The organism is Actinoplanes sp. NPDC049265, from assembly GCF_043197135.1.
Lineage (GTDB): Bacteria > Actinomycetota > Actinomycetes > Mycobacteriales > Micromonosporaceae > Actinoplanes.
In genome coordinates, this window is record NZ_JBICSP010000001.1 from 1015295 (window position 1) to 1072965 (window position 57671).

At 71.7% G+C, this 57671-nt stretch carries 46 protein-coding genes (1 of these 46 cut by a window edge); 32 read left to right on the forward strand and 14 right to left on the reverse strand.

Translation table 11 applies throughout. The annotated features are described in order from the left end of the window. Positions 1 to 348: 348 nt before the first annotated feature. On the reverse strand, positions 349 to 723 hold the full coding sequence (locus tag ACGFIO_RS04910) for a hypothetical protein (protein ID WP_392822111.1): 375 nt from the start codon (positions 721 to 723) through the stop codon (positions 349 to 351). A 100-nt stretch (positions 724 to 823) separates the two neighbouring features. Between ACGFIO_RS04910 and ACGFIO_RS04915 the strand changes: the two genes are divergently transcribed. Beyond that, on the forward strand, positions 824 to 1396 hold the full coding sequence (locus ACGFIO_RS04915) for a histidine phosphatase family protein (protein ID WP_392822113.1): 573 nt from the start codon (positions 824 to 826) through the stop codon (positions 1394 to 1396). Here the strand turns inward: ACGFIO_RS04915 and ACGFIO_RS04920 are convergent. Then, positions 1393 to 3807, reverse strand: coding sequence for a glycoside hydrolase family 3 C-terminal domain-containing protein (locus ACGFIO_RS04920; protein ID WP_392822115.1), 2415 nt, complete (start codon positions 3805 to 3807; stop codon positions 1393 to 1395). The genes ACGFIO_RS04915 and ACGFIO_RS04920 overlap by 4 nt on opposite strands. A gap of 102 nt (positions 3808 to 3909) precedes the next feature. Between ACGFIO_RS04920 and ACGFIO_RS04925 the strand changes: the two genes are divergently transcribed. The 5 genes from ACGFIO_RS04925 (at position 3910) to ACGFIO_RS04945 (ending at position 11330) form a co-directional block, all read left to right on the forward strand. Beyond that, positions 3910 to 4911, forward strand: coding sequence for a LacI family DNA-binding transcriptional regulator (locus ACGFIO_RS04925; protein ID WP_392822117.1), 1002 nt, complete (start codon positions 3910 to 3912; stop codon positions 4909 to 4911). Positions 4912 to 5076: 165 nt separating this feature from the next. Continuing rightward, the gene (locus ACGFIO_RS04930; RefSeq protein WP_392822119.1) at positions 5077 to 5505 is read left to right on the forward strand and encodes a hypothetical protein; all 429 of its coding nucleotides are present in this window, start codon (positions 5077 to 5079) and stop codon (positions 5503 to 5505) included. A gap of 260 nt (positions 5506 to 5765) precedes the next feature. Then, on the forward strand, positions 5766 to 8918 hold the full coding sequence (locus ACGFIO_RS04935) for an AAA family ATPase (RefSeq protein WP_392822122.1): 3153 nt from the start codon (positions 5766 to 5768) through the stop codon (positions 8916 to 8918). Positions 8919 to 8987: 69 nt separating this feature from the next. Beyond that, the gene (locus tag ACGFIO_RS04940; RefSeq protein WP_392822125.1) at positions 8988 to 10922 is read left to right on the forward strand and encodes a M4 family metallopeptidase; all 1935 of its coding nucleotides are present in this window, start codon (positions 8988 to 8990) and stop codon (positions 10920 to 10922) included. Between the two features lie 180 nt (positions 10923 to 11102). Next, the gene (locus tag ACGFIO_RS04945; protein WP_392822127.1) at positions 11103 to 11330 is read left to right on the forward strand and encodes a hypothetical protein; all 228 of its coding nucleotides are present in this window, start codon (positions 11103 to 11105) and stop codon (positions 11328 to 11330) included. Positions 11331 to 11373: 43 nt separating this feature from the next. On the opposite strand, the gene ACGFIO_RS04950 is transcribed toward ACGFIO_RS04945, so the two are convergent. Beyond that, on the reverse strand, positions 11374 to 12171 hold the full coding sequence (locus ACGFIO_RS04950; RefSeq protein ID WP_392822130.1) for a DUF1684 domain-containing protein: 798 nt from the start codon (positions 12169 to 12171) through the stop codon (positions 11374 to 11376). Between the two features lie 79 nt (positions 12172 to 12250). On the opposite strand from ACGFIO_RS04950, the gene ACGFIO_RS04955 reads away from it, so the two are divergent. Further along, positions 12251 to 13129, forward strand: coding sequence for an AraC family transcriptional regulator (locus tag ACGFIO_RS04955; protein WP_392822133.1), 879 nt, complete (start codon positions 12251 to 12253; stop codon positions 13127 to 13129). A gap of 43 nt (positions 13130 to 13172) precedes the next feature. Here ACGFIO_RS04955 and ACGFIO_RS04960 read toward each other — a convergent pair whose 3' ends face one another. The 4 genes from ACGFIO_RS04960 to ACGFIO_RS04975 all read right to left on the reverse strand — a co-directional run bounded on the left by ACGFIO_RS04960 (position 13173) and on the right by ACGFIO_RS04975 (position 17546). Then, positions 13173 to 14168: a TerC/Alx family metal homeostasis membrane protein gene (locus ACGFIO_RS04960; RefSeq protein WP_392822136.1), complete on the reverse strand. Its 996-nt coding sequence runs from the start codon at positions 14166 to 14168 to the stop codon at positions 13173 to 13175. An 85-nt stretch (positions 14169 to 14253) separates the two neighbouring features. Beyond that, positions 14254 to 15024 (reverse strand): dioxygenase, encoded by a 771-nt coding sequence (locus tag ACGFIO_RS04965; protein ID WP_392822138.1) that lies wholly within the window; start codon positions 15022 to 15024, stop codon positions 14254 to 14256. Between the two features lie 65 nt (positions 15025 to 15089). Continuing rightward, positions 15090 to 16301 carry a DUF1501 domain-containing protein gene (locus ACGFIO_RS04970; protein WP_392822140.1) on the reverse strand — a complete coding sequence of 404 codons (1212 nt, stop codon included), beginning with the start codon at positions 16299 to 16301 and terminating at the stop codon, positions 15090 to 15092. Positions 16302 to 16310: 9 nt separating this feature from the next. Continuing rightward, positions 16311 to 17546: a DUF1800 family protein gene (locus ACGFIO_RS04975; RefSeq protein ID WP_392822141.1), complete on the reverse strand. Its 1236-nt coding sequence runs from the start codon at positions 17544 to 17546 to the stop codon at positions 16311 to 16313. Positions 17547 to 17808: 262 nt separating this feature from the next. On the opposite strand from ACGFIO_RS04975, the gene ACGFIO_RS04980 reads away from it, so the two are divergent. The 3 genes from ACGFIO_RS04980 to ACGFIO_RS04990 are packed head-to-tail and all read left to right on the forward strand — an operon-like array spanning position 17809 to position 21742. Further along, entirely contained in the window at positions 17809 to 18597 is a 789-nt protein-coding gene (locus tag ACGFIO_RS04980; protein ID WP_392822144.1) for an LPXTG cell wall anchor domain-containing protein, read from the forward strand. Next, positions 18594 to 19409, forward strand: coding sequence for a hypothetical protein (locus ACGFIO_RS04985; protein ID WP_392822147.1), 816 nt, complete (start codon positions 18594 to 18596; stop codon positions 19407 to 19409). The genes ACGFIO_RS04980 and ACGFIO_RS04985 overlap by 4 nt, the downstream gene beginning before the upstream one ends. Then, a complete protein-coding gene (locus tag ACGFIO_RS04990) occupies positions 19406 to 21742 on the forward strand; it encodes a M48 family metalloprotease (RefSeq protein ID WP_392822149.1) in 2337 nt (778 codons plus the stop codon). The genes ACGFIO_RS04985 and ACGFIO_RS04990 overlap by 4 nt, the downstream gene beginning before the upstream one ends. Positions 21743 to 21746: 4 nt before the next feature. Here ACGFIO_RS04990 and ACGFIO_RS04995 read toward each other — a convergent pair whose 3' ends face one another. Then, complete coding sequence (locus ACGFIO_RS04995; RefSeq protein WP_392822151.1) at positions 21747 to 22184, reverse strand: hypothetical protein; 438 nt, start codon at positions 22182 to 22184, stop codon at positions 21747 to 21749. A 49-nt stretch (positions 22185 to 22233) separates the two neighbouring features. Continuing rightward, positions 22234 to 22977, reverse strand: coding sequence for a GntR family transcriptional regulator (locus ACGFIO_RS05000; protein ID WP_392822153.1), 744 nt, complete (start codon positions 22975 to 22977; stop codon positions 22234 to 22236). Positions 22978 to 23093: 116 nt separating this feature from the next. Between ACGFIO_RS05000 and iolC the strand changes: the two genes are divergently transcribed. The 18 genes from iolC to ACGFIO_RS05090 all read left to right on the forward strand — a co-directional run bounded on the left by iolC (position 23094) and on the right by ACGFIO_RS05090 (position 47105). After that, positions 23094 to 24044 carry a 5-dehydro-2-deoxygluconokinase gene (iolC, locus tag ACGFIO_RS05005; protein ID WP_392822155.1) on the forward strand — a complete coding sequence of 317 codons (951 nt, stop codon included), beginning with the start codon at positions 23094 to 23096 and terminating at the stop codon, positions 24042 to 24044. Then, positions 24037 to 24906 (forward strand): aldolase, encoded by an 870-nt coding sequence (locus tag ACGFIO_RS05010; protein WP_392822157.1) that lies wholly within the window; start codon positions 24037 to 24039, stop codon positions 24904 to 24906. Before iolC ends, ACGFIO_RS05010 begins: the two co-directional genes overlap by 8 nt. Then, complete coding sequence (gene iolB, locus ACGFIO_RS05015) at positions 24903 to 25799, forward strand: 5-deoxy-glucuronate isomerase (RefSeq protein WP_392822160.1); 897 nt, start codon at positions 24903 to 24905, stop codon at positions 25797 to 25799. The genes ACGFIO_RS05010 and iolB overlap by 4 nt, the downstream gene beginning before the upstream one ends. Then, a complete protein-coding gene (iolD, locus tag ACGFIO_RS05020; protein ID WP_392822162.1) occupies positions 25796 to 27646 on the forward strand; it encodes a 3D-(3,5/4)-trihydroxycyclohexane-1,2-dione acylhydrolase (decyclizing) in 1851 nt (616 codons plus the stop codon). The genes iolB and iolD overlap by 4 nt, the downstream gene beginning before the upstream one ends. An 18-nt stretch (positions 27647 to 27664) precedes the next feature. Then, positions 27665 to 29149 (forward strand): CoA-acylating methylmalonate-semialdehyde dehydrogenase, encoded by a 1485-nt coding sequence (locus ACGFIO_RS05025; protein WP_392822164.1) that lies wholly within the window; start codon positions 27665 to 27667, stop codon positions 29147 to 29149. Beyond that, positions 29149 to 30063, forward strand: coding sequence for a TIM barrel protein (locus tag ACGFIO_RS05030; protein WP_392822165.1), 915 nt, complete (start codon positions 29149 to 29151; stop codon positions 30061 to 30063). Before ACGFIO_RS05025 ends, ACGFIO_RS05030 begins: the two co-directional genes overlap by 1 nt. A 20-nt stretch (positions 30064 to 30083) precedes the next feature. Next, positions 30084 to 31064 (forward strand): sugar ABC transporter substrate-binding protein, encoded by a 981-nt coding sequence (locus tag ACGFIO_RS05035; RefSeq protein WP_392822167.1) that lies wholly within the window; start codon positions 30084 to 30086, stop codon positions 31062 to 31064. 55 nt (positions 31065 to 31119) lie between these two features. Continuing rightward, positions 31120 to 32184 (forward strand): ABC transporter permease, encoded by a 1065-nt coding sequence (locus ACGFIO_RS05040; protein ID WP_392822169.1) that lies wholly within the window; start codon positions 31120 to 31122, stop codon positions 32182 to 32184. Between the two features lie 4 nt (positions 32185 to 32188). Next, the gene (locus tag ACGFIO_RS05045; RefSeq protein ID WP_392822171.1) at positions 32189 to 33004 is read left to right on the forward strand and encodes an ATP-binding cassette domain-containing protein; all 816 of its coding nucleotides are present in this window, start codon (positions 32189 to 32191) and stop codon (positions 33002 to 33004) included. 2 nt (positions 33005 to 33006) lie between these two features. Further along, positions 33007 to 34020, forward strand: coding sequence for a Gfo/Idh/MocA family protein (locus tag ACGFIO_RS05050; RefSeq protein ID WP_392822173.1), 1014 nt, complete (start codon positions 33007 to 33009; stop codon positions 34018 to 34020). Then, positions 34017 to 34862: a sugar phosphate isomerase/epimerase family protein gene (locus tag ACGFIO_RS05055; protein ID WP_392822175.1), complete on the forward strand. Its 846-nt coding sequence runs from the start codon at positions 34017 to 34019 to the stop codon at positions 34860 to 34862. Before ACGFIO_RS05050 ends, ACGFIO_RS05055 begins: the two co-directional genes overlap by 4 nt. A 189-nt stretch (positions 34863 to 35051) precedes the next feature. Continuing rightward, positions 35052 to 37661: a hypothetical protein gene (locus ACGFIO_RS05060; protein WP_392822177.1), complete on the forward strand. Its 2610-nt coding sequence runs from the start codon at positions 35052 to 35054 to the stop codon at positions 37659 to 37661. A 38-nt stretch (positions 37662 to 37699) separates the two neighbouring features. Next, on the forward strand, positions 37700 to 38590 hold the full coding sequence (locus tag ACGFIO_RS05065) for a hypothetical protein (protein ID WP_392822179.1): 891 nt from the start codon (positions 37700 to 37702) through the stop codon (positions 38588 to 38590). Positions 38591 to 38764: 174 nt separating this feature from the next. Beyond that, entirely contained in the window at positions 38765 to 40795 is a 2031-nt protein-coding gene (locus ACGFIO_RS05070) for a PhoX family protein (RefSeq protein ID WP_392822181.1), read from the forward strand. Between the two features lie 159 nt (positions 40796 to 40954). Then, the gene (locus ACGFIO_RS05075) at positions 40955 to 43906 is read left to right on the forward strand and encodes a family 16 glycoside hydrolase (protein WP_392822183.1); all 2952 of its coding nucleotides are present in this window, start codon (positions 40955 to 40957) and stop codon (positions 43904 to 43906) included. A 251-nt stretch (positions 43907 to 44157) separates the two neighbouring features. After that, positions 44158 to 45189 carry an ABC transporter substrate-binding protein gene (locus ACGFIO_RS05080; RefSeq protein ID WP_392822185.1) on the forward strand — a complete coding sequence of 344 codons (1032 nt, stop codon included), beginning with the start codon at positions 44158 to 44160 and terminating at the stop codon, positions 45187 to 45189. Between the two features lie 319 nt (positions 45190 to 45508). Beyond that, the gene (locus ACGFIO_RS05085; RefSeq protein ID WP_392822187.1) at positions 45509 to 46297 is read left to right on the forward strand and encodes an ABC transporter permease; all 789 of its coding nucleotides are present in this window, start codon (positions 45509 to 45511) and stop codon (positions 46295 to 46297) included. A 28-nt stretch (positions 46298 to 46325) separates the two neighbouring features. Further along, positions 46326 to 47105 carry an ABC transporter ATP-binding protein gene (locus ACGFIO_RS05090; protein WP_392822189.1) on the forward strand — a complete coding sequence of 260 codons (780 nt, stop codon included), beginning with the start codon at positions 46326 to 46328 and terminating at the stop codon, positions 47103 to 47105. An 87-nt stretch (positions 47106 to 47192) separates the two neighbouring features. On the opposite strand, the gene ACGFIO_RS05095 is transcribed toward ACGFIO_RS05090, so the two are convergent. Together ACGFIO_RS05095 and ACGFIO_RS05100 are read right to left on the reverse strand one after the other, a co-directional pair. Then, positions 47193 to 50228: a putative bifunctional diguanylate cyclase/phosphodiesterase gene (locus tag ACGFIO_RS05095; protein WP_392822192.1), complete on the reverse strand. Its 3036-nt coding sequence runs from the start codon at positions 50226 to 50228 to the stop codon at positions 47193 to 47195. 55 nt (positions 50229 to 50283) lie between these two features. Further along, the gene (locus tag ACGFIO_RS05100; protein WP_392822193.1) at positions 50284 to 51327 is read right to left on the reverse strand and encodes a Gfo/Idh/MocA family protein; all 1044 of its coding nucleotides are present in this window, start codon (positions 51325 to 51327) and stop codon (positions 50284 to 50286) included. 23 nt (positions 51328 to 51350) lie between these two features. On the opposite strand from ACGFIO_RS05100, the gene ACGFIO_RS05105 reads away from it, so the two are divergent. The 4 genes from ACGFIO_RS05105 to ACGFIO_RS05120 all read left to right on the forward strand — a co-directional run bounded on the left by ACGFIO_RS05105 (position 51351) and on the right by ACGFIO_RS05120 (position 55586). Continuing rightward, positions 51351 to 53252, forward strand: coding sequence for a discoidin domain-containing protein (locus tag ACGFIO_RS05105; protein WP_392822195.1), 1902 nt, complete (start codon positions 51351 to 51353; stop codon positions 53250 to 53252). A 72-nt stretch (positions 53253 to 53324) separates the two neighbouring features. Then, on the forward strand, positions 53325 to 54728 hold the full coding sequence (locus tag ACGFIO_RS05110) for an MFS transporter (RefSeq protein WP_392822590.1): 1404 nt from the start codon (positions 53325 to 53327) through the stop codon (positions 54726 to 54728). 40 nt (positions 54729 to 54768) lie between these two features. Beyond that, positions 54769 to 54927, forward strand: a complete 159-nt coding sequence (locus ACGFIO_RS05115; RefSeq protein ID WP_392822198.1) for a hypothetical protein — start codon at positions 54769 to 54771, stop codon at positions 54925 to 54927. A 158-nt stretch (positions 54928 to 55085) separates the two neighbouring features. Continuing rightward, the gene (locus ACGFIO_RS05120; RefSeq protein ID WP_392822200.1) at positions 55086 to 55586 is read left to right on the forward strand and encodes an NUDIX hydrolase; all 501 of its coding nucleotides are present in this window, start codon (positions 55086 to 55088) and stop codon (positions 55584 to 55586) included. Between the two features lie 402 nt (positions 55587 to 55988). Here ACGFIO_RS05120 and ACGFIO_RS05125 read toward each other — a convergent pair whose 3' ends face one another. From ACGFIO_RS05125 to ACGFIO_RS05135, 3 genes are all read right to left on the reverse strand, one after another. After that, positions 55989 to 56567, reverse strand: a complete 579-nt coding sequence (locus tag ACGFIO_RS05125; RefSeq protein WP_392822201.1) for a hypothetical protein — start codon at positions 56565 to 56567, stop codon at positions 55989 to 55991. Further along, positions 56539 to 57561 carry a methyltransferase gene (locus ACGFIO_RS05130; RefSeq protein ID WP_392822203.1) on the reverse strand — a complete coding sequence of 341 codons (1023 nt, stop codon included), beginning with the start codon at positions 57559 to 57561 and terminating at the stop codon, positions 56539 to 56541. The genes ACGFIO_RS05125 and ACGFIO_RS05130 overlap by 29 nt, the downstream gene beginning before the upstream one ends. A gap of 64 nt (positions 57562 to 57625) precedes the next feature. Further along, positions 57626 to 57671, reverse strand: the end of a protein-coding gene (locus ACGFIO_RS05135; protein WP_392822204.1) for a helix-turn-helix domain-containing protein. 221 nt of this gene lie beyond the right edge of the window; only the last 46 of its 267 coding nucleotides appear in the window; the start codon falls outside the window, past its right edge; it ends in the stop codon at positions 57626 to 57628.

Genomic DNA, 57671 nt, shown 5'->3' on the forward strand with positions numbered 1-57671 from the left:
GGGCCCCCCCGCGCGGCCCCCCACCCCGCCGGGCCCGCCCCCCCCCCCGGCGGGGGGGCGCGGGGGGGCGGCGCCCGGGGGGGGGGGGGCCCGGGGGGGGCCGCCGCCCCCCCCCCCCCCCCCGCCCCCACCACTGAGACGGGGTGACCACCGAGCTCCGCCCGGAACGGGCGGCACAGGCCGGACCGGGCAGCTAGGTCGCCGAGGGGGCGGGACTGTGGTGTGCCCGTACCCGTGGAATGTTCTGGGTGTGGTTCGCAGCCCCCCGGCTGGACTGCGAAACACGGCACCTGAGGGGTGTTTCATGACCCGGCCACGCCGCGGCCCTGGCCGGTTGTCAGACTCGCCTTAGTCGGGGGTGAACAGCCCCTGGATGCCGACGACGATCGCGATCAGGCCGAAGACGGCCAGCAGGAGGCCGGCGCCGAGGGGGCCGGGGGCGGGGCGGTCGCGGCCACGGAGGCGGTTCCAGAGCAGGGCCAGGCCGACCAGGATGCCGACCACCTCGAAGTGGAAGACGTGCGGGCCGTCGAAGATGTGGACCAGCAGGTAGTAGCCGGCGGCGACCAGGGCGATCACGCCGACGATCCAGGCCCAGGGCGCGACCTTGGTGGTGAAGCGGGAGAGGCCGGGGCCGGCCGACGGGATCTGCGCGAGCAGGGGGATGGCCAGCAGCAGGCCGCCCACGATGTTGGCCAGGTCGAGCAGCAACGCCATGATCATGCCGACATGTCCCTTCGTCGATGTGCCGCGACGCTACCGCTAGTTGATCAGGTTCGCATGGGAACGCTCCCACTTTCGGGTGGCTGGTTAGGGTGGGGGAATGGCGGAGATCGTGCTGGTCCGGCATGGGCAGACCGAGTGGAGTGCGAACGGGAAGCACACGTCGTACACCGATCTGGATCTGACCGCCGAGGGGGAGCGGCAGGCGCGAGCCGCCGGGGCCAAGCTGGCCGGTCGCACCTTCGCGGCCGTGATCTCCAGTCCGCGCAAGCGGGCGCTGCGCACGGCCGAGCTCGCGGGGCTCGACGTCACCGAGGTGACCGAGGACCTGGGCGAGTGGAACTACGGCGAATACGAAGGCGTCACCACCAAGGAGATCCACCAGACCCGGCCGGCGTGGTCGCTGTGGACCGACGGCTGCCCGGGCGGCGAGTCACCGTCGCAGGTCGGCGAGCGGATCGACCGGGTCCTGGCCCGCGCCCGGCAACTGCTGGAACGCGGTGACGTGGCGTTCGTGGCCCACGGGCACTGCCTGCGGGCGGTCGGCGCCCGTTGGGTGGGGCTGCCGACCGCCGCGGGCGGGCTGCTCAAACTGGACACCGCCACCGTGTCCGCACTCGGCTTCGAACACGGCGTCGACCCGGTCATCGACCGCTGGAACGCCGAATGCTAGCCGAGCGGCAGAGTCGCCCGGATGTCGCCCAGGCCGCGGGCGATGATCAGCTCGCCGCCCGCGCCCAAGGTCTCCCAGCCGTCTGACGACCAGCGGCGCCACATACGGCGGTCGGTGCCGACGACCACCCGGGCCGACTCGCCCGCCGCGACCGTCGCCGCCGCCCAGCCGACCAGGCGGATCGGCTCGTCGCGTTCGGCGGGACGGAAGTAGACCTGGACGACCTCGCGGCTGATCCGGGTGCCCGTGTTGGCGATCGTGACCGTGACGCCGGGTGAGTCGCCGGTGACCACCCGCGCGTCCGCGTATTCCCAGGTGGCGTAGCCGAGGCCGTGGCCGAGCCAGAACGCCGGAGTGGGCGCGTGGCCGGCGTAGTGGCCCCGGTAGCCGATGTAGGTGCCCTCGGTGTACTCCAGCTTCCCGCCGTTCGGGGTGACGTTCCAGGCCGGCGTCTTGCCATCCTCGTCGGGGAAGGTGGTGACCAGGCGGCCGGCCGGTTCGATGTCGCCGAGCAGGGCCGCCGCCACCGCGTGGCCACCCTCCTGGCCGGGCAGCCCGGCCCAGAGGATGCCGTCGACGCGCAGTCGCCACGGCATCACCACCGGCGTGGCCGCGTTGACCACCACGATCGTCCGCCGGGCCGCGCCGGCCACGGCCTCGACCAGGGCGTCCTGGGCGCCGGGCAGGTGCAGCGTGGTCTTGTCGACCGACTCGGTCTCCTGCTCCTCGGTCAGGCCGACCACCACCACGGCCACGTCGGCGGCGGCCGCGGCGCGGACCGCGTCGTCGATCACGTCGCCGGCGTCGCGCTCGGCCGCCTGGGCGATCAGGCCGAACAGGCCCACGCCGGTGAACAGCTGCCCGGCCGGGCCGCGGCCCTCGGCCAGGGTGGCGGTCGCGTCGATCAGAGTGCCGTCGGTGACCTCGACGACCTCGGTGTGGTTGGGCGGGCTGAGGATCTCCTCGCCCATGTTGCCGCCGGTGACGCTCAGGTCGTACGCGAAGGTGTGGCTCCCGGCGGTGACCGACCACGAACCGACACCGATGGTGCCGAGCTGGACCGGGCCGCCCCGGGTGATGGTGCCCCGCAGGCGGACGCTCGCGGCGGGCCGGGGGAGATCGTCGTCCAGGCCGACCATGCTGGTGGCGTCGGGCTCGTGGCGGGTGGCCAGGACGGTGCCGTCGGCGTCGAGGACGGTGACCGCGACGCCGGGCTCACCGGTCTCAGGGTGTACGAGGAAGCCGTCGCGGGCCGGCGCCGGCCGCGAGCGCATCGGCACGCCGTCGACCAGTGTCACCCGGTCGGCGCCGAGCCGCTCGGTCAGGCCCTCGGCCAGGCTGACCTGGTGCGGCGGGCGTACCGTGGCCGAGCCGCCGCCCATGCTCACGGTCTGCACCGCGTGCCGGCCGATCAGCGCGACCGTCTGCTCCTCGGCCAGCGGCAGCGCGCCGGCCTCGTTGGTCAGCACGGTCATGCCCTGCGCGGCCAGCCGGGTCAGCTGCTCGCGGCGCTCGGCGCTGTCCGGCGCGGGGTAGGTGCCGTACTCCTTCTCGTCGCCGAGCGCGCCGGTCAGCCCGGCCAGCCGCAGCAGCCGGGCCAGGTGGTCGTCGACTGTCGACTCGTCCACCTCGCCGGCCCGCACGGCCTCGACCAGTGCGTCGCCCCAGGGGCCGCCGGGGCCGGGCATGACCAGGTCGAGCCCGCCGTTCGCGGCCGGTGCGACGGTCTTGGTGGCGAACCAGTCGGACATGATCAGGCCCGGGTAGCCCCACTCGCCCTTGACGATCTCGTTGTTGACGTGCACCTGCTCGGTGGCGGCCTGCCCGTTGACGTCGTTGTACGCGGCCATGATCGACCAGGCGCCGGCGTCGCTGGTGGCGATCTCGAACGGCAGCAGGTACAGCTCGCGCAGGGTGGCCTCGTCGATCACCGCGTCCACGGTGTTGCGGTCGGTCTCCGACTCGTTGGCCACCAGATGCTTGAGGCAGGCGGCCACACCGCGGTCCTGCAGGCCACGCACGTAGGCGGCGGCGATCCGGCCGGTCAGCAGCGGATCCTCCGAGTACTGCTCGAACAGGCGGCCGCCGAGCGGGCTGCGGTGCAGGTTGATGGTCGGGCCGAGCACCACGTGGATCCGCTGGGCCATCGCCTCCTCGGCCAGCAGGGTGCCGACCTCGTACGCCGTCGCGTCGCTCCAGGCCGCGGCGAGCAGGGTCGCGTTGGGGAACAGCGAAACCGTGGCGCCGCCGTGGAAGCGCAGCCCGCGCACGCCGGTCGGCCCGTCCGAGAGCCGCAGCTCGCGCAGCCCGATCGCGGGTTCCGGGGCCAGCGTGAAGGTGGTCGCGCCGGTCAGCAGCGCCACCTTGGCCGGCAGGTCCAGCTTTCTGATCAACTCGTCGTGCTCCGGCACCGGTCGCTCCCTGCGAGTTAAACGTGTAAGTTGCGCTTGTCGTAACGTACGGTTCCGTCGCGAGGACAGCAAGCGCCGGATGCGGCAGAGGAGGCGGCGGGCATGGTCGAGCGCAACACCAGGCGTGTGACCAGCGCGGACGTCGCCCGGATGGCCGGCGTCTCCCGGGCCACGGTCAGTTACGTCCTCAACGACACCCCACACCAGACCATTTCGGCGGGTACGCGCGGCCGGGTGCTCGACGCGGCCGCCGCACTCGGGTACGCGCCCTCGGCCGCCGCCCGCACGCTGCGTACCGGCCGCTCCGACGTGGTGCTCTGCCTGCTGCCCGACTGGCCGATCGGCTCCGAGGTCGGGGCGCTGCTCACCTACCTGTCCGGGGCGTTGGCCCGGCGCGGCCTCACCCTCGCGGTGCACCCGGCCAGCCGCGAGGACCGGCCGATCAGCGAACTGTGGAAGGCGCTCACACCGGCCGCGGTGCTCGCCTTCGAGGACTTCTCGGCGGCCGAGATCGCGGCCATGCGCGCGGCCGGGGTGGCGCTGGTGGTCGCGCTGGTCGGCCCGGCCCGGCCCGAACCCCGCGAGCTGCACGTTTCGCAACAGCTGGTCGGGCGGCTCCAGGCCGAGCATCTGGCCCGGCTCGGACACACCCGGCTGGGGTACGCGTACCCGGACGACGATCGCCTCCGCTACTTCGCCGACCCGCGGCTGGCCGGCGTCCACGAAGGCTGCCTGGAACAGGGGCTGGCCGCGCCGGACGTGCGGGTCGTGGCGCTCGACCCGGCCAGTGCGGCCGAGGCGGTGCGGGGGTGGCGGGCCGGGCGGGTGAGCGCGGTGTGCGCGTACAACGACGAGGTCGCGATGGCCGTGCTGGCCGGGGTGCGCCGGGCCGGACTGATCGCGCCGGTCGACCTCGCGGTGATCGGGGTCGACGACATCCCGGCCGCGCGTCTGGCCGAGCCGCCGCTGACCACTGTCACGACCGACCAGTCGGCGGTCGCCGCGCATCTGGCCGGCACGGTCGTCGCGGCCATCGCCGGGCGCCCGGCCCCCGATCCGGCGCCGGCCGAGGTGGTCCGCGTCGTACGCCGGGAATCCGCCTGATCCTCAACCTCAAGTAGAGGTCGAGGTTGAGGGTTGGCGAGGCGGTTGCACCCGGCCGCCGTGTTTCCGGTCACGACCGGGCGGGCTGCCAACGAATACACAGGAAGCCCACAACCGGGCCTCAGTCACCTCACCCACAGTGGTTCCTGCACGCCAACGGAGCCGATGAGGGGAAACGAGATGCTCGCCACCGATGTGCCGGTCAACCCGGCCTACACCAAGTCGCTCAAGCCGGTGGTCGCCGTGCTCGGCCAGCACTCGCGGGTCGCCACGCTCGGCGCGCACCTGCCGAACGGCTGGACGCTGCGCGCGGCCCGGGCCCTCGACGACATCCGGCCCGACGAGATCGTCCTGCTGGCCGGGGCGACCGAGCGTGACGTCCGGGCCGCCCGGTCGGTGCTGCCGCGCCGGGTCGCGGTGGTCGCCCTGGTCGACGCCCACGCCCCCGCCGACGTGGTGGCCGGGGTGCTGACCGAGGGTGCCGACGTCTGCGTCCGCGGGGGCACGCCCGCGATCCTGGCCGGCCACCTGGTCGCCTGCCGCCGGCGCCAGCTCGCCGACCGCTGGTCCACGCTGCGCAACGTCGTCGGCTGACCGCCGGCCCACCCTCCGCCCGCGCCGGCCTGCCGCGCTCGACGCCGGCCCACCCCTCGCGCCCGGGGCGTCCTGTCACGCGTACGCGACGCCGGCCCACCCTCGCGCCCGGGGCGTCCTGTCTTCGCGCTCTGCGCAACGTCGGCCCGCCCGCGCGCCCGAGTCGGCCGATCCTTGTGCACGCAGCGCGACGGATCCGATCGAGAACGTTACATTCATTTGTGTTGATGGATCCGGGTTCTGGTCCCTAAGCTGGGCGAATGTGGTCCGGCGGCACCCTGTTCGGCCGGACCGAACTGCGCGCCGCGATCGCCGCGCGCCTCGCCGCCGGCGGGGGAGTCGCCCTGCACGGCCCGCCCGGCATCGGCCGCAGCGCCCTGCTCGACGCGGTCGCCGACGACGCGACCGCCCGCGGCGACCTGGTGATCCGGCTCCGCCCGGAACGCGCCGACCGGCACGTGCCCTATGCCGCCGTGGCCGACCTGGTCGCCCAGCTTCCCCCGGAGGCGGCCGCCGCGCTCCCACCGGCTCAGCGCGCGGCGCTGTCCGCGCTCCGCCAGGCCCTCCCGCCCCGGGCCGGCCGTCCCAGCCTGGCCCGCCGCCTGGTCCTGCCGCTGCTCCTGGCGGCCTGCGCCCGCCTCCGCCCTGTGCTGCTCGTCCTCGACGACACGCAGTGGCTCGACCAGCAGTCGGCGGCCCTGATCGCCTTCGCGATGCGCCGCCGGCCCGGCCCCCGCGTCCGGGTCCTGGCCGCCGAACGCCGCCCCACCCTTGATCTCACCGTTCCCGCACGCGCTGGCCGTGACCTCCGCGCACCCGGCGCCGGGGCGGCAACGCGTCCGTTTGCCGCCGAAGGTCGTCCTGCTGAGGGTGTGGTGTCCGGCAAGTCCGGTGCCGGTGCGGTGGCGCGTTCGTTTGCCGCTGAACGTCATCCTGCCCCCGGTCCGGTGTCCCGGGCGGGTTGGCTCGACCGGGTGGTGGCGGGTTCGTTCGCGGGCGACGTCCCGGCGGCGGGTGGCGTCCGGGCGGTGGGTGGCGTCCGAGCGGTGGGTGGCGGGCCTCGGGCCGTGCGTCTCTGCCCCTCACCGGTGCTCGAGCTGGCCGTGCCGCCCCTCGACGCCGACGACCTGACCGCATTGCTGGAGTCGCGGGGGCTGCCCTGCCGGACGGCCAGCCGCCTGCACGAAGCGAGTGGTGGCAACCCCTTCCTCGCGCTGGTTCTGGGCGCGGCCGTACCGTCGGGGCCGCAGTGGCGGCCGGCGCCTCTGCCCGAGCCGGCCCGCGCGCTGCTCCGCGAACGACTCGCCGCCTTGCCGTGCGGGGTCGCCGCGACGCTGGCGGTGGCCGCGCTCGCGCGCGATCCCACCAGCACGCTGCTGATCCGGGCCGGTCGCGAGGACGCACCGCGCGAACTCCGTCAGGCCGAAGCCGCCGGCCTGGTCGCCTTCGACGGCGAGCGAGTGCGTTTCACTCCGCCGGTCCTGGTCGAGGTGCTCGCCGGCGACCTCGACGCCGGCACCCGCACGGGCGTCCACGACGACCTCGCCGCCGCCGCGATTGAGCCGATCGGCGTCCTGTGGCATCGCGCCCTGCGCAGCGGCCGCCCGGACGCCGAGGTCGCGCGGTCCCTGGCGGACGCGGCCGCCCGCGCGGCCCGCTCACCGTCCACGCCGGCCGGACCGGGGCCGGCGGGTGGGGGACGGGCGGTGGCCGGACCGGGGCCGGCGGGTGGGGGACGGGCGGTGGCCGGTCCGGGTATGGCGGGTGGGGGACGGGCGGCGGCCGGTCCGGGTGCGGCGGGTGGGGGACGGGCGGCGGCCGAGCTCTATCTGCTCGCGGCGGCCCGGTGCCCGGCCGAGCTGGCGACCGAGCGCCGCGACTGGCTGCTCGCGGCGGCCACCACCGCGGCCTCCTGCGGCGCCCCGGAGCCGGCCGGCCGGGCCGCCGAGGCGATTCTCGAGGCGGACGCCCCGCCCGGTCATCGGGTTCGCGCCCGGCTGGTGCTGATCGATCTGGCCGGGCAGGCGATGTCCGACATGGCCGAGATGTTCGCCGCCGCGCTGGTCGAGGCGGGGGACGATCCGGGGCTGCGGGCGCCGGTGCGGTTGCGGCGGACGTGGGCGGCGATGATCGGCGGGGATCCGGACGCCGCGGCCGACGAGGCGGAGCGCACCGTCGCCGACGCGCGGCGGGCCGGTGATCCGACCATCGAGGCGATGGCGCTGGGGGCGCTGGCCCAGGTGCAGCGGATGCGGGGCGAGGCGGGCTGGCCGCGTACCCTGCGAACGGCGTTGGAACTGCCGGCCGACGAGGTGCCGGGGTGGCTGCACATGGGGCCTCGATACATGGCGGCGCGGTTCGCGATGATCGACGACCGGCTGGACGAGGCCCGCGACGAGCTGCTGCGGCTGCTGGCGGTGGCCGAGCAGGATCGCAGCGGCGAGGCGCTGGTCGAGGTGCTGCGCAGCCTGTCCGAGGTGGCGACCCGGGCGGCGCGCTGCCGGGATGCGCTGCGGTACGCCCACCGCGCGGTCGACGCGGCCCAGCGTGCGGGGCTGAGCCCGGGCCCGACCTGGTACACGGCCGCGGTGGCGGAACTGGCCGGTGGCAGCCTGTCCGCGGCGGCGGGGTACGCGAGCCGGGGCGTACGCGCCTCGGAACAGGAGGGTGACCGCATCTATCTGCGCCGCAACCTGCACGCCCTGGGTCAGGCGGCGTTGCGTATGGGCGACACCCGGGCCGGCGTGACCGCGCTGAGGAAGCTGCGCGATCTGGAGGGCGGCGTCGAGGACCCGATGATCGTCCGCTGGCACGGCGACCTGGCCGGCGGGCTGGCGGCGCTGGGCCAGCACGACGAGGCGGCCGAGACCCTGTCCGCGGCCCGGACGGCGGCCCACCGGCTGGGCAGCACGCCGGGGATGATGGGCTATCTGGACCGGGCGTCGGCCGTGGTGCTGTCGGAGAAGGGGCAGGCCGACTCGGCGGTGATCCTGTCGGCCGCCGCGGCGCTGCACTTCGAGCAGCTGCGGCAGCCCATCGAGCAGGCCCACGCGCTGCTCGTCCAGGGCGGCGCGGAGCGGCGGCGGCGCCGGTACGCGGCGGCCCGGGTGGCGATCAGCGCGGCGATGGCGATCTTCCTGGCGGCCGAGGCCCGGCCGTGGACCGAGCAGACCGAGAGGGCCCTGACGCGTACCGAGAGCGCGCGGACGGAGAGCGAGTTCGGTCTGACCTCGACCGAGGCGCTGATCGCGGGGCTGGTGCGGGACGGCGCGAGCAACCGGGAGATCGCCACCCGGTTGTATCTGAGCGTCAAAACGATTGAGGCCACGCTGACCCGGGTATACCGCAAGCTCGGCGTACGCTCGCGGACCCAGCTCGCCTCCCGCCTGCAAGGGTTTTCCCTGATTCGTTGACGCTCATCGATGCCTAGCGTTCTGCTCACTGGCCCCAGACCCCCGGGCCGCGCAGAACGGAGTACGAGCGTGCGACCAACCCACCTGTTCCGAGCCTCGATGGCTCTGGCCGCGGGCGCGGCCCTGACGCTGGCGGCCGCGCCGACCAGCGCCGGTGCCGCCCCGGCCCAGGCGCCGAGCCCCACCCCTGCTCCCACCCTGGCCGCCACCGCGGCCGACCGGCTCGTCAGCAGCCCGTCCGCCGACGCGTCCCTGCACCTCGCCACCGGCGACGCGCTGCGGCGTACCGGCGTGGTGGCCGGTACCCGCGGCCTGCAGTACGTCACCTACCAGCGCACCCACCAGGGCCTGCCGGTGGTCGGCGGCGACGTCGTGGTGACCACCGACGCGGCCGGTGCCGTGAAGGACACCGCGGTGGCCCAGTCGGCCGAGATCAGCAACGTCGCCACCAGCGCCAAGGTCACCGCCGAGCAGGCCGTGGCGACCGCGCGGGCGCAGCTGACCAAGGTCGAGAGCGCGTCCGGCGCCACGCTCAAGGTGCTCGCCTGGGGCAGCCCGAAGCTGGTCTACCAGGTCGACGTGGCCGGCATCATCGGCGGCGGCAAGCCCAGCAACCAGCACATCTTCGTGGACGCGACCTCCGGCAAGGTCGCCGACTCGGTCGAGCTGGTGCGTGAGGGCACCGGCAACGGCTACTACTACGGCAATGTCACCATCAACACGTCGGGCTCGGGCTCGTCGTACTCGATGACCGACACCACCCGTCCGGGCCTGAAGTGCGGCGGGCAGAACGGGTCGGCGTACACCGGCACCGACGACGCGTGGGGCAACGGCTCCGGCACCAACCTGGAGACGGCCTGCGTCGACGCGCTGTGGTCGGTGCAGCGTGAGGCCGACATGGTCCGCGACTGGTTCGGCCGCAGCGGCATCCTGGGCAACGGCAACACCCCGCCGGTCCGGGTCGGGCTGGCCGACGTGAACGCGTACTGGAACGGCACGTACACCAACTTCGGCCACAACCAGGCCAACACCCGCCAGGCCACGCCGATCGACGTGGTGGCGCACGAGAACGGTCACGCCATCTTCCAGTCCACGCCGGGCGGCGCGGGCAGCGGCAACGAGAACGGCGGCATCAACGAGTCGACCGGTGACATCTTCGGCGCGCTGACCGAGGCGTACGCCAACAGCCCCCTGGATCCGCCGGACTTCCAGGTCGGCGAGGAGGTGGACCTGGTCGGCGACGGCCCGATCCGCTACATGTACAACCCGTCGCTGGCCGGCGACCCGAACTGCTGGTCGTCGTCGATCCCGAGCACCGAGGTGCACGCCGCCGCCGGTCCGCTGAACCACTGGTTCTACCTGGTCGCGCAGGGCTCCAGCCCGTCCGGTGGCCCGGCCAGCCCGACCTGCAACAGCAGCTCGGTCACCGGGATCAGCACCCGCACCGCGGGCGAGATCTACTACAACGCGTTGCAGGCCAAGACCTCGACCTGGAAGTACGCGAACATCCGGGTGGCCACGCTGAACGCGGCCAAGAACCTCTACCCGAACAGCTGCACCAACTTCGACACGGTCAAGGCCGCCTGGAACGCGATCAGCGTCCCGGCGCAGAGCGGTGAGCCGACCTGTGGCGGCACCACGCCGCCGGACCCGACCGGTTGCGCCGGCACCAACGGCACCGACGTGTCCATCCCGGACAACGGAGCCGCGGTGACCAGCACGATCACGATCAGCGGGTGCGGCCGCAGCGCCTCGTCGTCGTCGAAGGTGGACGTCAACATCGTGCACACCTGGCGCGGTGACCTGGTGATCGACCTGGTGGCGCCGGACGGTACGGCGTACCGGCTGAAGAACAGCAGCAGCTCGGACAGCGCCGACAACGTCGTCACCACGTACACGACCAACGTGTCGAGCGAGGCGGCCGACGGCGCCTGGAAGCTGAAGGTGCAGGACGTGGCCAGTCAGGACACCGGCTACATCAACACCTGGACGCTGACCGTGTGATCGAACGAACATCGGCCTGTTGACCTGGCCTTTGTCGACGGAGAGTGACCCGCGCTACTGCTTCCCGGTGGCGCGGGTCACTTCCTGCGCGAGAGTTTTACCTGCTTGATTTGTTGATTCAACGCTCGGCGCGGATGGTGGATGCAGGTAACCGAACGTAGTTGTAGGGGGAGTACGACAATGGCGTTCGCCAACAGGATCCGCACCGCGATGCAGCAGCGGCGGGAGATCCGGAAGCTCAGCGCCGAGCTTGCCGCGTTCCAGTCGCCGGCCGAGAGGGCCGAGCTCGACGAACTGATCGCCCGGCACAGCACCGAGGAGACCCGGCTGATCCGGGCCATCCTGGACCAGCAGGACCACGAGCGCGCACGCATGACGCAGGGCATCGGTGGCCGCCGCGCCGCCTGACCGAGCGTGGGAACGAGGAGCCCGGCCTGGCGGTCGACGACCGTCAGGCCGGCTTGTCGAACAGGACGTCCTGCTGCCCGGCCCGGACCACGGTGCCGATGACATTGCTCGCGGGTGGCAGCTGGCAGTTCATCAGGGGATTCAACGCGCAGGGCGCGACCATGGCCTGGTTGAAGTCGAGGGCGTCGAGACCGGCCGGATCCCCGAGGATCCGGATGACCCGGCCCGCCTCGGTCGATTCGGTGCCCGAGCCGGCGTCGCGGAAGTTGACGTAGGCGTAGTCGGTCGTGCGGTCGACGCTGAATCGGTATTGCCGGCCGTCGATCGTCGCGGCGTACCAGCCGGCGCGTTCCATGTCGTGCCGCGGATCGTCGTGGCGCCACATCTGGACCGAGGAGACGCGCTCGTTCTCGCCGGCCGGGGAGAACGACACCGGGATCCGCCATCGATCGTCGTACGGGTAGGCCGAGACGCCCCTGAACGTTCGTAGCCGTGGCGCCGCCTCCGACGTCGCACCGACCCAGATCATGTCCCCGGACACGGCGTCGGCCAGCGTGATCACGACAATGCCGTGGGTCGCGTCGAGTGCCACGGTGGGTGATGGCTCCAGGCTCTGACCGCTGGAGTCGATGTCCACCACCCCACCGGTGGGTACGCCGTCGACCAGCAGTCGTTCAGCCGGCGCGAGTTCGACGCGTGCGCCGGGAACACCATCAGGACGCGGCGACCACATGCCCGGCAGGCCGGGGATCGGCGCCCGGCCCCGCAGAGCGTCCATCGACACGATGGTGAGCAGGGTGCGAAGTGCGGTGGGGAGCTGGTCGGGTTGAGTTGTTTCCACCGGACCATGGTGCGGGTGCCGCGGGCGACCGGACATGCTCGAAAGTCCACGGGTGATGCTCGTCGGTACAGTTCCCCGCGTGGACACCGTTTCCCAGGCGATCGGAGGCCTGCATGCCGGTCTCCCCTGTGCACGACGGTTCGGTGAGGCCGGCGACTGGGGGTGGAACTACGACGCGTTCAGCGGTCTCGGCTTTCACGTCGTGCTGCGCGGCGAGGGCTGGGTCACCGCCCCGGGCACCGCACCTCAGCGCGTCTCGGCCGGCGACGTGGCGCTGGCCCCGCACGGCGCGTCGCACGCGTTCAGCCGGCGCCCGCGCCCGCTGAGCGACGTCCCGGGCCTCCCTACGCACCGGTGGGCCGAGCCCGCGCCGCCCGGCGAGGTGGACATCCTCTGCGGGTCGTACCGGCTGACCCGGGGCGTGCCGCACCACTTTCTCCGTACGTTGCCGGAGATCCTCGTCCTGCCCGGCGCGGGCACCGAGAAGCTGCTGGCCGACCTGCTCGCCGACGACATCGACGGCCGCGGCCCAGGCTCGGACGCCAGCCTGGTCGCGCTCATCGATCTCATCGTGGTGACGGTGCTGCGCCGCTGGGACGACCAGGAGAGCGAGCAGGCCCGCTTCGCGCTGCGCCATCCCGCCATCGCCGCCGTGCTCTCGATGGTCCACGACGACCCGGGCGCGGACTGGGGCCTGCTTCGGCTGAGCCGGGCGGCCGGCATGTCCAGGACCGCCTTCGCCCGGGACTTCAAGGCGGTCGTGGGCGAGACACCGGTCGCGTTCGTCACGGGCGTGCGCCTGGGCCTGGCCGCGCGGGCCCTGCGGGAGACGGGCGCGCCGCTGGCCACCATCGCGCGTGGCGCCGGCTACTCGTCCGAGTTCGCCTTCGCGAGCGCCTTCCGCCGCCGTTACGGCGTCGCCCCGGGACGCTTCCGTGAGGCCGGGAACGAGACGTGAGGGCGCGCGGAGCCCGGCGCCGTTGGCGGGCCCCGCGCCGTCTCTATCGCGCGTCGTCGCGGTGGGCTCGCAGTGAGCCGGCCTTGGCCTTGATCGACGGGTCGTTGCGCGACTTGATCAGGCTGGCGACGGTGGTGACGGTCAGCACGACCAGGATGACGCCGAGCGAGACCGGGGTGCTGATCTCGGGCGCGCCGTGCCAGATGTCCTCGTGCAGCCAGTGCAGCACCAGCTTGACGCCGATGAAGGCCAGGATGATCGACAGCCCCGTGCTCAGGTAGACGAGCCGATCGAGCAGTCCCTTGACCAGGAAGAACAGCGCGCGCAGGCCGAGCAGGGCGAAGGCGTTGGCGACGAAGACGATGTACGCCTCCGAGGTCACGCCGAACACGGCCGGGATCGAGTCGAGGGCGAACAGCAGGTCGGAGCTGCCGATGGCGATGAGCACGATAAACATCGGGGTGACCATGCGCCGCCCGCCGATGCGGGTGATCAGCTTGCCCTTGACGTAGTCGTCGGTCACCGGCAGCAGGCGCCGGCTGGCGCGTACCAGAGCGTTGTCCTCGATGTCGGGGTCCTCGTCGCGATGCCGGAACAGCTGGATCGCGGTGAAGATCAGGAGCAGCCCGAAGACCAGGAACATGAACGAGAACAGGGACAGCAGGGTCGCGCCGAGGGCGATGAAGACGACCCGCAGCACCAGCGCGATGATGATGCCGAAGGTCAGCACCTCCTGCTGGTATTTCTCCGGCACCGCGAAGGTGCTCATGATGATCACGAAGACGAAGAGGTTGTCGACCGACAGGCTCTTCTCGACGATGTAGCCGGCGAAGTACTCGGCGCCGAGGTCCCAGCCCACGACCGAGGCGAAGACCAGGCCGAATGCGACGGCGACGCCGATGTAGAAGACGGACCAGAGGGCGGCTTCACGGAAGCCGACAGCGTGTGGCCGGAACACGCCGAGGGCCAGGTCGAGGGCGAGCAGGGCGACGATGACTCCGATCGTCAGCGTCCAGCCGAGCGCGGTGACCTCAAGCATCAACAGGGAACCTTCCCACGGGATTGCTGCGACATTCCCGTCAAGAGTCCATGGTCACGCTGAAAGAAGCCTGAATACGCAAAGGTCAGACCGCTTGGAAGGAGCGTTTCGACAGGCCCATCCAGTAGCCCTCGATCGACTGGTCGGGGGACTGTTCCGGGTTGCCGGAGGCGCCCAGGGTCAGGAACATCGGGGCGAAGTGCTCGATGGTCGGGTGCGCGTACGGCATGCCCGGCGCCCGGCGGCGGAAGTCGGCCAGCTCGTCCACCGCACCGCGGGCCAGCGTCTCGGCCGCCCAGGCGTCGAACTCGCGCGACCAGCCCGGTGCGGCGGCGTCCTCGCTCCAGTCGCGCAGGAACGGCAGCCCGTGGGTGGTGAAGCCGGAGCCGACGATCAGCACACCTTCCTCGCGCAGCGGGGCCAGCCGGCGGCCCAGGCCGAGCAGCGCGTCGGGTTCGAGGGAGGGCAGCGACATCTGCAGCACCGGGATGTCCGCGTCCGGATACATCACGGTCAGCGGCACGTAGGCGCCGTGGTCGAGGCCTCGGTCGGTGCGGGCCACGGTTTCGGTGTCGGGCATCAGCTTCTCGACGCGGTCGGCCAGTTCGGGCGCGCCGGGGGCGGGGTACCGGGTCTCGTAGTAGCGCTGGGCGAAGCCGCCGAAGTCGTACACCAGCGGAACGGTCTCGGTCGCGCCGAGCATCAGCGGCGCCGACTCCCAGTGTGCCGAGGCCATCAGGATGGCCTCGGGCCGGGGTAAGCCGGCGGCCAGTTGCCGCAACTGCGCGACCCACACCTGGTTGTCGACCAGCGGCGGCGCTCCGTGGCTGAGGAAGAGGGCGGGCATCGTGGGCATGGCAGAGGCCTCCTGGTTGACGCTTCAACAAACTGATCCCAGGGTACGCCGGAATGGTTGTTGCGTCAACTAAAACTGAGTCGCCCCCGCCACCCGTCCAGCACCTTCCCGGCGTCGGCGCCCAGAACGTCGTCGAGCACCGTCGCGTAGACGTCCCGGAAGTCGACGGTGTGCACCAGGTCGCCGTCGTCGAGGTCGGTGAGGCTGGGCGGATCGCCGTACATCCCACCGGTCACGCCCGCGCCGACCACGAACATCGACGACGCGGTGCCGTGGTCGGTCCCGTCCGAGGCGTTGGCCTTGACCCGGCGTCCGAACTCCGAGTAGACGACCGTGACGACGTCCCGGTCCTTCATCCGGTCGGCGAACGCGGCCAGCGGCTTGTCCAGCTTGGTCAGCAGCGCCTCCTGCGCCTCCTTCTCGTCGGCGTGCAGGTCGAAGCCGCCCAGTGACACCGAATAGATTCGGGTCGCCGCGCCCGCCTCGATGCATCTGGCGACCAGCGCGAGCTGCGTGTCCAGCGGGGGAGCGGCGCCACCGGTGGCCGTGCCGGCCGTGTCGTCCCCGGCCGTGTCGGCCGCGTCGACGTCGGCCATCAGATCCTGGACCCGGATCAGGTCGGCGAAACACGCCGCCGCCCTCGCCTGCGCCGGCGACTCGTCCGGCGACGTGCCGGCGAGCGCTTCGAGCACCTGTGGCGTCGCGATCCGGGGCAATCGGAGCGCGCCGCCGGGCACCGTCGCGCCCGCGCTCCTGGCCCCGGCCAGCAGGGGCGGCAGGACCGGCTCGAAGCTCACCGCGAGCCTGGGGTCACCCCCGGCGCCGTCCAGCCACCGGCCGAGCCAGCCGGTGTTGCCCGGACGGTCGGGCTGGGCTGTCTGCCAGATGTCCATCGAGCGGAAGTGGCTGCGGTCCGGCTTCGGGTAACCGACACCGCGGACGATGGCGAGTCGCTTCTCACCGTAGAGGCGGTGCAGCCCGGCCAGGCCCGGGTTGAGCCCGAACGCGTCGTCCAGCCGGAGCACCTCGGCCGGGTCGTAGGTCAGGCCCGGGCGGTTGGCGGCGTAGGCCGGGTCGGCGTACGGGATCACGGTGTTGAGGCCGTCGTTGCCGCCGTAGAGGGTGACCAGCACGAGCGTCTTCGCGCCGGTCGGCCGGTCCGGGTCGCGGAAGCCGAGGATGTCGCTCAGGCCGTACGCGGTGGCGCCGAGCGCGAGCGCCCCGCCGGCCACCACGCCGCTGGTGGTCAGGAACCGGCGCCGGGTGATGGTGTCCATCGGTCCTCCTCAGTGGACGGTGTACTCGGGGGTGGCCAGGGCGAGCGCGAGCAGTTTGCGCGGGTCCGGCACCGCGGTCAGAGCAGCGCGGGTGCGATCGGTCCAGGCGTCGACCACGAGCAGGCGGGCCAGGGCGTCCAGCCGGTCCGGGCCCTTCAGCTGGTCGGCCGCCCCGGGAGCCAGCTCCACCAGCTGCTGCCCGGCCTTGAGCCGCGCCTGCGTCGACGAGGTGGTCAGCCAGGCCGGGCCGGCCGGCCACCCACCGACGCTGGGCGGCCGCAACGGCACCTGCCCGAGTGACCGGAGGATCCCGCCGAGCTTGGCCTGGGGTTCGATCCCGAGCTGCCGGACCGCACCGGCCAGCCACTCCACCGGCTGCTTGACCAGGTGGCCGTTGGCCTGGTTGAACTCCGGCGAAGTGACCAGCGCGCGCAGCATCGCGGTGACGTCGCGCGTCCCGGCCGGCCTGGGTGCGGGCCGATCGGTCGCGCCGTAGCGGAGCCACAGCCGGGCGGTGAGGAAAGGCAGGTGGGCCGGGTGCCGCACGAGCAGATCGGCGTACGCGTCCACACCGCTGACGCCGCCCTTACCGAGCAGGGTGACCGGCGTGGCGTCGTGCCGCGCCTCGGCCAGGGCGGCCCGGCCGGTGGCCCGGTCGACCTTCCAGCCGGTGAGCACCTTGGCCCCGGCCTTGACGTCGTTCTCGGTGTAGTTGCCGACCCCGAGCGTGAACAGCTCCATCAGCTCGCGGGCGAGGTTCTCGTTGGGCGCCTTCCGGGTGTTCTTCTGCCCGTCCAGCCAGAGGATCAGGGCCGGGTCGCGCAGCATGGCCCGGACCAGCGCCGAGGTGTCCCCGACGCCGTACTTCCGGAAGGTCTGCTGCTGGGCCACCATCAGCCGGGCCGAGCGGACCTTCTGCACGCTGGTCGCCCAGTGCCCGTGCCAGAAGAAGGTGAGCTTCTCGGCCGCGCTGGTCTCGGCGGCGGCCATCCGCTTCAGCCACCAGACGGTCGCGTCGACGGTCTGCTCGCGCACGTCCTGCCGGGCGGCCGCCCGCTGTTCCCGCGTGAGGTCCGCGGCGAACGGGTCGATGCCCAGCTCGGGCGGCGCCGGCAACGCGACCGGTCGCAGCAGGCGGTCGAGCAGCACGTCCGTGCTGTCCTTCATCGCGGCGTCGACCTCGGCCGCGGTCGGCCCGAAGGTCAGGCGGCGCAGGAGGTGGGACACGGCTCGGCGATCCGTCATGACGGCCAAGCTATTGATCGAACGTTCGGGATGTGTAAGGCCCCGATCAGGCTGAGGCAATGACAGCTCTGAGCACAAATACGCATCACGGCCCGCCCGGCGATCGTCGCCTGATCGGGTTCGCCCGTCCGGGCGCCCGCCTCGTCGTTGCGGGACCCGCTCTCGATGATCGTCGGCGGGTCCGCTCCGATTCATGGAAAGACGTTTTCCGCTACGGCTGCGATCGTTCTGGCAACGATCGGCAGCGACTGTGGAGGAACACGTGACCATGAGGGTTTGGCGTGGGGCGGCGCTCGCCATGAGCACCGTCCTGGTAATTCTTTCCGCCTCGTCGGCGGCGTACGCCGATTCCGGTGAGGCGACGCTCACCCTCGATCCGGCCTTCGTCGGAGCCCTCGGCAAGACCGCGGCCGAACAGGCGGCCGACCTGAGCGACTGCGCCGCGATACCCGACGAGATCGACGCCGGATCCGCCGGATGGCGGTTCGGCCAGCCGGCCACCGACGCCTCGGTTCTCGCCTACTCGATCGGCTACATCGGCACGGTCGACGGCAAGCCCGGCGCGATCGTCATCGGCGTCACCGCCGAGGGAATCTGGCGGATCACGACGGACGGCGGACAACAGGAGGCCGTGCCGGTGCCGGAGGGTGTCGGTGGCGGCCTCCTCGACGAGGGGGCGGACGGCGCCTGGCTGCGTACGCCGGCCGACTGGCGGCTCGCCCCGGGCGCGCTGCGGGTGACCGGAGCGACCGGCGCGGTACCGAAGACCTTCGGACTCTCCGCGGTCTGCCTACCGGCGTTGCCGCCGCCGGCGAGCGGCGCACCGGATGACGACGAGGAGCCGGGTGGGGAGCAGCCGGACGCCGAGCCGAGCGCTTCGCCGAGCACGCCGGTCCACGTCGTCACCGAGGTGAAACCGGACTCCGGAGGGGCGGCGGGTGGTCTCCCGGTGACCGGCAGCCCGGTCCAGACCATCACCCTCGCCGGACTCAGCCTCGCGGCGCTCGGTGCGCTGACGGTCCTGCTGGCACGTCGGCGGTCCCGGGCGTGAAACGTCCGGTCGCCGCGGCGGTGGCCGCACTGACCGTCGTCCTGGTGGCCGGATGTGTCACCAGGACGACGGACCCGGGGTCGGCGGCTGATCCGGAGCCGTCGTTGGCGACGAGCCTTCCACCCCTGATCATCGCGTCGCCGGCGGTGAGCCCGGCGCCGGCCCGGCCCCGGACCACGAGTAAGCCTTCCCGGCCGGCCCGCACCGGGGCGCCCACGGTCCGGCCGGCTCCGGCCGACCGGCCGGTGACACCGGCGGAGGAGCACCCGGTGGTGCCGACCAGCGCGGACCTTCGTGCCGCCCTGCTCGACCCGGGGGAGCTCTCCGGGTTCGAGGCCGACTCCGGCAAGGACAGCGCCGCCGGTGGCGAGGGTGCCTGCCCGGCCCTGGACACCGACTTCTCCGGCGGCGCCACCGCCCGGGCCGACGTGCTGCTCTACAACGGGTCCACGACGGCGTTCATCCGTGAACGGCTCCGCCAGCACACGCCGGGCGAGGCGAAGGCCGCACTGGACCGGATCCGGGGCGTGCCGAGGAAATGCGCCAGGTACACGACGTCGGTCAACGGTCTGGGTGAGGTCGCCGTCACGGTTCGGTCGCTCGGTGCGCCCGGCCTCGGTGACGGGTCGGCCGCGGTCCGGATCGTCATGCGGCCGCGGCTCGCCTCGATCGCGATCATCGAGAATCTGGTGGCGGTACGCCGGGGCGGCACGCTGATCCTGCTGACCCACACCGCAGTGTCATCGATCGACGACCGGCTGACCAGCGCCGCGATCTCCCGCGCGGTACGGAAGACGGAACAGGTGTGGTGACGGCCAAGGAGCCCGGCACCCTCGCGATCCGGTTCCTGATCCTGCTCGTCCTGGTCCTCGCGGCCACGGCGTCGATCTGGGGCTACCTCGGCCTCGAGGCCGGTCGCCGCTCGGAGTCGCCGGTGGCGGAGTGCCTCGCCCGGACCGAGTTGAACAAGATCACGCACATCGCTCCCGGCGGTCTGGCCGGGATGATCGGCGACACCACGCCGGTCCTGCGGTGCGGCCAGGGAAACCTCGGCACCATCCTGTGGTCGGAGGTCGCCGGTCTGCTGCTGGTGGTGGGAACGGCCCTGGCCGCGTACCGCGTGACGCCGTGGTGGCTGCGCCGGCGAGGTTTCGCGCACCTGGACGGATACGACAGCGACGCCGCCGCCGAGATACGGGGGCTGGCCGCCGAGTACGGGCTCGCGCCCACGCCCACCATCCGGCTCAGCCGGCGCGATTCCTCCTACGTGCACGGGACCGGTCGCCACCCGGTGCTCTTCGTCTCCCGGGCCACGGTGCGTGACCGGCTCTCCCGGCCGGGCCGCTTCACCGCGATCGTCCGGCACGAGCTCGCCCACCTGAGGAACCGGGACAACCGGGAGACGCATCTGGCCACCACCCTCTGGTGGAGCTTTCTCGCGCTCGCCCTCACGCCGTACCTGGTGCTCCTGATCGTCGAAGGTCTCGGCCCACCGGCCTGGCGCCCGGCCGCGCTGGCCTCCGCCCACGAAGATCTGCACACGACGGTGGCGATCGGGTCGATGGTGACCTTCGTCGTGCTGGCCCGGCTCGCGTTGCTGCGAAGCCGTGAACTGCACGCCGATGCCACCGCCGGCCGGTACGACGAGGACGGCCTGCTGGCGAGGACCCTGCGGGACACGGACGAGGCGCCCGGCCGCCGCCCGGTCATCCTGCGATCCCATCCGCCGATCGAGCAACGCCGGCGGGCCGTCGCCGATCCGTCGATGGTGTCGGCGCTCTCGCTCGCCGGCCTGTTCGGCGCCGGCGTCGGCCTCTCCGTGCTCAGCCAGGACGCCGGCATCATCGCCTGGCAGCTGCTGCTGACGGCGGGATTCGATCCGGTACCGAGCCCGATGACGACGTTGGTCCTGGTAGTCGCGATCATGGTGGCGAACCTCGGTCCGATCGGCGCCCTGGCCTGGCTGATCGGGGCGGAGGCACGGAGGGCACGCTTGCGGGCGCGCCGTCCGCCGTTGCTGGCCATCGCCGTGGTCCTCGGGCTCGGGATGGTTGTCGGCGAGCCGGCCGCGGTGTCGTCGGCCAATGTCAGCCGCTGGGGCGTGTTCGACGGCGTGGGCGACGGGACGGTGGCCGCCGCGCTGGTGGCCGCGCTGGTCCTGGTGGCCGTGATCGCCGCGGTCGTACGGTGGTCGTGGGACAACGCCGGGGCGTGGATGCCGTCCGCCCGATCGGCCCGCTGGGGCCCCGCGGTGGCCACGGTGGCGGCGCTTCCCTGGTACGCGACGTGGTGGGCCATGCACGACACACCGCTGATCGGGCGTTCGTACCTGTGGACGCCGGACTTCGCCGACGTGATGAAGATGCGGTACCTCGGCGCGCCCGGAGCGCAGTGGCTTCAGATCACCTACTTCCCCCTGGCCATGCTGAGCTGGGCGCCCGGGGTCGCGGTCCTGCTGGCCCTGCCGATCGTCGTCACGGCGGTGGGGCATCTGCGTGGCCATCCCGAATCGGCCGGGAGGCTCGCACGTGCCGCGGCCCGCGGATGTGGCGCCCTGCTGGTCGCCGGGGTGGCCGCCGCCGTCGCCGCGTACCCGCTGATCGGCCGGGCCGGTTGGTTCGCGCAGGCCGACTTCGCGGCCCGGTTGCACTACCTGATGGCCGCGGCGGACGCGCTGACCGTGATCGTGGCGGCCGCGACGGCGGTGCTGTCGGCCCTGTCCCACGGCCGGGACAGCGTCACCTTCGGCCTGGTCGCGGCGCTGACGGTGTCGTGTTTCGGTGGGGTGATCAGCCCGGCCCTGATGGCGGTGGCCAGCTCCGGACCGCATGCGATGGCGGTCTTCACGTCCCCGGCGGCCGCCACCTATTACGGAACGATGTTCTCGCTGACCGGAACCGGTCAGCCGGTCAAGTCCATCGTGACGAGCATGCTTCTCACCGGGGTGGCGCTGGCGTTGAACCGGCTCCGGCTCACGATCGGCCGGCGGCGGGCCGTGCCGGTGCGCGAGGTGGGTGCGACCGGCGCGGCCACGAGCGGCAGCCCGGACCGGAAGGCGGCGCGAGGGGTCCTGGGCGTGACGTCGATGACCGTGCTGACGGTCTCCGTCCTGCTCGCCGGTGCCTACCTGGAGGCCGTGCTGTAGGCGCTCAGGCGTCGTGTCGTGGCAGGTGGGCCAGCACGGCGTCGGCCATCCCGGTGGCGACATCGGCCTCCACGCCGCGCCTGGTGGCCGCCTCGACCACCAATCGGCGGATCCGCTCGGCCTGCTGATCGTCCAACGGCTTCAGGTCCCGCAGAGCCGAGTCCCGGTTCCGGCGTCGCGGCCAGCTCCTGGCGATCTTCCGCCGGCCCTGCTCGATCGCCTCGTCCAGCACGTGGTCGGCCACCTTTTGGGCCACGTAGAGGGCCACCGGCGTCAAGGCGACGAGCGCGCTCTCCAGGCCGCTGCCGAGCGGTGTGTCACCGCGGTCGCGCGGGAAACCTCGCTCGAAGTACGCCTGCGCGTCGGCATCGAAATATCGCAGCGCGTCGGGGTCGACGGCCCGCACGACGTTCCGAGCCAGGGCTGAGACTTCGGTCGGCATCACGAGAGCCTAGCGACGGCGAGAGGCCGGCACGATCACCCGAAGGTGGTCAGCCGGCCGAGAGGTTGAGCTCGAACGAGTAGCGGGAGGCACGGTAGACGTGGCTGCCGTACTCGAGGGCGCGGCCACCGGCGTCCCAGGCGGTGCGGGTCATGGTGAGCAGGGAGGCGCCGCGTTTCTCGGCGAGGATGCGGGCCTCGGTGGCGCCGGCCGAGCGGGCGCCGATCACCTGTGTCGCAATTCGGGGCACGAAGCCTGCTCGGCGTAACAATTCGTACAGGCCGTGCTCGGCCAGGTCGCGGTCGGACAGGCGGAGCAGGTCGACCGGGATCGCGTTGTGCATGATGGCCAGCGGCTCGCCGCCGGCGTAGCGGAGGCGCTCGATCCAGGTGACCTCGGTGCCGAGGTCGATCTCCAGGGCCGCGGCGACCTCGCCGTCGGCCGGGACGACCTCGAGTTTGAGCACGTCGGTGCGGGGGGCGCGGTCGGCCGTGCGCAGGTCGTCGTACAGGCTGGAGAGCTCGACCGGGCGACGCACCTTGGGGTGCACGACCTGGGTGCCGACTCCGCGCTTGCGGATCAGCATGCCCCGCTCGACCAGGTACTGGATGGCACGGCGGGTGGTCGGCCGCGACACGCCGAGCCGTTCGGCCAGGTCGACCTCGTTTTCGATGCGGTCGCCGACGCCGATCTCGCCCTTCTCGATGAGCTGCTGAAGGCGCGTGGCGACCTGAAAATACAAGGGAACCGGGCTGCTGCGGTCGACCTCGGCCGGGCGGATCGGACTGGTCATGACACCTCCTCGCTCGACAGTTTGTCATGACAAAGTATTGACGTGGAAGCCCTCACGTTATTACATCGAAACGAATTCTCCGCACCGTCACCTGACCCCCTCCGGGAGGGAACCGCATGCCTGCGGATGAGGTACTGACCATGGGGCGCCTCGGCGTCGACCTGTATCCCGAACAGATCGGCGTCTCGTTGCGTGAGGTGCGTACCTTCGCCAAGTTCCTCGGCGGCAGCGCGGCCAACGTCTCGGTCGCCGCCGCCCGCTACGGCCGCCGCGCGACGCTCATCTCACGTACCGGCGCCGACCCGTTCGGTGAGTTCCTGCACGACGCGCTGCGCGGCTTCGGGGTCGACGACCGGTTCGTCACCCCGGTCAGCGCCTACCCGACCCCGGTCACGTTCTGCGAGATCTTCCCGCCGGACGACTTCCCGCTCTACTTCTACCGCTTCCCCAAGGCCCCGGACCTCGAGATCCACGAGCACGAGCTGGACCTGGACGCGGTCAAGAACGCGGGCATCTTCTGGGTCACCGGCACCGGCCTGTGTCAGGAGCCCTCCCGCGGAGCCACCATCACCGCCCTGAGACATCGCGATAAGTCCGGCATAACAGTGTTCGACCTAGACTACCGGCCGATGTTCTGGGCGAGCCGAGAGGAAGCGCGCGGCTGGTACGAGCAGGCCTTGCCGTACGCGACGGTCGCGGTCGGCAACCTCGACGAGGTGAACACCGCGGTCGGCGCGACCGAGCCCCGCGAGGCCGCCGAGAAGCTGCACGCCGCCGGCGTCGAGCTGGCCGTCATCAAGCAGGGCCCGAAGGGCGTCCTCGCCGCCACGAAAGACCAGCAGGTCGAGGTTCCGCCGAACCTGGTCGAGGTGGTCAACGGGCTGGGCGCGGGCGACGCGTTCGGCGGGGCGCTGTGCCACGGGCTGCTGAGCGGCTGGGACCTGGAGACGCTGATGCGCTTCGCCAACGCCGCCGGCGCCATCGTCGCCGGCCGGCTGTCCTGCGCCGACGCCATGCCGACCGAGACCGAGGTACGCGAGCTGCTGGAAGGAGCCACCCGTGCCTGACATCGCGGACCTCGTCGAGGCCCGGATCCAGCGACCCCGCGCGATCGCCGAGGCCGCGGCCAACCGGCGCCGGCCGTCGTCGTTCCTGGCCGAGCACGGCAAGATGATGATCATCGCGGCCGATCACCCGGCCCGGGGCGCGCTGCGGGCCGGCGCCGACGGGCTGGCCATGGGCAACCGGGCCGATCTGCTGACGCGGATCTGCACCGCGCTGTCCCGCCCGGGCGTCAACGGCGTGCTCGGCACCCCGGACATCCTCGAGGACCTGCTGCTGCTCGGCGTCCTCGACGACAAGGTGGTGATCGGCTCGATGAACCGCGGCGGGCTGGCCGGCACCTCGTTCGAGATCGACGACCGGTTCACCGCGTACGACGCCGACTCGATCGCCGCGGCGGGCTTCGAGGGCGGCAAGATGCTGCTCCGGATCGACCCCGACGACCCCGGCACGGTGGCCACCCTGGAGTCCTGCGGGCGCGCGGTCGGCGAGCTGGCCGGCCGGCAGCTGATGGCCATGGTCGAGCCGTTCATCTCGCACCGGGTCGACGGGCGGGTCCGCAACGAGCTGAGCGCCGAGGCGATGATCCGGGCCCAGACGGTGGCCGCGGGGCTGGGCCGGACCTCGGCCTACACCTGGTTGAAGGTTCCGGTCGTGCAGGACATGGAACGGGTGATGGCGGCGACCACGCTGCCCGCCCTGATCCTCGGCGGCGAGGTCGCGGCCGACGCCGACGCGGCTTACGCGCAGTGGAAGAAGGCCCTTGATCTGCCGACCGTGCAGGGGCTGGTGATCGGCCGGAGCCTGCTCTACCCGCAGGGCGGGGACGTGGCCGGTGCGGTCGACCGGGCGGTGAGCCTGCTGTGAGCGACGCGCGCGTCAATCCGGTGGTGCCCCGGGGCAGCACCGCCGAGAAGCCGTTCGAGCTGGTCATCACCCCGGAGACGGCCGGCTGGGGCTTCAGTGGGCTGCGGATCCTCGACCTGCCGGTCGGCACCCGGGCCACCTTCCGCACCGGCGGCGAGGAGATGCTGGTCCTGCCGTTGGCCGGGGGCTGCGACGTGACCTGCGACGACGAGCGGGTGACGCTGACCGGGCGGCGTTCGGTGTTCAGCCGGGTGACCGACTTCGCGTACGTGCCCCGGGACGCGACGGTGACCGTGCGCGCGCCCAGCGGCGGCCGGTTCGCGCTGCCCTCGGCCAAGGCCGGCCGGCGCCTGCCGTTCCGCTACGGGCCGGCCGACGAGGTGCCGGTCGAGCTGCGTGGGGCCGGACAGGCCAGCCGCCAGGTCAACAACTTCTGCACGCCCGGGACGTTCGACTGCGACCGGCTGATCGCCTGCGAGGTGCTCACCCCAGGTGGCAACTGGTCGTCGTACCCGCCGCACAAGCACGACGAGGCCGGCGACGGCGAGTCGGTGCTGGAGGAGATCTACTACTTCGAGGTCGCGGCGGCGCCGTCCGGGTCGCCCGGTTCCGGCTACCAGCGGGTGTACGGGCACGAGGACCGCCCGATCGACGTGTGCGCCGAGGTGCGCTCCGGGGATGTCGTGTTGATCCCGTACGGGTGGCACGGGCCCTCAATGGCCGCGCCCGGCTACGACCTCTACTACCTCAATGTCATGGCCGGCCCGGGGGAGCGGGAGTGGCTGATCCGCGACGACCCGGCGCACGGCTGGGTCCGCGGGTTGTGGACCGGGCAGGAGACGGACCCGCGCCTGCCGCTGACCTCGACCACGGAAAGGACGCGATCGTCGTGAGACTCACCGTCGCCCAGGCCGTCGTGAAGTTCCTGGCCAACCAGTGGACCGAACGTGACGGCGTGGAGCAGCGCACGATCGCCGGCTGCTTCGGCATCTTCGGGCACGGCAACGTGGCCGGGCTGGGCCAGGCGCTGTTGCAGGCCCAGCGCACGGGGGCCGATGGGATGCCGTACCACCTGGCCCGCAACGAGCAGGCGATGGTGCACGCGGCCGCCGGGTACGCCCGGATGAAGAACCGCCTCTCGACGATGGCGTGCACCGCCTCGATCGGCCCCGGTTCGACCAACATGCTCACCGGAGCCGCCCTGGCCACGGTCAACCGGCTGCCGGTCCTGCTGCTGCCCAGCGACGTGTTCGCCACCCGGGTGGCCGCGCCGGTGCTGCAGGAGCTGGAGGATCCGCGGTCGTACGACGTGAGCGTGAACGACGCGTTCCGGCCGCTGTCGAGGTTCTTCGACCGGATCTGGCGACCCGAGCAGCTGCCGTCGGCGTTGCTGGCGGCGATGCGGGTGCTGACCGATCCGGCCGAGACGGGCGCGGTCACGCTCTGTCTGCCGCAGGACGTTCAGGCTGAGGCGTACGACTTCCCGGACGCGTTGTTCCGCAAGCGCGTGTGGCACGTGGCGCGTCCGGTGCCCGAGCCCGCGGCCCTGGACCGAGCCATCGCGACGATTCGGACGGCAGAGAAGCCGCTGATCATCGCCGGCGGTGGCGTCACCTACTCCGAGGCGAGTGCCGAACTGGATGCTTTCGCGCGGGCGACGGGTATCCCGGTGGCCGATACCCACGCGGGTAAGGGCGCCGTGTCGTGGGACCACCCCAACTCCGTCGGTGGTGTGGGCTCGACGGGCACGCCGGTGGCCAACGGGCTGGCCCGGGAAGCCGACGTCGTGATCGGCATCGGCACCCGCTACAGCGACTTCACCACGGCGTCGCGGACGCAGTTCCAGAACCCGGACGTGAGGTTCGTGAACATCAACGTGGCGGCCTTCGACGCGGCCAAGCAGTCGGCGGTCTCGGTGGTGGCGGACGCCCGTTCGTCCTTGATCGCACTGACCGAACACATCGGAAAGGAGTGGCCGCGGACCTACGCCGACGATGTGGCGGCCTGGCACCAGCGCGTGGACGAGGCGTACACGCATCCGCAGGGTGACCTGCCCTCGCAGGCCGAGGTGATCGGGGCCGTCAACGACGCCGCCGGGCAGCGGGACGTGGTGGTCCAGGCGGCCGGGAGCATGCCCGGCGACCTCCAGCTGCTGTGGCGGGCCCGCGACCCGAAGCAGTACCACGTCGAGTACGGCTACTCGTGCATGGGCTTCGAGGTGGCCGGCGCGCTCGGCATCAAGCTGGCCGACCCGAGCCGCGAGGTGTTCGCGCTGGTCGGCGACGGCTCCTACCTGATGATGGCGCAGGAGATCGTCACCGCGGTGGCGGAGCACATCAAACTGATCGTCGTGCTGGTGCAGAACCACGGGTTCGCGTCGATCGGCGCGCTGTCCGAGTCGCTCGGCTCGCAGCGGTTCGGCACCAGCTACCGCTACCGGGGCGAGCACGACGACTACGACGGCGGCAAGCTCCCGGTCGACCTGGCCGCCAACGCCGAGAGCCTGGGCGCGAGCGTGATCCGGTGCCGGACGGTCGCCGACCTCACCGAGGGCCTGAAGCGGGCGCGGGAGGCCGGGCGGCTGACCGTCGTACACATCGAAACCGATCCGCTCAGCTCGGTCCCGTCCAGCGGGAGCTGGTGGGACGTGCCGGTCTCCGAGGTGTCGGAGCTGGACAGCACCCGGGCGGCGTACGCCGCGTACACCGAAGCCAAGCGCGACCAGCGCGATCACCTGTAGCGAAGGGTCTGAACAACAGTGGCAACCATCGAGCACTGGATCGGCGGCGGCGAGACGCCCGGCGAGGGTTCCCGGCGCGCGACCGTCTACAACCCGGCGACCGGCCACGGGCAGCACGAGGTGGTGCTGGCCGAGACCGCCGACGTCGACCGGGCGGTGGCGGCCGCCAAGGAGGCCTTCCGCGAGTGGGGCGACTCGTCGCTGAGCAAGCGTACGAAGATCCTCTTCAACTTCCGCGAGCTGGTCAACGCCCACGTCAAGGAGCTGGCCGAGATCGTCTCGGACGAGCACGGCAAGGTGCTGTCGGACGCGGCCGGCGAGGTCCAGCGCGGCCTCGAGGTGATCGAGTTCGCGTGCGGCATCCCGCAGCTGCTCAAGGGCGACTACAGCGATCAGGCGTCGTCCGGCGTGGACGTGTTCAGCTTCCGCGAGCCGCTCGGCGTGGTCGCCGGGATCACCCCGTTCAACTTCCCGGCCATGGTGCCGATGTGGATGCATCCGGTCGCCATCGCCTGCGGCAACACGTTCGTGCTGAAGCCGAGCGAGCGCGACCCGTCGGCCTCCAACTTCGTCGCCAGGCTGTGGCAGCGGGCCGGTCTGCCCGACGGCGTCTTCACCGTCGTGCACGGCGACAAGGTGGCCGTCGACGCGATTCTCGACCACCCGGACATCGCCGCCGTCTCGTTCGTCGGCTCGACCCCGATCGCGAAGTACATCCACACCCGGGCCACCGCGAACGGCAAGCGGGTGCAGGCGCTCGGCGGCGCCAAGAACCACGCGATCATCCTGCCCGACGCCGACCTGGACTACGCCGCCGGTCACCTGTCGGCGGCCGCGTTCGGGTCGGCCGGAGAGCGGTGCATGGCCATCTCGGCCGCGGTGGCGGTCGGCGAGGCCGGTGACGCGCTCGTCGATCTGGTCAGCCGCAAGGCCGGCGAGGTCGTGGTCGGCTCCGGGCGGGACCCGAAGTCGGAGATGGGCCCGGTCGTCACGGCCGCGGCCAAGGAGCGCATCGAGCGCCTGATCGGCACCGGCGAACAGCAGGGCGCGAAGATCACGGTGGACGGGCGCGGGCTCGAGGTGCCCGGGTACGAGGGCGGCTTCTTCGTCGGCCCGACGGTGATCGACCAGGTCAGCACCGAGATGGACGTGTACACCGAGGAGATCTTCGGCCCGGTGCTGTCGGTGGTGCGGGCCGACACCGTGGACGCGGCGATCGACCTGATCAACGCCAACCCGTATGGCAACGGCACGGCCATCTTCACCAGCAGCGGCGAGGCAGCCCGCAGGTTCCAGCGCGGCGTCAACGTCGGCATGATCGGCATCAACGTGCCGATCCCGGTGCCGATGGCCTACTACTCGTTCGGCGGTTGGAAGGACTCGCTGTTCGGCGACAAGCACGTGCACGGCCCCGAGGGCGTGTCGTTCTACACCCGAGCCAAGGTGGTCACCTCCCGCTGGCCGCAGGCCGCCGCCAGCCTGCATTTCCCGACGGCCTCGTGATGCGGCACTTACAGCTGGGCAGCTGCCCCGACTCGTGGGGGGTCTGGTTCGCCGACGACCCCCGGCAGACCCCGTGGCGCCGGTTCCTCGACGAGCTGTCCGGGGCCGGCTACCACTGGCTGGAGCTGGGCCCGTACGGCTACCTGCCGACCGACCCGTCCGTGTTGAACGACGAGCTCGCCCGGCGCGACCTGACCTGCGCCGGCGGGACCGTCGCCGGGGTGGGCGGCCCGCACAAGGACTTCGACGCGGTCATGGCCGAGACCCGGAAGGTCGCCGCGCTGACGGCCGCGCTGGGCGCCAGGAATCTGATCTTCGTGCCGGTGCCCGGCTACCGCGACGACGTCACGGGCGCCTATCACGAGGCGGCCGAGCTCGACGCCGACGCCTGGAAGCGACTGACCGTCAACAGCAACACACTGGGCCGGATGCTGGCCGAGGAGTACGGCCTGGCGATGCGGTTCCATCCGCACGCCGACTACCACGTCGAAACGCAGGCGCAGACCGAACGGTATCTGGAGGACACCGATCCGGCGTTCGTCTCGCTGTGCCTGGACACCGGCCACCTCGCCTACCGGCAGGCCGACGTCCCGGCGATCATCCGCAAATATCCGGAGCGCATCGGATACGTACACATCAAGCAGATGGACCCGGCCGTCGCCGCCCGCGCCAAGGCCGAGGACCTGCCGTTCGGGCAGGCCGTCGCCCAGGGCGCCAGCGTCGAACCGCCGGCCGGCCGGCCGGACGTGCCCGCTGTGCTCGAGGCGCTGAGCGAGCTCGACGCCGAACTGTTCGTCGTCGTGGAGCAGGACATGTACCCGGTCGACTTCGACCTGCCCCTGCCGATCGCCACGCGTACCCGCTCGTATCTCAACTCCGCCGGCCTGCACTCGCGGCCCGCGCGGCAGCGATAACCACCGAAGGGAATTCCCCCATGAAATTGTTCCGTCCCCTCGCGGTTGCCGCAGTGGTGGCCCTCGCGGTCGCCGGCTGCAGCGGCGGCGGTCGTGAGAAGACCGACGACTCCGACACCTCCGGCGGCAACGCCGCGGGCAGCTCGGGCTACACGATCGCCTTCATCACCCACGAGACACCGGGTGACACGTTCTGGGACAAGGTGAAGAACGGCGCCCAGCAGGCGGCCAAGGACACCGGTGTCACCCTGAAGTACTCGAACGACCCGGATGCCACCAAGCAGGCCCAGCTGATCCAGAGCGCGGTCGACTCCAAGGTCAGTGGCATCGCCACCACCCTGGTCACGCCGGACGCGCTGGCCGGCGCGGTCAAGGCCGCCACCGACGCGAAGATCCCGCTGGTCGGCTTCAACTCCGGCATCGACCAGTACAAGCAGCTGGGCGCGCTGATGTACTTCGGCTCGGACGAGTCCCTGGCCGGCGAGACCGCCGGTCAGCGGATCACCCAGGCCGGCGGCAAGAAGCCGCTGTGCGTCATCCAGCAGGCCGGCTCGGTCGCGCTCGAGGCCCGCTGCGCCGGCGTCAAGAAGTCCGCCTCGGCCACCGAGAACGTGCAGGTCAACGGGGCCGACGACGCGGCCGTCACCTCGACCCTGCAGGCCAAGCTGGCGCAGGACAAGTCGATCGACTACATCGTCACCCTGGGCGCCCCGCAGGCGGTCGACGCGCTCAAGGCCATCGAGCAGGCCGGCAGCAAGGCCAAGGTGGTCACCTTCGACCTCAACCAGGAGGTCGCGCAGGACATCAGCGACTCCAAGATCGAGTTCTCGATCGACCAGCAGCCCTACGTGCAGGGCTACATGGCCGTCACCTCGCTCTACCTGAAACTGAAGAACGGCAACGACATCGGCGGCGGCAAGCCCGTGCTGACCGGCCCCTCGTTCGTCGACTCGTCCAACATCGCCACCATCCTGCCGTTCACCAAGAACAACACCCGGTAATGCTGACGCCCGGCCGGTCCACCGCTGGGCCGGCCGGGCGGAACGGAGTCCAGCCATGAGCCAAACCGTCCAGTCGGCTCCGGCGACAGCCCCCTCGGAGCCGTCCAACCGGGTCAAACTCGGCCTGTCCAACCGTGTCCTGGCCCGCCCCGAGGTGGGCGCCCTGGTCGCGGCGATCATCATCTTCATCTTCTTCATGGTGGCCGCGCCGGCGTTCCGCTCGGCCGAGTCCTTCCTGACCGTGCTCTACCAGGCGTCCACCATCGGCATCGTGGCGGTCGCGGTCGGCCTGCTGATGATCGGCGGCGAGTTCGACCTGTCGGCCGGCGTCATCGTCACCACGGCCGGCCTGGTCAACTCGATGTTCTGCTGGTACCTCGGAGTCAACCTGTGGGCCGGCGCCATCCTCTCCCTGGTCTTCTGCCTGGCCGTCGGCTTCCTCAACGGCTACCTGGTGATGCGGACCGGCATCCCCAGCTTCCTGATCACCCTCGGTACGTTCTTCGTGCTCCAGGGGGCCAACCTGGGCGTCACCAAGCTGGTCACCAACCAGGTCTCGTCGACCGACATCTCGCAGATCGACGGCTTCGACTCGCTGGCCGCCGTCTTCTCGTTCAACGTCAAGGTCGGCGGCGCCACGGTCTGGGGCACGGTCATCTACTGGATCCTGTTCGTGGCCCTGGCCGCCTGGATCCTCACCCGGACCCGGATCGGCAACTGGATCTACGCGGTGGGCGGCGCCCCGGACAGCGCCCGCGCGGTCGGTGTGCCCGTGTTCAAGACCAAGATCGGCCTGTTCATGTCGGTGTCGTTCCTGGGCTGGTTCGTCGGCATGCACATCCTCTACCGCTTCAACACGCTGCAGGCCGGCAACGGCGTCGGCAACGAGTTCCTCTACATCATCGCCGCGGTCGTCGGCGGCACCCTGCTCACCGGCGGCTTCGGCAACGCCTGGGGCGTGGCCATCGGCGCGTTCATCTTCGGCATGACCAGCCTCGGCATCGTCTACGCGGGCTGGGACCCCAACTGGTTCAAGGCCTTCCTCGGCGTCATGCTGCTGCTCGCCGTGCTGGTCAACCTGTACGTGAAGCGGCTCTCCACCACCCGGAAGGTGGGCTGACAACATGACCGACACCCTCACCGACCACGCCGACAGCAACCTGGTCCGGGGCGAGACCCTGATCGAGATGACCGACGTCGGCAAGTCCTATGGCGCGATCCGGGCCCTGCGCGGCATCAACATGCGGGTCAACGCGGGCGCCGTCACCTGCGTGCTGGGCGACAACGGCGCCGGCAAGTCCACCCTCATCAAGATCATGTCGGGCCTGCACCCGCACAACGAGGGCAAGCTGCTGGTCGACGGCAAAGAGGTCTCCTTCTCCTCCCCACGCGAGGCCCTGGACCACGGCATCGCCACCGTGTACCAGGACCTCGCCGTGGTGCCCCTGATGGAGGTCTGGCGCAACTTCTTCCTCGGCTCCGAGCTCACCGCCGGCCGGTACCCGCTGGCCAAGCTCAAGGTCAAGGAGATGAAGGAGATCGCCGACAACGAGCTCCGCAAGATGGGGATCGTCGTCAAGGACATCAACCAGCCGATCGGCACGCTCTCCGGTGGCCAGCGCCAGTGCGTCGCCATCGCCCGGGCCGTCTATTTCGGCGCCCGGGTGCTGATCCTCGACGAGCCGACCGCCGCGCTCGGCGTGAAGCAGTCCGGCGTGGTCCTCAAGTATGTCGCCGCCGCCCGGGACGCGGGCCTCGGCGTCGTCTTCATCACCCACAACCCGCATCACGCCTACCTGGTCGGGGACCACTTCGTGATCCTCAAGCTGGGCAGCGCGGTGCTCGACCGCAACCGCGACGAGGTGACGCTGGACGAGCTGACCGCGCAGATGGCCGGCGGCGACGAGCTGGCCGAGTTGTCCCACGAGTTGAAGAGGTGACCATGCTCCGCATCGGCGTCATCGGCACCGGCATGATCGGCCAGGACCACATCCGGCGCATGACCCAGGTCCTGGCCGGGGTGACGGTCACCGCGGTGACCGACGTCAACGCCGGCGTCGCCGCCCAGGTCGGCGCCTCGATCGGGGCGACCGTGCACCCGACCGGCGAGGCCGTGATCGCCGACCCGGACGTCGACGCGGTCGTCGTCACCTCCTGGGGACCGACCCACGAGCAGTACGTGCTGGCGTCCATCGCCGCCGGCAAGCCGGTGTTCTGCGAGAAGCCCCTCGCGACCACGGCCGAGGCCTGCCTGCGGATCGTCGGGGCCGAGGCCGCCCACGGCAGCCGGCTGGTGCAGGTCGGATACATGCGGCGGTACGACACCGCGTACCGGGAACTGAAGAAGGTCCTGGACGCGGGCGAGATCGGCGCGCCGCTGATGATGCACTGCGCCCACCGGAACGCGTCGGTGCCCTCCCACTACGAGAAGGAGATGGCGATCACCGACACCGCGGTGCACGAGATCGACATGGTGCGCTGGATGTTCGGCACCGAGATCAAGGCCGCCCGGGTGCTCGTACCCCGGAAGAGCCGCAACGGGGGCGACCTGCGGGACCCGCTGTTCCTCATCCTCGAGATGGACAACGAGGTGCTGGTCGACGTCGAGATCTCGGTCAACATCCGGTACGGCTACGACATCCGCGGCGAGATCGTCGGCGAGCACGGCACGGCGTCGCTCGGCACCCTGTCCCCGGTGCACGTGAAGACCTCGCTGCGGGCCGCCGACCCGGTGCCGGCCGACTGGCGGGAACGGTTCCTGGCCGCGTACGACGTCGAGTTCCAGGAGTGGATCGACGCGATCACGCGGACCGGTGCGCCGGCCGGGCCGAGCGCCTGGGACGGCTACGCGGCCGCGGTGTCCTCGGACGCGGCCCTGGCCGCGCTGCACTCCGGAGAGCGGGCCCCGGTCACACTGACCGAAAAGCCGAAGCTGTACGACGGGGTGCCCGCATGAAGATCGCGCTCGACCCCTACATGCTGCGCGAGGTTCCGCTGCTGGAGCTGCCGCGCAAGGTGGCCGACCTCGGCTACCGGCACATCGAGCTGTCCCCGCGCGACGACTTCCTGCCGTTCTTCGTGCACCCACGGGCCGACAACGGCACGGTCGCCGCGTTCCGCAAGGCGCTGGCCGAGGCCGACGTCGAGGTGGCGTCGGTGCTGCCGCTCTATCGCTGGAGCGGCCCCGGCGAGGACGAGCGGCAGGCGGCCGTCCGCTACTGGAAGCGGGCCATCGAGATCACCGTCGACCTCGGCGTCAATGTGATGAACTCCGAGTTCAACGGGCGGCCTTCACAACGGGAGCACAGCGAGGCCCAGTTCTGGCGCTCGATGGAGGAGCTGCTGCCGATCTTCGAGCGCGAGGGCGTGCGCCTGGTCCTGGAGCCGCACCCGGACGACTTCATCGAGGACGGCGTCGAGGGCGTCAACCTGGTCCGGGCCATCAACTCCGACCTGGTCACGTTCCTCTACTGCGCGCCCCACACGTTCCATCAGGGCGGCAACCTGGTCGAGATCATGCGCCACGCCGGGCCGCTGCTGACCCAGGTGCACATCGCCGACAGCTTCGACTTCCGCGGCTCGTCCGGCCTGCGCTACATCGTCAACCCGCCCGGCTCGACCGCGCGCGTCCACCAGCACCTGGACATCGGCCAGGGCGAGGTCGACTGGGACCTCTTCTTCGGCACGCTGAAGGAGATCGGCTTCGACGGCATCGCGACGGTGTGCGTCTTCGCCTGGGAGGAGCGCGCCGAGGACAGCGCGCGGGTCAACCTCTCCAAGATCAAGGAACACTTCTGAGGGTACGGGCACAGCCCCGTCCCGCCGTCTCGGCGACCTGATCGGTGGTGGGGCTCCGGTGCCGCCCGCGCCGGGCTTGGCTGCCGGGCCACCCCCTCCCGTCCCGCCCGCCCCCGGCCGGTTCATGCCGTCGCAGGCCGTGCACGCCCGCCGATGCCACAATGGATCCTCGCGGACGGGGGAGAGTCGTTGAGCGACCGTGCACAGTGGGACGCCGGTGAGGCGGAGACGCGAGGCGTCCAGTTCGAGGGCGCGACCGAGCTGATCACCCTCATCGAGGAACGGACCCGGCGCCCGCGCCGGTGGGGCCGGGAAAACTTGCTGCCGATCATCCGGCTGATCCGGGCCGACGCGAGCCGGCCCGACCCGCTCACCGGCCTGCGGCAGTGGCTGACCGACGGCAAGGTCATCCCGCACGCCCAGGTGTCGGCCAAGGCCAGCCACACCACCCCCGCCTCCGTCGAAGACCTGCTCGACCTGGCCGTCACCGAGCTGGCCGGCGACGTCGTCCCCGGGCCACGGCTGCGTTTCCCGCACTACGGCCTCGCGCTCTGGCTGGTCCACCTCGAACCGGTCGACGCCACCCCGGCCGAACAGGTCAAACGGGTGCTGGCGGCCCGGCTGCAGACCCACCTGCGGCAGCGGCTGGGCGACACCAAGTTCGGCGCCGACCTGGCCGAGGCGGTCGGCGACTTCCCCTGGTGGGTCCGGTTGACCGCCCGGATCCTGCCGCCGGTCGGGCTGGCCCTGATGCGGTCGACGTGGCGGCCGCCCCGCTTCTTCGCCCGGGCCAAGCTCGCCACCCGCAACAGCTTCTACGAGCTGGCCCGCGACTTCGCCCGCCCCGACTACGTCGCCGAGCACCGCGACGAGGTGGACGAGCTCCTGGTCGACGCGTTCCTGCAAGACCTGCGGGTGGCCTACCGGCGCGGCCGGCCGCTCGGCGCCGGCCGGCGGCGGACCCGCTACCCGGTGGTCCTGCTCAGCGCCGAGCCGGGGCCGGGCCGTCGGCTGCTCCAGCTGGTCGACCGGCACCGCACCGACGCGGTGCAGGTCCGCGGCGAACGGCTGCCCAAGTTGCTGCACGACCCGCTGCTGGTGGTGGCCGACGCGGTCGCACCGGTCGACCCGCCGCCGGTGCACCCGGTCGCGCCGGTCGCGGCCCGGGTGGCGTACCGGCGCTGGCGCGGAGCGCTGTGGAAGTTCGACGGCGAACAATCCAACTACCTCGACTTCACCGTGCCCGCCCAGCACGGCGACGCGCGCATCTGGGCCGAACTCGGCCAGTTACGCCTGCCCAAACGGCGCCGCCCGTGGATGACCCTGGTCGCCCCGCTGCTGCTGCTGGCCACGCTGATCGCGGTGCCGGTCTACAACCACAGCCGGTGCGAGCCGCTGTGGTGGCCGGGCCTGCGCCGGGCGCTGACCCGCGAAGACCTGGGCCCGGCGGCGACCCAGTGCGTCGGCCTGGCCGGCGACCGGTTCTCCGTCGCCGGCAACCTGCCGTTCGTCAAACCCGAGACGGCGGCCGCCTTCCGCGACGTCGAGGAGGACATCGCCGCCACCAACGAACAGGTGCGCCGCAATCCGGCGTACGTCACCGTGGTCTTTCTCAGCGCCCTGACCAACACCACCGTCGGCGGCTACGACGCGGCCCTGGAGGAACTGCGCGGGCTCGCCCTGGCCCAGCGCGACGCGGTCGGCGACCAGGTGCCGATCCGGCTGCTGCTGGCCAACGCGGGCGACCAGGTCGACCACGGGCGGCAGGCGGCACGGCTGATCGCGCGGGCCAAGGACCGTGAGCGCATCGTCGCCGTGACCGGGCTCGGGGTCAGCCGGGACGGCGTCCGCGAGGCGATCCTGGAGCTGGCCGGCGCGGGCATCCCGACGCTGGGGACGCTGCTGACCGCCGACTCGCTGACCACGACGTCGTTCTACTACCACCAGATCGGCCCGGCCAACCTGCGCGAGGCCGTGGTCGGCGCCTACTACGCCAAGGCCGAGCTCAACGCGTCCGAGGTGTCGATCTACTACGCCGGCGACCCGGCCGACCTCTACAGCGGCAACCTCGCCGAGGACGCCCGGGCGCAGTTCACCGCCCGCGGCATCCGGGTGCGCGAGGTCACCGCGTACCGCACCCGGCCCGGCACCCCCGGCGGCGACGTCACCACCCTGGGCCGCCGGGCCTGCGCGGTCGGACGCGCCGGCCTGGTGTTCTTCTCCGGCCGCCCCGACGAGTTCGCGCGCTTCCTGCAGGGCATGGCCATCACCTGCCCGGCCGCCTACCCCCGGATCCTGGCCGGCGACGCGATCACCGAGTCGGTCCTGTCCGGTCAACTGGCCCAGTTCCCCGGCCTGCCGCTCGACTACCTGACCCCGGCCAGCAGCTTGGCCTGGGGCCCGGACTGCCGGGCGGTGAGAGACCGGGTGCATTTCTTCGACGCCTACGAGCGCGAGTACGGCGGCGTCTGCGGCCAGGACCAGTCCCGCGCGATGTTCGGCTACGACGCGTTCACCACCCTGCGCCAGGCTGTCATCCGGGTGCACGGCCTGCACCCCGACACCCCCGTCCGCCCCGACGCCGTCCTGCAGGGCATCGGCCTGCTCGCCGGCGGCGACGCGGTGGCCGGCGTGACCGGGACCATCGACTTCAGCTCCGGCGCCGACCCGCAACTGCCGCGCGACAAGGCCATGCTCGTCATCGGCCTCACCCCGGCCGGAACGACCGAGCTGCGCCTGCTCTGCGGAACTATCCAGACCGCGCCCGCCGGCGACCCGAAGTGTCCCCAGGACGGCTGACATCCGCGCCGGCGCACGGCCGTGCATAATGCTCTGCCGTGTCTCATCCCGAACCGCCCGTGTCCACGGAGCCCGATCATCCCGCGTCTTCGCCGCCGCCCCCGGCGGTCTCCATTGGACCCCGTGCGCCCGAGGCGGCCAAGAACGGCTTCAGCGTCGGCGGCATCATCGTGGTCGTCGTCGGCATTCTGGCCGTGCTGGGCTTCGGGGGGATCGCGGCATCCAGCATGATCTCCACCGTCGCCCGGGACCAACCGCAGGCCCCGCCGGGACTGCTCGACCGTCTGTGCGCCGAGCCGGACGGCGACCTCTGCCCTGAGAACCAGGCCGGCGCCGACGAGTCCGACGGCTCCGACGTTTCTGGTGGCGGCGAGGCGCCCGGCGTCGCCGCGGTCCCGAGCCCGCCCGCCGCCACCGGGCCCGCCGCCGACCTGCCCGTGGACACCCTGAAGCCCGGGCCGGACCTGTCCATCGCCTACCTCGACCGCTACCAGCGCCTGCTCACCTCGGAGAAGCCCGGCATCCGGGTCGGCGAGATCCACCTGGGCGGCCGTGCCGCGGCCGGCATCATCGCCCTCAACCAGAAGGTCCACGACTGCCAGGCGGTGAACGGGGTCCAGCTCCGCCACCAGAAGTCCCGCATCATCGAGTCGAACGACAAGCACACCCTGATCGCCGTCCGGGTCGTCGAGGTGGCACCGTCCTGTGTCACCGGCACCGAGGCGCCGGTCGGTGCGCTCGTGCGGGGCACCACCGATGTGGAGCTCGACTTCGTACCGGCCTGGACCACCAAGGGCATCTGGGCCTGGCTGCTGACCGACCTGCACGCCGTGCCGGTGCGGCCCGACCCGCTGCGCAGCACGACCCGGCCCGGCGACCCTGTGGTCCGCACCGACGCCGCGTCCCTGTTCGACGCCGTCACCGGCTAGCTCAGCCGCACGGGGACGTCGAGGTGGCACCAGCCGATTGGCGCGTTCCAGGGCCAGGTGCGGATCGTGTTCGACACCGTTTCCGCCGGGTCGTCGAGGGAATCGCCGTGTGGGGAGGCAACGGAGTCCGGCGTTGAGGTTTCGCCAGAGTGAACGGGGCATTAACGTCGGTCCATGGCTGACCGACGGTTCCTGCCCCTGCTCGGCTCTCCCGGCCGCGATCCGATGACCTGCCTCTACCGCTGCGGCAACGCCTGCGACCATCCCGTGCCCAACAATTCGGGCAACCCGTACCTCGGCGATCTGGTCTCCCGCCGAGGCCTGCTGCGGGCGAGTGCGGCCGGCGCGGTCGTCCTCGGCGCCGGGGTGACGGTCGAGAGCGCCACCTCGGAGCCGGCCACCGCCGCGCCCCCGGCGGCCGGCGACCTCACCTTCAAGCCCATCCCGCCGAACGAGATCGATACCGTGATCGTGCCCAACGGCTACGACCACGCCGTGGTGATCCGCTGGGGTGACCCCATCCGGCCCGGCGCCCCCGCCCTCGACGTGCACCACCAGACCGCCGAGCGGCAGCTCCAGCAGTTCGGCTTCAACAACGACTTCCTCGCCGTGTTGCCGCTCGACCGCACCCGGGCGCTGCTGGTGTCCAACCACGAGTACACCAACGAGGAGCTGATGTTCCCGGGCTTCACCACGCAGGAGGCGCTGACCGTCGAGCAGGTGCGCGTGGCGATGGCGGCACACGGCATGTCGGTGGTCGAGTTGGAGCGCGTCGCTCGGACGGGGGAGTGGCGGGTGGTGACCCGGGGCCGCCGCTCCTACAACCGGCGCTTCAGCATGCTGGAGACCCCGTTCCGGTTCGACGGGCCGGTGGCCGGGTCGCCGCTGCTGCGGACCGCGGCCGACCCCCGGGGCACGACTGCGATCGGCACGCTCAACAACTGCTCCGGCGGCGTCACCCCGTGGGGCACGGTGTTGTCCGGCGAGGAGAACTTCAACCAGTACTTCGTCGGCGGCGACGCGGTGCCGGCCGCCCTGAAGCCGTCGATGGCCCGCTACGGCATCACCACGACGGCCCGCTATCCGAGCGGGTCGCGGCGCTGGGAGCGCGCTCAGGAGCGGTTCGACCTGGCCCGGCACCCGAACGAGGCGCACCGCTTCGGGTGGATCGTCGAGGTCGACCCGTACGAGCCGCACTCCACGCCGCGCAAGCACACCGCGATGGGCCGCTTCAAGCACGAGGGCGCCAACGTGATCGTGGCCCGGTCCGGTCAGGTCGTGGCCTACATGGGCGACGACGAGCGGTTCGACTACCTGTACAAGTTCGTCAGCGCCGGGCGGTATCGCCCGGGCGACCGCCGGCACAACCTGACCCTGCTGGAGTCGGGCACCCTCTACGTCGCCAAGGTCACCGGCGACAGTCCGCCGGCCGAGATCGACGGGTCGGGGCGGCTGCCGTCGGACGGCGCCTTCGACGGGACCGGCCGGTGGATCCCGCTGGCGTCGCCCGGCCGGTCGCACGTGCCCGGGATGAGCCTGCCGGAGGTGCTGACGTACGCCCGGCTGGCCGGCGACGCGGTCGGCGCGACCCGGATGGACCGGCCCGAGGACGTCCAGCCCAACCCGCGTACCGGCAAGATCTATGCCGCGATGACCAACAACTCCAACCGCGGCGTGGGTACGAACCCCGGGGTGGACGAGGCCAACCCGCGCGTCGCCAACAAGCACGGCCACATCTTCGAGATCACCGAGGACAACGGCGACCACACGGGTACGACGTTCACCTGGGCGCTGCCCATCGTGTGCGGTGACCCGACCGACCCGGCGACGTACTTCGCCGGTTACGACAAGACCAAGGTCTCTCCGATCTCGTGCCCGGACAACGTGGCCTTCGACTCGGTCGGCAACCTCTGGATCGCCACCGACGGCAACGCGCTGGGCAGCAACGACGGCCTGTTCGCGACCCCGCTGGAGGGCGCCGAACGCGGCCATCTGAAGCAGTTCCTGACCGTGCCGCCGGGCGCCGAGACGTGTGGCCCGTTCCTCACCGCGGACGACCGTTCGGTCTTCGTGGCCGTCCAGCACCCCGGGGAGATCACCGGCGCGACCGTGGACAATCCGGCCTCGACCTGGCCGGACGGCGACTTCGCCAAGCCCGGTGTGGTGGTCTCCTGGCGGCTGGACGGCGGCCCGGTCGGGAGCTGACCAGGTCTGTGCATTCAACGCGAAACCCTCATATGGCGCGACTTTCGGCTGCGGAGAGAAAAGTTCTTTTACATACGCGGAAAGATATGGACGTGGCGTCGTTAGTGGACCAACATGTTCATCAATCCGAATCTCTCGTGTAACAACCGGGGAGCGCCGATGATCCGTCCTCTGCTCGTCACCGCCGTCGTGGGGTCGCTGGCCCTCGCGGCGCCCGCGTACGCCGATGACTTACCACCCCAGCAACCAGGCGTCACGATGCGGACCTACGACGTCGGTCCCCTGAACAACATCTGCACGCTGAAGCCGAGCCAGACGCCCAACGTCGACAAGCTGATGCAGAGCATCGACTGGACCACCGCCGACCAGTTCGGGTTCGAGGACAACTTCCTCACCCACGTCCTGGCCAACCTGACGGTGCCCGAGGGGTCGTACGTCTTCCGGATGACCAGCGACGACGGCTCGAAGCTGTACATCGACGACAAGCTGGTGATCGACCACGACGGGCTGCACGGCGCCGAGCCCAAGGACGGCACCGTCCGGCTCACCGAGGGCCTGCACTCGCTGCGCATCGAGCACTTCGAGCGCGGCGGCGGGCAGCAGTTGACCCTGGCCTGGCAGCCGCCCGGCGCGTCCGACTTCACGCTGGTGCCGAACACCGTGCTCAGCACCGACGCCGACGTGGTCCGGGTGACCGCGCCCGGCCACAAGGAGTGCGGCACCGGCGCCGACTCGCCCGGTGACGGGCTGCCCCTGACCGACGTGTTCCCCGGCTACACGCTGACCAACCTGCGCCCGGCCGGCTTCGAGCCGACCGTCAGCGGCATGGCCTGGCGGCCGGACGGCAAGCTGCTGGTCTCCACCTGGGGCGGCTCGGACAAGCGCCAGGGTGCGGTCTACCTGCTCGACCACGTCACCGGCGCCACCTCGCCGGAGCAGGTCACGTACACCAAGATCGCCGACGGTCTGAACGAGCCGATGGGCATCGCGTACGTCGACGGCCTGACCTACGTGACACAGAAGCACGAGTTGACCGAGATGTCCGACACCAACGGCGACGAGGTGCTGGACACCCACCGCACGGTCGCGACCTTCCCCTACGACGGGAACTTCCACGAGTTCGCGTTCGGCCTGCTCTACAAGGGCGGCAACTTCTACCTCAACCTCTCGGTGTCGATCAATCTGGGTGGCGCCACGACCGATCCGCAGGGCTCGCCCGGGCGGGGCGTCAGCCTGGTCGTGAACCGCAAGACCGGCAAGGTGACCCGGGTCGCGGGCGGTCTGCGTACGCCCAACGGCATCGGCTGGGGCTCCGACGGCGCGGTCTACGTCACCGACAACCAGGGTGGCTGGCTGCCGTCGTCCAAGCTGGTGAAGATCGAGCAGGGCGACTTCTACGGCCACTACACCAACCCGGACGGCGAGTTCGACGCCAACCCGGTGACCCGGCCGGTCCTGTGGATGCCGCAGAACGAGATCGCCAACTCGCCCAGCACCCCCGTGCTGCTCAAGAAGGGCCCGTACGCCGGGCAAATGGTGATCGGCGACGTCACCTACGGCGGCCTGCAGCGGGCGTACCTCGAAACGGTGCGCGGCCAGGAGCAGGGCGCATTGTTCCGGCACACCCAGGGCCTCGAGGCCGGCATCAACGAGGTCTCGATGGGCCCGGACGGCGACCTCTACGTCGGCGGCATCGGCGACGTCGGCAACTGGGGCCAGGAGGGCAAGCTCAAGTTCGGCCTGCAGAAGCTCACACCCAACGGCACCAACGTGTTCGACATGAAGACGATGAGCGCCACGGCCGACGGCTTCAAGATCGAGTACACCCGGCCGCTGAACGACGAGACGATCGCCAAGCTGCCCAGCGCGTACCAGCTGTCGCAGTGGCGCTACGTCCCGACCGAGCAGTACGGCGGCCCGAAGGTCGACGAGGAGCAGCTGCGGGTCACCGGGGCCGAGATCTCGGCCGACAAGAAGACGGTCAAGCTGACCGTGGCCGGCCTCAAGCGCAACCGCGTGGTGCACCTGCGCTCGCCTCGGCCGTTCGCGGCCCGCAACGGTGAGTCGCTGTGGAGCACCGAAGCCTGGTACACGCTCAACGAGATTCCCGGCGTGACCCCGCAGCAGGAGGTCTTCTACGACGTCGAGTCGGGCGAGAAGAAGGGCGGGGCGGTCTACGCCAACGACCACCGCGCCTACACCGGCACCGGCTTCGTGGCCAACTTCGGCACGATGAACGCCCAGGTCAACACCAAGGTCAACGTGAAGGCGAAGGGCGACTACGCGGTCGGCCTGCGCTACTCCAACGGCCCCAACCCGTTCAGCGGCACCAAGACGGTCAGCGTCTACGTGAACGGCAAGAAGATCAAGCAGGTGTCGTTGCCGACCACCATCACGTGGGACGACTGGGCCACCGCGACCGAGACGCTCCCGCTGCAGCGGGGTGACAACACGATCACCTACCGGGTCGACTTCGAGGACACCGGCCACGTCAACCTCGACGCGCTCAGCATCCGCAAGCCCGGCGAGCGGATCAACCTGATCGACGGCACCGGCCTGGACAACTGGCAGCACACCGACGGCCGGTACCCGGAGTGGCCGTCGGCCGGCGGCGGCGCCTACGAGGTGTGCTGCGGTGACCTGCGCACCAAGGAGGGGTTCCAGGACTACAAGCTGCACGTCGAGTTCAAGGTCCCGCTGCTGCCCCCGGACGTCACCGGCCAGAACCGTGGCAACAGCGGCGTCTACCAGCAGGAGCGTTACGAACTGCAGATCCTCGACTCGTACGGTGACACCACGCTGGACAACAACGAGGCCGGCGCGATGTACACGATCAAGGCACCGGACGTGAACGCGGCGACCGCGCCCGAGACGTGGCAGACCTACGACGTCACCTACCGTGCGGCCCGTTACGACGCGTCCGGCACCAAGACCGAGAACGCCCGGATCACCGTGATCTGGAACGGCGTCAAGGTGCAGGACAACATCGAGCTTCCGCGCGGCACCGGCGGCAACATCCCCGAGGGACCCTCGACGGGTGCGATCCGCCTGCAGGACCACGGCAACAAGGTCCAGTACCGCAACGTGTGGATCGAGCCCACCGTTTCCTGACCGTCCGGCCGGGAGGCCGCCGTCCACGAACTCGTGGGCGGCGGCCTTTCCGCATGTATTGGGATCTAGCGATTGTCAACGATCTTATCTACGATCTTGTCGACACCAGACCCGATCGAGACCCAAATCCGTGATGATCTATCCTTCGCGGGGCGTTTCGTGTGAACGGGGCGATAAGGGGTCGATTTGCCCACGACCTCGAACGTGGCGGGCGCCGGACCGAGCTTGGGCTTCCCCTTGAAAGGCTTGACATGATCAAAAAGTTCCGCGCGTCGTCGGCGGTCGTCTTAGCGGCCGTCCTGGCGGTTGCCGTCGCGGGGTGTTCCTCTTCGGACGACAAGGACAGCGGCGACCCCGGGTCCTCAGGCGGGGCGCTGAAGAAGGTCGGCTACGTGACCGCCTTCGGCGCCGTCGGCCGGGACTCCTTCATCTGGGTCGCGAAGGAGAAGGGTTACTTCAAGGAAGCCGGCATCGACGTCGACATCCAGAAGGGCGCCGGCAACGTCCAGAACCTGACGCTGCTCAAGGCGGACAAGGTCCAGTTCGCGGCGCTCGACTTCACCGGCGCCGAGATCCAGGCCGGCACCGGCAAGTTCCCCGACTGGCGCGCGGTGGCCGCGGTGCACCAGCGCACCCTGGTGTCGATCATGACCACGGCCGACACCAAGATCACCAAGCCGACCGATCTGGCCGGCAAGAAGATCGCCACCGGTAAAGGCTCGGTGAGCGAGCTGCTCTTCCCGGCGTACGCCAAGGCGGCCGGTCTCGACCCCAAGAGCGTCACCATGCAGGGCGCCCAGCCGACCGCCCTGAACGGCCTGATGGCCAAGCGTCAGGTCGACGCGCTCAGCACCTTCCTGCTCAGCAAGACGGCGCTGGCCAACGTGTCCAAGAAGGAGGTGGTCGTGATGCCCTACAGCGACTACCTGGCCGACCTCTTCGGCAACGCGATCATCACCAAGCCGGCGCTGATCTCGTCGGACCGCGAGCTGGTCCAGAAGTTCGTCAACGCGGCCATGAAGGGCCTGGACTACACCATCCAGCACCCCGACGAGGCGGCGCAGATCCTGAACAAGGCCGAGCCGACCGCCGCGATCCCGGCCGCCATGGGCGAGATCAACGCGATGAAGCCGTACGTGACCCCGCCCAACGCCGGGGCGACCGGCCTGATGGACGAGCAGCGGGTGACCCGTAGCATCGCGGCCGTCCAGGCCGCCGGGCTGATGCCGGCCGGCCTGACCCCCGACAAGGTGGCTGACTTCAGCTTCATCCCGAAGTCCTGACCTCGGTGGCTCGCAGTGGGGGGGGGGGGGGGGGCGCCCCCCCCCCCCCCCCCCCCCCCCCCCCCCCCCCCCCCCCCCCCCCCCCCCCCCCCCCCCCCCCCCCCCCCCCCCCCCCCCCCCCCCCCCCGCCCCGCGCGTANNNNCGGGGGGGCGGCGGCGGGGGGGGGGGGGGGGGGCGCGGCCGCCCCCCCCCCCGGGGGGGGGGGGCCGCGGCCCCCCCCCCCCCGGCGGCGGGGGGGGGGGGGGGGGGGGGGGGGGGGCCCCCCCCCCCCCCCCCCCCACGCGCCCGGACACGCACCTCCCAGACGGAGCGGAACACATGACAGACTCGGCCGCCGAATCCCGCCTCACCCAGACCTGGCGGAACGGCTTCCTCCCGGTCCTCGGCGCCGTCATCGCGGTCGCGCTGTGGTGGGCGCTCACCCGCGCCCTGCACATCGACCCGTTCTACGTGCCGTCGCCGCCGGACGTGCTCGACGCGTTCCTGCGCGACCCCGGGTACCTGCTCAACGAGACCTGGCGGACCTTCCAGCGGGTGCTCATCGGGTTCGGCATCGCGGTCGCCGGCGGCCTGCTGCTGGCCGTGATCCTGGCCGCCTCCCGCACCGTCGAGCGGATGACCATGCCGCTGCTGGCCGCCGTGAACGCCATCCCCAAGGTCGCGCTGGCCCCGCTGCTGCTGGTCTGGATGGGCTTCGGCAACGCCCCCAAGATCGTCATGGTCGTGCTGGTCAGCTTCTTCCCGGTGATCGTGTCGACCATGGCCGGCCTCACCTCCACCCCCGCCGACCTGGCCGAACTGGCCCGCTCGCTCAAGGCGTCGTGGTGGCAGACCTTCGTCAAGATCCGGCTGATCTGGGCGCTGCCCCAGATGTTCGTCGGAATCAAGGTGGCCACCCCGCTCGCCATCATCGGCGCCGTCATCGGCGAAGTGGTCAGCCCCGACACCGGGCTCGGCTCGGTCATCGTCGGCTCCGGCGCCAACTCCGACACCCCGCTGGCCTTCGCCGCCCTGGTGCTGCTGGCCATCGCCGGGGTCCTGCTGTTCTACCTCGTCGCCGCCGTGGAGCGGCTGCTCGCGCCCTGGGCCCGGGCGATCGCGTCGTGACGGCCACCTCCGGCATCGGGAGCATCCAGTGATCCACATTGACGCCGTGTCGCAGACCTTCCGCGGCCGCCGGGGCCGAGTCGAGGCACTCAAGGACATCGACCTGACCATCGCGCCCGGCGAGTTCCTGGCCGTCATCGGCCGCTCCGGCTGCGGCAAGTCGACCCTGCTGCGGCTGATCGGCGGCCTGCTCAAGTCCAGCGCCGGCGCGGTCACCGTGGCCGGCGAACAGGTCACCGCCCCGCGCCGCGACGTCGCCATGGTCTTCCAGCGGCCCGCCCTGCTGCCCTGGCGCTCGGTGCTGGACAACGTGCTCCTGCCGATCGAGATCTTCCGCCGGCGGCGCTCGGAACACCGCGAGCACGCCCAACGGCTGCTGGAGATGACCGGCCTGACCGGGTTCGCCGGCAAGCTGCCCCACGAGCTCTCCGGCGGCATGCAGCAACGCGTCGCACTGTGCCGGGCCCTGATCCAGAACCCCAAGGTCATGCTCATGGACGAGCCGTTCTCGGCGCTGGACGCGCTGACCCGCGAGGAACTGGCGGTCGAACTCCAGCGCATCCACATCGAGCTCGGCACCACGATCGTCTTCGTGACCCACTCGATCCCCGAGGCCGTGCTGCTGGCTGACCGGGTCGCCGTGCTCAGCGCCCGGCCCGGCCGGCTCAACAAGGTCGTCGACGTGCCGATCCCGCGGCCGCGCTCGTTCGGGCACAACGCCCACATGGACCAGGTCGCGGCCGCCTCGGCCGAGCTGCACGAGCTGCTCCTGGACGTCGGCGATCCGGCACGCCCCGCCGTCCGTTAGGGACATCGCCCGAAGCGTCCGGGACGCTCGCTCGTCGTGTCCGCCTGACGCCGAGCGGGGAGCACCGACCCGCCCTGTCGCGGGTCCTCATCCGCCGAAGATGGCGGGACTGGAGCTGATCCACCCGGTGACGACGTCCGGCCAGACCGGCCTGGCGAACAGATAGCCCTGACCGTATGGGCAACCCATGCGCTCGAGCAGGGCGTGCTGCTCCGCATCCTCGATGCCTTCGGCGACCACGGCCAGGTCAAGGTTGCGGGCCAGCGTGACTATCGCGTTGACCAGGGCTCGCTGCTGCGCGCTGCCGAGGATGTCGTCGATGAAGGACTTGTCGATCTTCAGTACGTCGACGGGCATCTGCCGCAGGTAGCTCAGCGACGAGTAGCCGGTGCCGAAGTCGTCGATGGCGATGCGAACGCCCAGGGCCCGCAACTCGCGCAGGTCCTCCCACACCTGCTCGGCGTCGCGCAGCACCAGGCTCTCGGTGATCTCCAGCAGCAGCTGCCGGGGCTTGGCGCCGGTCTCGGTCAGCGCCTCGCGCACCTGCCCGACGAACCCGGCCGAGCGGAACTGCCGGGCCGACACGTTCACGCTGACATAGCCGGGCGCGTCGCCGCCGGCGGGGCTCCACTCGACCAGCTGGCGCAGCGACTCGCGCATGACCCACGCGCCGATGCCGGTGATCGCGCCGTTCTCCTCGGCCAGCTCGATGAAGTGCTGCGGCCCGAGCAGGCCCCGGACCGGGTGCTGCCAGCGGACCAGCGCCTCGACCCCGGCCAGGGTGCGCCCGGACAGGTCGACGATCGGCTGGTACTGCACCACGAACTGTTCGGCGTCGACGGCCTCGTGCAGCGCGGTCCGCATCTCCAGCCGTTCCTTCATGGCCGAGTGCAGGTCGCTGCGGTACGGCTGCCAGGTCGCCTTGCCCGCGCCCTTGGCCAGGTAGAGCGCCATGTCGGCGTGGCGCAGCAACTCGGTGGCGCTGCTCGCGTCCCGGCTGACGGCCACGCCGACGCTGGCCGCGGCGCTGACCACGTACAGGCCGCCGAGGCCGTCGCTGAGGTCGACCGGCACGGACAGGGCGGACACGATCCGGGCGGCCACGTCCTCGGCCGCGCCGGGGTCGTCGTTGTGCTCGATCAGGATCGCGAACTCGTCGCCGCCCATCCGCGCCGCGGTGTTGCCGGCCCCGATGGTCGAGGCGATCCGCTTGGCCGCGGCGACCAGCAGCTGGTCGCCGACCGCGTGCCCGAGCGTGTCGTTGACCTCCTTGAAGTCGTCGAGGTCGACGAAGAGCACGCCGATGGCCGAGCCGTCCCGTTCGGCCAGCGCGAAGGCGTGTTCCAGCCGGTTGCGGAACAGCACCCGGTTGGCCAGCCCGGTCAGCCCGTCGTGGAAGGCCTGGTGGGCCAGGTCGTTCTCGAGGCGGCGGCGTTCGGTGACGTCCCGCAGGGTGAGGACCACGCCGCCGACGGTCCGGTCGTCGCGCAGGTCGCGGGCGTCGCATTCGACCTGCAGGAGGCGGCGGTCGGCGCACACCGCGGTCAGGTCGGCGCCGTCGATGGTGGCGCCGCCGCCCACCCGGACCTGGGCCAGCAGGTCGGCCAGCTCGGTGGCGTGGGTGTCGGCGACGATGGTGGACAGCGGCCGGCCGGTGAGCTCGGTGTGGCCGAAGGTGGTGGCGGCGGACGGGCTGGCGTACGTGATGGTCTGGTCGTCGCCGACGATCAGGATGACGTCCGAGGCGCTCTGGATCAGCGTACGGAAATAGGCCTCGCTGTCGCGCTGGTGCACCTCCCGGGTCAGCCGTATCCGTTCCAGCACCACGGACATCTGCTGGAACAGCGTCTCGAAGGACGGCTGGACCATGCGCAGCACGGCGACCGGGGCGCCCAGCGCGGCGACTCCGAGCCGGGGCGGCGTCCCGGGCAGCGGCACCACGCCGTAGAGGACGGTCTGGTAGCCGTCGGTCGGCACGTCGGGTGGCACCTCGGCCGCCGGGACCAGCCCGAAGACGGCCTCCGCGGGTGACTCGCCGGCCTCCCGTTCGGTGATCACCAGCTCGTACGGCCGGCCGGACGGCATCAGCTTGTCGATGGCGGCCCGCAGCGCACCCCGTACGTCGTCGAACGTGGCCGCCGAGAACAGCGTCGCGCTCGCCTCGCGCAGTGCCCGTTCCCGCGCCGCGGCCTGCCGCTGCGCGGTGATCAGCCCGCCGACCCGGGACAGCACCAGCAGGAACATCAGTGCCGCGGCGCCGGAGATGACCGGGGCGTCGGCCAGCTTGTCCTGCAGGTACTCGATGTAGAGCACGGCCGGGGCGACCAGCGCGGCGACGGTCATGAAGGCGAGCCGGCGGCCGCCCGCCTCGACGTCCCCGGCGACCTCGCGGCGGGTGCCCAGCGTGGTCATCGACGGGTTCAGGCCGGCCAGGCCGAGGAACAGGTAGTAGAGCACCCAGCCGATCTCGGTCGGCCCGCCGGTGTCCCAGGCCGTGTCCAGCCGGGCCAGGCCGTAGACGACGTCCGAGCCGAACAGGCCGATGACGCTCAGCGACAGCAGGGTGAGCGAGCGCGGGTTGCGGCCCGGGGCCACGAGCAGGCGCAGCAGAATGGCCAGGGCCAGCACGTCGCCGAGGGGGTAGCCGACCGAGACGACCTTCTCGATCAGCGACAGGTTGTCGGCCCGGGTGTACGGCGCGATCAGGTAGACCCAGGAGAGCAGGCCGAGGCCGACGGTGGGCACGAGGGCGTCGAGCAGGGCGGCGCGGTTGCTGCCGGCGCCGGCCTGAGCGCGTACGAAGATCAGCAACCCGGCCGCGAGGAGCACGTAGACGACCAGGTAGAGCAGGTCGGCCGGGCCGGGGAAGGGCGGCGTGCCGCTCAGCTGCTGGACGTAGTAGATCGTGTCACCGGCGGCGAAGCAGGCCACCGACCCCGCGACCAGCGCCCACGCGATCCAGCGCCGGGGCCGGTGCCAGCAGATGCCGGCCACGATGGCGGCCGCGCTCGACGCCGCGATCGAGCTCCAGGTGAACACGTGTCCCTCGGGCCACGCGTAGTACACGGCGGTGAGCAGCACCATCCAGGCCGCGAAGCACCACTGCGCCACCCGCGCCCGCATCCGTCACTCCGATCCGGCGACCACCCCGTTCACCGGAAAGATCGGACGGCGTCGCTCATTCCTGAGCCCACGCCTCCCTCGACGTGACGACCGTCCGGTCGGTCCGGGCCGCCTCCTCGACCGCCAGCGCCAACAGATGATCTTGCAAACCGAGGGCCAGCGGGTACGGAGGGGAGCCCTCGCCGCGCACCCACGCCGCCATCCGGGTCAGCAGCGTGCCGATCGCGATCTCCTCGTCCATGAACCGGCGCCCGGGGAACGGATTGCGGAAAAGCACCCGGTCGCCCAGCGTGATGTGGTCGGTGTCGAAGCCGTCCAGGTCCAGGTCGTAGCCGGTCTGCCGGCGCGTGATCGGGGTCCGCGCGACGGTCTCCGGGCCGAGCAGCCGCACCACCTCGTCGTCGCGCAGCTCGCCGTGCGTGCCGCGGACCAGCAGCCGCCGGAACCGCAGCTGGTTGTGCCACTGGTTGTCGGTGAAGTCGTACACCCCGGACCGTCCGTCGCCGAAGTCGAGCACGCCGAACGTGGTGGTCGCCGGTCGGGGCCGGTCGTCGCCGGTCCAGCCGTCCCGGGTCAGCGGGTCGACCAGCGGTGCGGTGGTGCGGGTGGCCCGTACCGTGACCGGGCCGTCCTGCACGCCGAGGAATCCGCGCATCATCGAGATCGCGTGATACATGTGCGTCGACGACACCTGGACCTGGGTCGGCGTGCCGATCACCCCGGCCCGGACCGCGGCCAGCCGGGCGGCGTGCGCCGGGACCATCAGGTACTGCTCGGCCACCTGGACCAGGCCGCTCGCGCCGACGTCGGCCCAGAGCGAGCGCATCCCGTCGGCGTCCGGGGCGGGCGGGGTCTCGGACAACACGGGGAGGCCGCGCTCGACCGCCGCGCGGACCACCTCCGGATTGGTGTCCCACGGGACGGCGGTGACCACGAAGTCCGGGCGCGGGCCGTCGTCCAGTGAGCTCAGGCTCGGCACCGGCAGCTCGCGCGGCGTGCGTACGACCGCGCCCAGGCACTCCAGTCCCGGGATCAGCCCGGCGATCCGCCAGAACATCTCGGCGCGCCAGGCGGCGCCGACGACCACGAAAGATGTCATAGGGCGAGACTAGATTGACGGTCATGCGAATCCTGCTCGCCGCGCTCCTGGTTCTGCCCCAGGCCGCCCCCGTCCAGGCGGCCGAGCCCCCCGACCGCGCCGAGCAGCGGCACGAGGCGGCCGAGCCACAGGCACGGGTCTGGGTCACCACCCCCGACCGCGCCGAGCAGCTGCACGAGCGCGCGCCGGTCACCTTCGGGACGACCGGGTCGACCGCGCCGACGATCGTGCTCGACGCTTCGCAGCGGTTCCAGACCATGGACGGCTTCGGGGCGTCGATCACCGACTCCTCCGCGTCGGTGCTGGCCCAGATGCCGCCGGGCACGCTCGAGTCGCTGTTCAGCCCGGCCGAGGGCATCGGGGTGAGCTTCCTGCGCCAACCGATCGGGTCGTCCGACTTCACCGCGGCGGCCCGGCACTACACGTACGACGACGTCGCACCGGGGGAGAAGGACTTCGCGCTGCGGCACTTCAGCGTGGCCCACGACGAGGCACTGGTGCTGCCGCTGCTGCGCCGGGCCCGGCAGCTCAACCCGCGGCTGTCCGTGCTGGCCACGCCGTGGAGCCCGCCGGCCTGGATGAAGACCACCGACTCGCTGGTCGGCGGCCGGTTGATCGACGAGCCGCGATACTACGACGCCTACGCGCGATACCTGGTCAGGTTCGTCTTGGCATACCGGCGGGCGGGCGTACCCGTCGACTATCTGACCGTGCAGAACGAGCCACAGAACCGGCACGACGGCGGCTACCCCGGCACCGACATGCCCGTGCGGCAGGAGGCCGCGGTGATCGCCGCGCTCGGCCCGAAGCTCCAGGCAGCCGGCCTCGCGACCAAGATTCTCGGGTACGACCACAACTGGACCACCCACCCCGGCGACGTCGGCACCACCCCGCCCGGCGAGGACCCGGAGACCGACTACCCCTACCGGCTGTTGCGCACCAAGGCGGCGAAGTGGCTGGCCGGGACCGCGTACCACTGCTATTCGGGCGACCCGTCGGCGATGACCGCCCTGCACCAGGCATTCCCGCGCAAGGGCATCTGGTTCACCGAGTGCTCCGGCTCGCACGGCGCCGGGGACACCCCCGAGCAGATCTTCCGCGGCACCCTCACCTGGCACGCCCGCAACATCATCATCGGCACCACGCGCAACTGGGCGCGGTCGGCGGTGAACTGGAACATCGCCCTCGACTCGACCGGCGGCCCGCACCTGGGCGGCTGCGGCACCTGCACCGGCCTGCTCACCCTGCAACCGGACGGCAGCGTCACCCGTGACGCCGAGTACTTCACGATCGGTCACGCGGCCAGGTTCGTGCCGCCCGGGGCGGTCCGGATCGGCAGCACCTCGTTCGGCACCACCGGGTGGAACGGGCAGTTCATGGACGTGGCGTTCCGGAACCCCGACGGGTCGACGTCGCTGATCGCGCACAACGAGAACGACGACCCGCGTACGTTCGCGGTGCGCTCCGGCGACCGGCAGTTCGAGTACACGCTGCCGGGCGGGGCGCTGGCCACCTTCGTCTGGCCCCGCGACCGCCGCCTCGACGACCGGTACCTTCCCGTGCGTACACCCGGCATCTCCTCGGACGCCGCGGAGGCGGTCGACGGTGACGCCGCCACCCGCTGGACCACCGCGGCGGCCCAGCAGCCCGGCCAGTCGCTGACCGTCGACCTGGCCCGGCCGGCCATCTTCGACCGGGTCGCCCTGGACAGCGGCGGCAACCTGGGCGACTACGCCCGCGGCTGGTCGCTCTCGGTCTCCACCGACGGCACCACCTTCCGCCCGGTCGCGTCGGGCACCGGCTCCGGCCAGCTCACCGACATCGACGTCCCCCGGACCAAGGCCCGCTGGCTACGCGTCACCACCACGGCGTCGGCACCCAACTGGTGGAGCGTCGCCGACGTGCGACTCTATCGGCGGCCGTGACCGCCGTCGCGGTTTGTGACGAGCGGGCTGGGGCAGGTGGCGAGGGTGACCGACCGAAACCGTTGGAAGGCGATGTCCGTCGCCCTGGTGGCGGGCTTCATGACCCTGCTCGACGTGAGCATCGTCAACGTCGCCCTGCCCGCCATCCGCTCCGACCTGCACCTGACCGCTGGTGAGCTGCAATGGGTGTTGTCCGGCTACGCCCTGACCTTCGGCCTGCTGCTGGTGCCGGCCGGCCGCATCGGTGACGCCCGCGGCCGCGGTCCCATGTTCGTCACCGGCGTCGCCCTGTTCACGCTGGCCAGCGCCGGGGCCGGGCTCGCGCGGAGCGCCACCTGGCTGGTCGTCGCCCGGCTGATCCAGGGCGCCGCCGCCGGCCTGGTCAACCCGCAGGTGTCCGGCCTGATCCAGCAGCTGTTCGAGCCGCGCGAGCGGGGCCGCCCGTTCGGCCTGCTGGGCGCCACCATCGGCGTCTCCACCGCGGTCGGCCCGCTGCTCGGCGGCGTGCTGATCGCCGCGTTCGGCCCGTCCGACGGCTGGCGCTGGATCTTCTACATCAACGTGCCCATCGGCATCCTCGCGATCATCCTGGCGCTGCGCTGGATCCCCAAGGCCGAGACCAAGGAACGCGACAGCCTCGACCCGTTCGGCGTCGTCCTGCTCGGCGTGGGCGTGCTGGTGCTGCTGCTTCCCCTGGTGCAGGAGCGCGAGTGGCACGGCCCGGCCAAGTGGCTGCTGATCCCGCTGTCACTGGCCATCCTGGCCGGCTTCGTGCTGTGGGAACGCCGCCATGGCCGGCACTCGACACCGGTGATCGAGCTGGGGTTGTTCCAGGTCCGCTCGTACGCGCTGGGCGCCCTGATCGGCATGCTCTACTTCGCCGGCTTCCCGGCGCTGTTCTTCGTCTACACCCTCTACCTGCAGAACGGCCACCGGTTCAGCGCGCTCGCGGCCGGCCTGGCCGTCACCCCGTTCGCGGTCGGCGCGGCGGTCGCGTCGGCGCTGGGCGGCCGGGTGGTGGCCCGGTTCGGCCGGCCGCTGGTGATGGCCGGGCTGATCACGGTCGCCGCCGGGCTGGCCGCCACGGTGCTGGTGCTGGCGGCCGCGCCCGGCGACAACGGCCCCTGGTTGGCCGCGGCGCCCCTGCTGATCGCCGGCCTGGGCAGCGGCCTGGTCATCTCGCCCAACCAGACCCTGACCTTGTCCGAGGTCCCGGTCCGGCGGGCCGGCAGCGCGGGCGCCGTCCTGCAGATCGGCCAGCGCATCGGCACCGCGGTCGGCATCGCGGCGGCCGGGACGGTGTTCTTCGCCCAGCTGGCCAGCTCCGGCAACGACTGGGGCCGGGCCCTGCGGTCCTCCCTGCTCGTGGCGATCGGCTTCGTGCTGGTCGCCTTGGCCGCGGCGGTCACCGACGTGATCGCCTCCCGCCGCGACGCCAACCACCAGCGCGAACCCGAGCCGGCCGGCCAAGCCTGAGGCGCCGGCGCCGTTCACCGGGGCCCGGCGGCTGCGGGCCATGGTGGTCGGATGGGCGCGCCTCGTCGTGCCGGCCCAGCCGCGCCAGAAAATCACCGCGTACGCCGTCGGATCGCTCATCACGCTGCTGCGGGACCGGGCGTTCCGGCCGGCGCTCGCGCGGCAGCGCTTCACCCCGCACGGTGGCCCGGCTGCGTGAGCCGTTCCTGCCGGTTGTCGGGTACGGGGGAGCGGGCCGGTTGGCTGCGGCAGCGCCTGACCCGTCGCGTACCGCAGGCCGGCCATGTCCCAGTCGGTGCCGGCTCGGGACAGTAGGGTTTCCCCGGCCTACCCCAGCACAGGATCAGGAAGCCCGCCGTGTCGCTGAAGCTTCGAGCCGCCGTCCGCGCGATCGTCCTCGACGAGGACGACCGGGTCTTGTTGTGCCGCTTCGTTTTCCCGCACCCGGCGGTCCCGGACGGAGCAGAGGTCGTGTGGGCCGCTCCCGGCGGCGGCGTGGAACCAGGTGAGGACGGGCTGTCCGCGTTGCGGCGCGAGCTGATCGAGGAAACCGGCCTGGCCATCGACGCCGACCCGCCGCACGTCTGGCACCAGGTTGTCGTCGCCGATCTCACGCCGGGCCTGGACGGCATCGTCAACGACTACTTCCTCGTGCGCGTCACACATTTCGAGCCTCGCGGGGCGTTGACCGACGACCAGCTCGCCGCCGAGCACATCGCCGGGTTCCGCTGGTGGCGGCTCGCCGAGATCAACGGCTACACCGGATCGGACCTGTTCTCGCCGCGTGACCTGGCCACGCCGCTGACCGAACTGCTCACGGCCGGGGCACCGGCCGGCCCGGTCCTGCTCGGACTATGAGAGCCGGCCCGGTCCTGCTCGGACTATGAGAGCCGGCCCGGTCCTGCTCGGACCATGAGAGCCGGCCCCGGTCCAGCTCGGATCATCAGAGCTCGGACCAGGAAAGCGGCCGGTGCCGGCCGGCGTGATGAGCGGACGTCCGCGGTGGCCCGGCCCGTGGAAGACGGCCGGTGTGGTGAGCGGGCGCGGACAGTGGCCCGGTCCGTGAAAGGAGGCCGGTCAGCGGGCGCGGACGGTGGCCCGGTCCGTGGAAGGCGGCTCGTGTGGTGAGCGGGCGCGGACGGTGGCCCGGTCCGTGAAAGGAGGCTGGTCAGCGGGCGCGGACGGTGGCCCGGTCCGTGGAAGGCGGCTCGTGGGGTGAGCGGGTGCGGGCGGTGGCCTGGCCTGTGGAAGACGGCCGTGTCATGAGCGGGCGCGGGTGGTGGTGCGGCCGCGGCGGTTGCGGTGGACGCCGGTGGACGGGGGCGGCACCGGCTTGGTGAGTCGCGCCGGCCAGGGCATCTCCAGCTTGCCAGTGTCACCGAACGTCTCGGCCAGGCCGATCAGGACGGTCACGGCGCCGGCCAGGTCGGCGTCGGCCCAGGGGAACGGCTCGGTGTTGAAGGCCGTCCAGAAGCGGCGGGCCGCGAAGGCCGCGTCGGCCGGAATGCCCGACTCGGCGGCGTGCTGGACCGCGTCGGCCATCAGCTCGGCGATGCCCAGCCAGCGCTTGTTGCTGTCGAGCAGGCGTTTGCTGCGTTCGGCGGCATCGTGGCGGGGGCGGCCGGCGACGACGTGCATGTTGTCGAACATGCCGCCGCTGGCGATCGAGCCGAAGACGCCGTCGCGGATGCCGAGTTCGCGTTCGGCGACCAGGTGGGCCAGGTCGTGCGGGATGCGGTGCCGGCGGTCGTGGCCGGGCAGGCCGACGACCACGCCGTCGCCGCGGCGGATGGTCGCCAGAGTGGAGCCGTCAGGCCGGCGGGTGAGCGTGACCAGCATCCTCGGATGGTGGCAGCCCAACGTGGACCGGGACCACCGAATATTCGGCGATCAGCCGGGTGCCGCCGGGCGTCACCGGGCCGGCAGCCAGCCCGGCCGACCGGGCCAGCTCGCGCATCTGGTCGAGCGTACGGTCACGGCCGCGCACATAGCAGAGCATTCGCAGGTCGCCGGATGTCGCGACGGCCCTGCGCATGTTGTCCTCGACGACGATCACCTTGCCGGCCGGGCCCGCGGCGGCGCACTGCCGGAGGATCCGGGCGGCCGACGCGTCGTCCCAGTCGTGCAGCACACCGGAGAGCAGGTAGCCGCCGGCGTTAGGCGGGAGCGGGTCGAAGAAGCTGCCCTCGACGGCGGTGGCCCGATCGGCCAGCCCGGCCTCGGCGATGGCCGCGGTCGCCCGCGCGACCGGACCGGCCAGGTCGACGACCGTCCCGCGCAGGGACGGGTGCTCGCGCAGGATGGCGATCAGCAGCGTCCCGTTGCCGCCGCCGACGTCGACGAGATGCCCGAGCGGTTCCCACGGGTACGCCGCGGCCACCGCCGCCGCGTCGTCCTCGAGCCGGCCGCCCATCAGCGCGTCGAAGGAGGCGGCCCGGGCCGGGTCGGCGGCCATGTCGGTCCAGAAGTCCCGGCCGTACAACTGCGGGAACGCGGCCTCTCCGGTCCGTACCGTGTGCAGCAGCGACACGAACGACAGCTCGGCCCGCCCCACCGATCCTTCGATGTCGAGCCAGGCGCGCATCTGTTCGGGGTGGTCGGAGCGCAGCTTCTCACCCAGGGCGGTGAGCTGGTTGGACGGTGTGAGGATGCCGGCGGTGACCAGGTGCGCCATCACTCGTTCGAGCGCGTCCGGGTCGGCGCCGACCGCGGCCGCGAGCGCGGCGGGCGAGTGCTCCCCGGCGGCGATGTGGTCGGCCAGCCGCAGGGTCGCCGCCACCCGCACGGCCATCGGCGTCACCAGGTCGGCTACGGCCCACATGTCGTCGGTCATGTCGTTCCCCCTGCTCGGCGTCGCGGGTTGTCGGACTCAGGACCCGGAGGAGTGACGGCGCCGCTCAGGATGCCTGGTGCACGGGCAGGGCGGCCAGCCAGACGTCGGCC

Bases quoted from the DNA above. Each gene is read 5' to 3' on its own strand.
- ACGFIO_RS05040 (WP_392822169.1), top strand. From the start codon at position 31,120: ATGAGCCAAACCGTCCAGTCGGCTCCGGCGACAGCCCCCTCGGAGCCG.
- ACGFIO_RS05115 (WP_392822198.1), top strand. From the start codon at position 54,769: ATGGTGGTCGGATGGGCGCGCCTCGTCGTGCCGGCCCAGCCGCGCCAG.
- ACGFIO_RS04945 (WP_392822127.1), top strand. From the start codon at position 11,103: ATGGCGTTCGCCAACAGGATCCGCACCGCGATGCAGCAGCGGCGGGAG.
- ACGFIO_RS05095 (WP_392822192.1), bottom strand. From the start codon at position 50,228: ATGCGGGCGCGGGTGGCGCAGTGGTGCTTCGCGGCCTGGATGGTGCTG.
- ACGFIO_RS05045 (WP_392822171.1), top strand. From the start codon at position 32,189: ATGACCGACACCCTCACCGACCACGCCGACAGCAACCTGGTCCGGGGC.
- ACGFIO_RS05075 (WP_392822183.1), top strand. From the start codon at position 40,955: ATGATCCGTCCTCTGCTCGTCACCGCCGTCGTGGGGTCGCTGGCCCTC.
- ACGFIO_RS04930 (WP_392822119.1), top strand. From the start codon at position 5,077: ATGAGGGGAAACGAGATGCTCGCCACCGATGTGCCGGTCAACCCGGCC.
- ACGFIO_RS05035 (WP_392822167.1), top strand. From the start codon at position 30,084: ATGAAATTGTTCCGTCCCCTCGCGGTTGCCGCAGTGGTGGCCCTCGCG.
- ACGFIO_RS04970 (WP_392822140.1), bottom strand. From the start codon at position 16,301: ATGGACACCATCACCCGGCGCCGGTTCCTGACCACCAGCGGCGTGGTG.
- ACGFIO_RS05130 (WP_392822203.1), bottom strand. From the start codon at position 57,561: ATGACCGACGACATGTGGGCCGTAGCCGACCTGGTGACGCCGATGGCC.
- ACGFIO_RS05105 (WP_392822195.1), top strand. From the start codon at position 51,351: ATGCGAATCCTGCTCGCCGCGCTCCTGGTTCTGCCCCAGGCCGCCCCC.
- ACGFIO_RS04975 (WP_392822141.1), bottom strand. From the start codon at position 17,546: ATGACGGATCGCCGAGCCGTGTCCCACCTCCTGCGCCGCCTGACCTTC.
- ACGFIO_RS05050 (WP_392822173.1), top strand. From the start codon at position 33,007: ATGCTCCGCATCGGCGTCATCGGCACCGGCATGATCGGCCAGGACCAC.
- ACGFIO_RS05085 (WP_392822187.1), top strand. From the start codon at position 45,509: ATGACAGACTCGGCCGCCGAATCCCGCCTCACCCAGACCTGGCGGAAC.
- ACGFIO_RS05110 (WP_392822590.1), top strand. From the start codon at position 53,325: ATGTCCGTCGCCCTGGTGGCGGGCTTCATGACCCTGCTCGACGTGAGC.
- ACGFIO_RS04915 (WP_392822113.1), top strand. From the start codon at position 824: ATGGCGGAGATCGTGCTGGTCCGGCATGGGCAGACCGAGTGGAGTGCG.
- iolC (WP_392822155.1), top strand. From the start codon at position 23,094: ATGCCTGCGGATGAGGTACTGACCATGGGGCGCCTCGGCGTCGACCTG.
- ACGFIO_RS05080 (WP_392822185.1), top strand. From the start codon at position 44,158: ATGATCAAAAAGTTCCGCGCGTCGTCGGCGGTCGTCTTAGCGGCCGTC.
- ACGFIO_RS05000 (WP_392822153.1), bottom strand. From the start codon at position 22,977: ATGACCAGTCCGATCCGCCCGGCCGAGGTCGACCGCAGCAGCCCGGTT.
- ACGFIO_RS04935 (WP_392822122.1), top strand. From the start codon at position 5,766: ATGTGGTCCGGCGGCACCCTGTTCGGCCGGACCGAACTGCGCGCCGCG.
- ACGFIO_RS05030 (WP_392822165.1), top strand. From the start codon at position 29,149: ATGCGGCACTTACAGCTGGGCAGCTGCCCCGACTCGTGGGGGGTCTGG.
- ACGFIO_RS05100 (WP_392822193.1), bottom strand. From the start codon at position 51,327: ATGACATCTTTCGTGGTCGTCGGCGCCGCCTGGCGCGCCGAGATGTTC.
- ACGFIO_RS04960 (WP_392822136.1), bottom strand. From the start codon at position 14,168: ATGCTTGAGGTCACCGCGCTCGGCTGGACGCTGACGATCGGAGTCATC.
- ACGFIO_RS05055 (WP_392822175.1), top strand. From the start codon at position 34,017: ATGAAGATCGCGCTCGACCCCTACATGCTGCGCGAGGTTCCGCTGCTG.
- ACGFIO_RS05070 (WP_392822181.1), top strand. From the start codon at position 38,765: ATGGCTGACCGACGGTTCCTGCCCCTGCTCGGCTCTCCCGGCCGCGAT.
- ACGFIO_RS04995 (WP_392822151.1), bottom strand. From the start codon at position 22,184: ATGCCGACCGAAGTCTCAGCCCTGGCTCGGAACGTCGTGCGGGCCGTC.
- ACGFIO_RS05125 (WP_392822201.1), bottom strand. From the start codon at position 56,567: ATGCTGGTCACGCTCACCCGCCGGCCTGACGGCTCCACTCTGGCGACC.
- ACGFIO_RS04910 (WP_392822111.1), bottom strand. From the start codon at position 723: ATGATCATGGCGTTGCTGCTCGACCTGGCCAACATCGTGGGCGGCCTG.
- ACGFIO_RS04925 (WP_392822117.1), top strand. From the start codon at position 3,910: ATGGTCGAGCGCAACACCAGGCGTGTGACCAGCGCGGACGTCGCCCGG.
- ACGFIO_RS04965 (WP_392822138.1), bottom strand. From the start codon at position 15,024: ATGCCCACGATGCCCGCCCTCTTCCTCAGCCACGGAGCGCCGCCGCTG.